36 protein-coding genes are annotated in these 47,423 nt (G+C 58.9%); 11 read left to right on the forward strand and 25 right to left on the reverse strand.

The annotated features are described in order from the left end of the window. The 3 genes from PA598K_RS24715 to PA598K_RS24725 form a co-directional block, all read right to left on the reverse strand. A partial coding sequence (locus tag PA598K_RS24715; protein ID WP_376739072.1) for a hypothetical protein occupies window positions 1-241 on the reverse strand: 241 nt, incomplete at its 3' end. Beyond that, window positions 235-2,223: an IucA/IucC family protein gene (locus tag PA598K_RS24720; protein WP_128659527.1), complete on the reverse strand. Its 1,989-nt coding sequence runs from the start codon at window positions 2,221-2,223 to the stop codon at window positions 235-237. The genes PA598K_RS24720 and PA598K_RS24715, both read right to left, overlap by 7 nt. After that, complete coding sequence (locus PA598K_RS24725; RefSeq protein ID WP_128659528.1) at window positions 2,220-4,064, reverse strand: IucA/IucC family protein; 1,845 nt, start codon at window positions 4,062-4,064, stop codon at window positions 2,220-2,222. Before PA598K_RS24725 ends, PA598K_RS24720 begins: the two co-directional genes overlap by 4 nt. Before the next feature lie 292 nt (window positions 4,065-4,356). On the opposite strand from PA598K_RS24725, the gene PA598K_RS24730 reads away from it, so the two are divergent. Continuing rightward, window positions 4,357-5,928, forward strand: a complete 1,572-nt coding sequence (locus PA598K_RS24730) for a helix-turn-helix domain-containing protein (RefSeq protein ID WP_185602205.1) — start codon at window positions 4,357-4,359, stop codon at window positions 5,926-5,928. A gap of 92 nt (window positions 5,929-6,020) precedes the next feature. Here the strand turns inward: PA598K_RS24730 and PA598K_RS24735 are convergent, their stop codons facing one another. The 7 genes from PA598K_RS24735 to PA598K_RS24765 form a co-directional block, all read right to left on the reverse strand. Continuing rightward, window positions 6,021-6,584 (reverse strand): nitroreductase family protein, encoded by a 564-nt coding sequence (locus tag PA598K_RS24735; protein WP_128659530.1) that lies wholly within the window; start codon window positions 6,582-6,584, stop codon window positions 6,021-6,023. Window positions 6,585-6,715: 131 nt separating this feature from the next. Beyond that, complete coding sequence (locus tag PA598K_RS24740; protein WP_185602206.1) at window positions 6,716-7,729, reverse strand: DUF4097 family beta strand repeat-containing protein; 1,014 nt, start codon at window positions 7,727-7,729, stop codon at window positions 6,716-6,718. 254 nt (window positions 7,730-7,983) lie between these two features. Then, a complete protein-coding gene (locus PA598K_RS24745) occupies window positions 7,984-9,042 on the reverse strand; it encodes an ABC transporter substrate-binding protein (protein ID WP_260405592.1) in 1,059 nt (352 codons plus the stop codon). 83 nt (window positions 9,043-9,125) lie between these two features. Next, window positions 9,126-10,094, reverse strand: coding sequence for a galactofuranose ABC transporter, permease protein YjfF (yjfF, locus tag PA598K_RS24750; protein WP_128659533.1), 969 nt, complete (start codon window positions 10,092-10,094; stop codon window positions 9,126-9,128). Next, on the reverse strand, window positions 10,087-11,112 hold the full coding sequence (locus PA598K_RS24755) for an ABC transporter permease (RefSeq protein ID WP_128659534.1): 1,026 nt from the start codon (window positions 11,110-11,112) through the stop codon (window positions 10,087-10,089). Before PA598K_RS24755 ends, yjfF begins: the two co-directional genes overlap by 8 nt. Then, on the reverse strand, window positions 11,109-12,626 hold the full coding sequence (locus tag PA598K_RS24760) for a sugar ABC transporter ATP-binding protein (protein WP_128659535.1): 1,518 nt from the start codon (window positions 12,624-12,626) through the stop codon (window positions 11,109-11,111). The genes PA598K_RS24755 and PA598K_RS24760 overlap by 4 nt, the downstream gene beginning before the upstream one ends. 109 nt (window positions 12,627-12,735) lie before the next feature. Next, entirely contained in the window at window positions 12,736-13,764 is a 1,029-nt protein-coding gene (locus PA598K_RS24765) for an ABC transporter substrate-binding protein (protein WP_128659536.1), read from the reverse strand. 289 nt (window positions 13,765-14,053) lie between these two features. Here PA598K_RS24765 and PA598K_RS24770 point away from each other — a divergent pair, with 289 nt between their 5' ends. From PA598K_RS24770 to PA598K_RS24780, 3 genes are read left to right on the forward strand one after another with little or no spacing between them, the layout of a single operon-like run. After that, a complete protein-coding gene (locus PA598K_RS24770; RefSeq protein ID WP_128659537.1) occupies window positions 14,054-15,853 on the forward strand; it encodes a sensor histidine kinase in 1,800 nt (599 codons plus the stop codon). After that, window positions 15,850-17,484 (forward strand): response regulator, encoded by a 1,635-nt coding sequence (locus PA598K_RS24775; protein WP_185602207.1) that lies wholly within the window; start codon window positions 15,850-15,852, stop codon window positions 17,482-17,484. Before PA598K_RS24770 ends, PA598K_RS24775 begins: the two co-directional genes overlap by 4 nt. Next, window positions 17,459-18,472, forward strand: coding sequence for a sugar ABC transporter substrate-binding protein (locus tag PA598K_RS24780; RefSeq protein ID WP_128659539.1), 1,014 nt, complete (start codon window positions 17,459-17,461; stop codon window positions 18,470-18,472). Before PA598K_RS24775 ends, PA598K_RS24780 begins: the two co-directional genes overlap by 26 nt. Window positions 18,473-18,539: 67 nt before the next feature. Here the strand turns inward: PA598K_RS24780 and PA598K_RS24785 are convergent, their stop codons facing one another. The 5 genes from PA598K_RS24785 to PA598K_RS24805 all read right to left on the reverse strand — a co-directional run bounded on the left by PA598K_RS24785 (window position 18,540) and on the right by PA598K_RS24805 (window position 28,248). Then, window positions 18,540-22,016: a carbohydrate-binding protein gene (locus tag PA598K_RS24785; RefSeq protein WP_260405593.1), complete on the reverse strand. Its 3,477-nt coding sequence runs from the start codon at window positions 22,014-22,016 to the stop codon at window positions 18,540-18,542. Window positions 22,017-22,188: 172 nt separating this feature from the next. Then, the gene (locus PA598K_RS38890; protein WP_128659541.1) at window positions 22,189-25,428 is read right to left on the reverse strand and encodes a beta-xylosidase family glycoside hydrolase; all 3,240 of its coding nucleotides are present in this window, start codon (window positions 25,426-25,428) and stop codon (window positions 22,189-22,191) included. Between the two features lie 438 nt (window positions 25,429-25,866). Next, window positions 25,867-26,568, reverse strand: a complete 702-nt coding sequence (sigK, locus tag PA598K_RS24795) for an RNA polymerase sporulation sigma factor SigK (protein ID WP_128659542.1) — start codon at window positions 26,566-26,568, stop codon at window positions 25,867-25,869. A gap of 150 nt (window positions 26,569-26,718) precedes the next feature. Then, the gene (locus PA598K_RS24800) at window positions 26,719-27,057 is read right to left on the reverse strand and encodes a DUF1904 family protein (protein ID WP_128659543.1); all 339 of its coding nucleotides are present in this window, start codon (window positions 27,055-27,057) and stop codon (window positions 26,719-26,721) included. 63 nt (window positions 27,058-27,120) lie between these two features. Beyond that, complete coding sequence (locus tag PA598K_RS24805; RefSeq protein ID WP_128659544.1) at window positions 27,121-28,248, reverse strand: phosphodiester glycosidase family protein; 1,128 nt, start codon at window positions 28,246-28,248, stop codon at window positions 27,121-27,123. Window positions 28,249-28,411: 163 nt separating this feature from the next. Between PA598K_RS24805 and PA598K_RS24810 the strand changes: the two genes are divergently transcribed. After that, the gene (locus PA598K_RS24810; protein WP_128659545.1) at window positions 28,412-29,020 is read left to right on the forward strand and encodes a 3'-5' exonuclease; all 609 of its coding nucleotides are present in this window, start codon (window positions 28,412-28,414) and stop codon (window positions 29,018-29,020) included. 90 nt (window positions 29,021-29,110) lie between these two features. On the opposite strand, the gene PA598K_RS24815 is transcribed toward PA598K_RS24810, so the two are convergent. Next, window positions 29,111-29,839 carry a stalk domain-containing protein gene (locus tag PA598K_RS24815; RefSeq protein ID WP_128659546.1) on the reverse strand — a complete coding sequence of 243 codons (729 nt, stop codon included), beginning with the start codon at window positions 29,837-29,839 and terminating at the stop codon, window positions 29,111-29,113. A 355-nt stretch (window positions 29,840-30,194) separates the two neighbouring features. On the opposite strand from PA598K_RS24815, the gene PA598K_RS24820 reads away from it, so the two are divergent. The 4 genes from PA598K_RS24820 (at window position 30,195) to PA598K_RS24835 (ending at window position 35,434) form a co-directional block, all read left to right on the forward strand. Beyond that, a complete protein-coding gene (locus tag PA598K_RS24820) occupies window positions 30,195-30,854 on the forward strand; it encodes a potassium channel family protein (protein ID WP_128659547.1) in 660 nt (219 codons plus the stop codon). Beyond that, window positions 30,844-32,232, forward strand: coding sequence for a TrkH family potassium uptake protein (locus tag PA598K_RS24825; protein ID WP_376739073.1), 1,389 nt, complete (start codon window positions 30,844-30,846; stop codon window positions 32,230-32,232). The genes PA598K_RS24820 and PA598K_RS24825 overlap by 11 nt, the downstream gene beginning before the upstream one ends. Before the next feature lie 209 nt (window positions 32,233-32,441). Further along, on the forward strand, window positions 32,442-34,382 hold the full coding sequence (locus tag PA598K_RS24830) for an AraC family transcriptional regulator (RefSeq protein ID WP_128659549.1): 1,941 nt from the start codon (window positions 32,442-32,444) through the stop codon (window positions 34,380-34,382). Then, window positions 34,379-35,434 carry an NAD(P)/FAD-dependent oxidoreductase gene (locus PA598K_RS24835; RefSeq protein WP_128659550.1) on the forward strand — a complete coding sequence of 352 codons (1,056 nt, stop codon included), beginning with the start codon at window positions 34,379-34,381 and terminating at the stop codon, window positions 35,432-35,434. Before PA598K_RS24830 ends, PA598K_RS24835 begins: the two co-directional genes overlap by 4 nt. Before the next feature lie 101 nt (window positions 35,435-35,535). Here PA598K_RS24835 and PA598K_RS24840 read toward each other — a convergent pair whose 3' ends face one another. The 7 genes from PA598K_RS24840 to PA598K_RS24870 all read right to left on the reverse strand — a co-directional run bounded on the left by PA598K_RS24840 (window position 35,536) and on the right by PA598K_RS24870 (window position 40,915). Continuing rightward, complete coding sequence (locus PA598K_RS24840) at window positions 35,536-35,985, reverse strand: MarR family winged helix-turn-helix transcriptional regulator (protein WP_128659551.1); 450 nt, start codon at window positions 35,983-35,985, stop codon at window positions 35,536-35,538. 139 nt (window positions 35,986-36,124) lie between these two features. Beyond that, window positions 36,125-36,997, reverse strand: coding sequence for an urease accessory protein UreD (locus PA598K_RS24845; protein WP_128659552.1), 873 nt, complete (start codon window positions 36,995-36,997; stop codon window positions 36,125-36,127). Continuing rightward, the gene (gene ureG, locus PA598K_RS24850) at window positions 36,957-37,655 is read right to left on the reverse strand and encodes an urease accessory protein UreG (protein WP_128659553.1); all 699 of its coding nucleotides are present in this window, start codon (window positions 37,653-37,655) and stop codon (window positions 36,957-36,959) included. Before ureG ends, PA598K_RS24845 begins: the two co-directional genes overlap by 41 nt. An 84-nt stretch (window positions 37,656-37,739) precedes the next feature. Further along, the gene (locus PA598K_RS24855) at window positions 37,740-38,438 is read right to left on the reverse strand and encodes an urease accessory protein UreF (RefSeq protein ID WP_307719895.1); all 699 of its coding nucleotides are present in this window, start codon (window positions 38,436-38,438) and stop codon (window positions 37,740-37,742) included. 17 nt (window positions 38,439-38,455) lie between these two features. Further along, window positions 38,456-40,171 carry an urease subunit alpha gene (ureC, locus tag PA598K_RS24860; RefSeq protein WP_128659554.1) on the reverse strand — a complete coding sequence of 572 codons (1,716 nt, stop codon included), beginning with the start codon at window positions 40,169-40,171 and terminating at the stop codon, window positions 38,456-38,458. Beyond that, window positions 40,168-40,533 carry an urease subunit beta gene (locus PA598K_RS24865; RefSeq protein ID WP_128659555.1) on the reverse strand — a complete coding sequence of 122 codons (366 nt, stop codon included), beginning with the start codon at window positions 40,531-40,533 and terminating at the stop codon, window positions 40,168-40,170. Before PA598K_RS24865 ends, ureC begins: the two co-directional genes overlap by 4 nt. 82 nt (window positions 40,534-40,615) lie before the next feature. Next, the gene (locus PA598K_RS24870) at window positions 40,616-40,915 is read right to left on the reverse strand and encodes an urease subunit gamma (RefSeq protein WP_128659556.1); all 300 of its coding nucleotides are present in this window, start codon (window positions 40,913-40,915) and stop codon (window positions 40,616-40,618) included. Window positions 40,916-41,206: 291 nt separating this feature from the next. Here PA598K_RS24870 and ilvD point away from each other — a divergent pair, with 291 nt between their 5' ends. Then, window positions 41,207-42,892 carry a dihydroxy-acid dehydratase gene (ilvD, locus tag PA598K_RS24875; protein WP_128659557.1) on the forward strand — a complete coding sequence of 562 codons (1,686 nt, stop codon included), beginning with the start codon at window positions 41,207-41,209 and terminating at the stop codon, window positions 42,890-42,892. A 119-nt stretch (window positions 42,893-43,011) separates the two neighbouring features. Here the strand turns inward: ilvD and PA598K_RS24880 are convergent, their stop codons facing one another. Further along, the gene (locus tag PA598K_RS24880; RefSeq protein WP_128659558.1) at window positions 43,012-44,448 is read right to left on the reverse strand and encodes a polysaccharide deacetylase family protein; all 1,437 of its coding nucleotides are present in this window, start codon (window positions 44,446-44,448) and stop codon (window positions 43,012-43,014) included. Between the two features lie 156 nt (window positions 44,449-44,604). On the opposite strand from PA598K_RS24880, the gene ytvI reads away from it, so the two are divergent. Then, entirely contained in the window at window positions 44,605-45,816 is a 1,212-nt protein-coding gene (ytvI, locus tag PA598K_RS24885; RefSeq protein WP_128659559.1) for a sporulation integral membrane protein YtvI, read from the forward strand. Window positions 45,817-45,933: 117 nt separating this feature from the next. Here the strand turns inward: ytvI and PA598K_RS24890 are convergent. Beyond that, window positions 45,934-47,423, reverse strand: a 1,490-nt coding sequence (locus tag PA598K_RS24890) for a peptidoglycan D,D-transpeptidase FtsI family protein (protein WP_148091988.1), incomplete at its 5' end; no start/stop codon positions are given.

Below are 47,423 nucleotides of genomic sequence, written 5' to 3' on the forward strand. Positions count from 1 at the left end.
GATCGACGAGGCCGTGGAGCGCGCTATCGAAGCGGACTGCGGCATCCTGCTCCACGGCCTCGTCGATCGGCATATCCGGGATGAGCAGCGCCGAGGCTCCTTCCTCCCTCAGATAGAGCGCCAGCGCAGCGGCATCGTGGCCAGCGGTCATGCAGATGCCATAAGCGCGCCCGGCAGGCCGGGCAAGATGGGGCAGACGGCGGAAGGCCGTCCAGCGTTCAGTCAACGTATGGCTTAACATCGTTCTCCTCCTGTCATGGCGGCCTCAGGCTGACTCGCGAGCGCCTCGGCGAGCGGATTGGCAACGGTATGGGTATAGACGGCGTTCACCTCAGGGAACAGTCTGCCACGAGTGAGCGACTCCACCTCGCATAACGGCGCATACAGATCGAACAGCTCATAACGGTGGCTCAGCTCGGGATGGCGGCGTCTGTGCGCCTCCAGTTCCTCGACGACGATCGTCCAGCAGCTGCGCTCCGCCATCCCGTAATGTTGCTCCAGCATCTGGATGAGCTCGCCCAGATTGAACAGGAACAGCGCGTCCATCACCGTATCCCGGACCGCCTCGCGCGAGCGTTGCTCGAAGAGCGCATCTGGCGGCGCGAGGACGAAGTTCTCGTGGATGGCCGCGAAGTCGGGGCATGCCCCGGGATCGGCCAGCGCTTCGCGGCAATAGTAATAGCCTTCGTGAAAGTCCTTGAGCGCAGCTCGGGCAGGGCGTCCGTCGCGGTGGATCAGCACCATGTTCTGACCATGCGACTCGAGCGCTACGCCATGGGCGATCAGCAGATGGACGACCGGCACGACTGCGCGCCGGACCAGCTCGCGCCACCAGTTCTCCGCACCGTGCGCGCGCAGCCAGTCGTCGATCAGCGGCACGCCGCCGCGATCCGACGCGCCCAGCGCATTAAACGGCACCGCGGACTCGCCCTGCTGCAGCCGCGGCAGCAGGCTTTCCCGCCAGATGCAGGCGAGCACGCCGTAGATCTCCGGCTCGACGCAGGGGTCCGCCGGCGGCGGATCGAAGACGATGCCGGCATATTCATGGAGCAGCACCAGCTGCGCCTCGTCTCTCAAGTAGGCGTCGCCATCGATCATCGCTTGCAGCCATTGCGAGACGGCGGGCGCGCTGGCGACCGAATGCGGCGACAGGTAACGGGAGGCCGACGTGTTGATCAGACTCATCGCCAGCTTGACATTAGGCGCCTCGGGACGATCTGTGTTATGCAGCGTGCGGATCGATTGCAGCGGCCGATACGATGCCCCTGCCGCGCCCAGCACGATGAGGTGACGACTCTGAATATAGGGGGCGAGCGCCCAGGCAAGCTGACGCTGCCACTGCCACGGGTGGACGGGCAGCAGCATGTACGCCTCGGGTTGCCCGCCATGCGCGCGGATGAGATCCGCGAAGCGCTCGACCGTCGGCGGGCCCAGCTCCTTCTCTAGCAGGGCGTCCATGCTTCGTCCCGATCCGATCGCGCTGTAGGTCCACTGCTTCGCGACAGCGACCCAGAGCAGCTGCAGCGACGGGCCGAACTCCGGCCCATACGTCCGGTTGTCGACGTAGTCGAAGCCGATCCTCGATTTGTAGGAGGGATGGTAACGGTGCCCGTCGCACAGCCTTGCCTCGACCTCGTAATAATCCGCTCCGTCCAGCGGCCCATCCCAACCGCCGCCGGCGTGCAAGGCCAGCGTATCCTTGAGCAGCGTCTCCTCGAGCTCGCGGATGAACACGGCCAGATGCGCCGGACTCGCTGCCGAGTCCCGGAACAGCTCGACCATGAGCAGCGTCAGCGAGTCTGCGGACTGGCGGCGAGCGCCGTCGACGCGCAGTACCGGGCCGTCCAGCCGGATGCGGCCAAAGCTCGCCGTAATGCGGCCGGTGCAGATGTAGGCGACCGGACGGCCATCGCTCTGACGGCCGCGCAGGATAAATCTACGGGCAGGCATATCGTATGTCTCTCCAGACCACTGGACTTGCTCGCCGATCCCCATCCGCTTGCTAACCACGCGCCTCGATTCTGCAAGATGGCCTAGCTCGCTTTCCTCCGCTGCGAAGTCTCCCGATACCTCCCTGCTCCCGTCTACGATCTCGCAAGGCAGCAGCCGTTCGTAGATGATCGACTCCAGCAGTTGTCTCATGATTCGCTCCCGCGAGCAGGCGTAAATGTGCGACTGCAGCGCCTCCTGCACCTGTAGCGCCTCCGTCTGCCATAACATCATCGATCGCCTCCCGCCCTGCTCGTCAGCACCGGCTCGCCGCTTCGTCCCGGAGCGAGGCGGCGGACCGAGCGATTCATGAGCGGATTGGCGATCGGCACATAGACCGACTGCCGCTCAAGCGGCAGCTCCAGCTCGTCCATATCGCGCAGCCGCGTGAGCAGGTTGGCCTTGCAGGGCAGCCGCTCCGCCGTCAGCAATCGCTGCAGGAAGCGCGTCGCCGGGCGATCCAGCGGCAGCAAGGCCGTCAGCTCCCGACGCAGCTCGAGCAGCAGCAGCCGCTCGTCGACAAGCTCGGCACGGCCAAAGCCGCCGATCAGGCCGAACAGATGGTTAATCATCAGATAATAGATCAGATGCTCGTCGATGACGTCGTCGTCGTAGATATCGCCGCTGGCCGCACCGATCCCGGGCAGCTCGCGCTCTAGCTCGACGCGCATCGAGCGACTGAAATAATAGCCCTGATTGTCGCGGAAATACAGCTTGTCCGGGTAGCCTTCGCTTATCCGCAGCACGCAGTTCTGCTGATGCGCCTCCAGGGCGATGCCGCTGCTTAGATACAGCCCGGCAATCGGCCGCAGCGATATTGCCAGATAACGTCGGAACCAATCGATCGCCGTCTCCGTTACCGCTCGCTGCTCCCGGACGGCGATCGTATGGATGATCGAGGCAAGCAGCGAGCGCTCGCCGGGCAACGGGTCCTGGACAAGCGCCGCGATCAGGCAGCAGTCGCGCTCGCTGTCGCGCTGGAACGGATTGTCCCGCAGCACGACCTCAAAGCCCGATTCGGCCGCTTCAGCGTCGAGCCGAAGCGTCGCGTAGGCTGGATCGCGGATGATCTCGAAGCCCGGATAGCGCCGGATCGTCTCGCCCAGCCGGGTCGCCAGCAGGCGACTGATCTCGACGCCGCTCGCCAGCTCCTTGCGCTTCATGACCCGCAAGGAGTTGGTCAGCTTGACGCGCACCGAGAACTTCAGCATATACGCGCTCTCCGGGTGGTAGACGGTCCGCAGCGAGGATGTCGCTGCATAAGCTCTGCCCTGCTCGCCGAGGTCGCGCAGCGTCCCCTCCTCGAGCCGCCGCTGCACCTCGGAGCGACTGAGCAGCCATGCGGCCTGCAGCGGATGGACAGGGAGCGGCGCATACTGCCCGTCGGCGAGCAGACGCTCCAGCTCCGGTCGCCGTTCGCCCGCGCCAGCCAGCAGCTCTTGCCTCAGCAGCTCTGTAGCGGGGTGCGGCGTCTCTGATGCCTCCTCGATCAAGGACCGATGCGCCAGGAAATAGTGCAGACGGAACCGCCCTCCCAGCTCGGGACAATAACGCGAGGCTTGCGACTCGGCGATACCTTGGCGACTCTTGGGCGTCGGGTGAAAAGGGTGGCCGGTGAACAGCGATTGCTCGGCAGCAAGGAAGTCTGTCGCCGGATCGGCCAGCTCCCCGCGCAGCCGACTCCCGACATATTGCGCCGTGCAGCGACAGCTCTCGATAAGTCGCAGCAGCAGTTCGTCCGTGGAGGTCGGCTCGCGCTCGGCGAGCGCCAGCTCCTTGAAGAGGAGCGCGCCTACGGTCAGATAGTCTCCCGGGATCGGCTCTTGTCCCTGATGAGCTCGATAATGGACATGGCTATAACGATGATGACCTGTCCGGGAGCGATACTCGACGCCCAGCAGCAGCTGGATACCCTGATGACGCAGCTCGCACAGACAGAGAGCAGCCCGCCCGGGGCGGAGCTCCGCCGGCGCGGAGACCGACTTGATCCACTCGCCGGCGCCGGTTTCGCGCAGATAACAGTTCAACAAGGCTTGAAGCGCTGCCTGTTCGGCGATGGCTTCCGCAGTTAACATCATATCCCTCCGCATTTCCATGTTATGGGTTGTCTTCCACCCCCAATATACGAGTAAGCAACGGACCATACAATGCACCGCATTGACCGCTTCCGATGGACGCCATTGATTTGGGTCAATGCCGCCTGAGAGCTGATGTGGACGCGCGCCCAGGCGGGACAAGGGAAGAAGGGATTGCTTTTGGAGTGGAAATACGAATATAATAATGATAATCATTCTCATAATTTATTTTTATTTATTCGCAAAGGATGTGCACCACATGAGTTGCGCGCTCCAACGAGCTGCTTACGCTATGACCGATATCAAGCAGCACCGCTGCGCCCGTTATGAGGCGATGCGTCCCTTCCGAACGACCGGCTACGCCCTGCTCCTGCTGCATGAAGGCAGCGCCAAGCTGTCGATCCATCACCGACGCCATGCGCTGCGGCCAGGCAGATGCTGTCTGCTCGCTCCCGGTACATGGGTCAAATGCGAGGCCGGGCGCGGCGGAGCCTTGCTCTATCTGCTCCAATACGAATCGCTCTGCCCGGCCCTTGCCGCAGCTGCCGCCGAGGGGAGCGCATTCGAAGACGACGCGCTGCTGCTCGCGCACTCGCCGGCGATGCTCACCTTGCTTGCGCAGATGCAGCAGCTCGCCGAGCGCGACGATGACGCCTCCTACTTTCGCCGTCAGGCGCTCTTCTACGAGCTGCTCCACCTGATCAGCCTGGCGCAAGCTGCCGAGGACAAGCCTGCCCATGATGCGATTCAGATGACGGTCGACTACATAGACAGCCATTATATGGAGGAGCTGCAGGTAGGACAGCTTCCGGAGATGGCCAATCTGACGCCAAGCGCTTTTTGCCGGGCCTTCAAAAAATCGGTCGGCGTCTCGCCCGGCGCCTATCTGACGCAGATCCGCATCCGCAAGGCCAAGGAGCTGCTGCGCGTGGCCGGGCGCTCCACGCTCAAGGAGATCGCCCAAAGCGTCGGCTATGGCGACGAGTTGTACTTCAGCCGCGTCTTCAAAAAATCCGAGGGCGTCTCGCCCACAGCCTATGCCGCCTCCCGACCGACCCGGGTCGCCGTCGTCAGCCATCTGTTCCTGCAGGATCATCTGCTGGCGCTTGGCATCCAGCCGGTGGCCGCCCCCGCCTTCCCCAGCGTCTATACCAACTCCAGCGGATTCCCGCGTTATTTGCAGCGTCAGCTGCAAGGGACATGTCCGCTGAACGCCGAAACGTTGATCGATCTGAGCGAGGTGCAGCAGCACCAGCCGGACATGATCATCAAGATGGCGTTCCAGGGCAATCCCAGCGACAGCAGCTGGCAACGCGCCGAGAACGCGATCTGCCTCGAGGGCTTCCCCGAGTGGCATCACTACGTAGAGGCGCTCGGCTCGCTGCTGGACAAGCAATCCGAAGCGGAGCGAGTCATCCGCCGCGTCGAAAAAATCGAGGGCGACTACCGTTGCAAGCTACAGGCTCTAACCGATGCGGCCGGCGAGCTGTTGATTGTGCGAGCGCTGCCCGGCGACTTCCGTATCTACGGCGACCATGGTCACGCGCTGAGCGGACTCGTCTACCGCGTCTTTGGCTTCGAAGCCCACCCCAGCGCCTCGCATGCCTTTTACAAGCGCGTGCCGTGGCAGACGTTGTTCGAGCTGGACCCTGCCAGCATCCTGTTCATCTGGAGCGATCCCGCCGAGCTTGCCCGCCTGCAGGCGCACCCGGCATGGCGCGAGCTGCAGGCGGTCCGCTCCGGCAGCGTCTTCTGTCCCGACACGCGCGAGTGGGACCCGTGGGGCCCGTCCGGGCGGGAGTATACGATCTATGATGGCGCCCGTTACTTCCAGCAGGCGGCGCAGCAGCGTCTGGTGCTGTGATCTTCTGTTCGAAATGAAAAAAACCGTCCGTTAGCTGCAAGGCAAGCTGCCTTGTTCACTAACGGACGGTTCTTCGCTGTTGAGCTGACAGTTCAACGGTCAAGCAGCGTAATACGCTCGCTCGCGGGGACGCGCGGCGCAGCATGCGGGATACCGGCCGGGTAGCCGACATGGAGATTGCCGACCGCCCGCTCGCCTGGCTGGATGCCGATGGCGGTGCGGAATACCTCCTCGTGCAGCCAAGGATACGTCTCCCACACCATACCGATCCCTTGCTCCCATGCCAACAGGCTGAGATTATGGATGATGATTGACGTCGACGCATAATCCTCCTCACGCACCTGCATATAAGGGTTCTCCTTCATAACGACCGTTATAATCATCGGATTGCTCATAATTTTCTTGTAGTACTTTTCGCCGGTCGCCTGCTTCTTCTGCGGGTCCCATTCCCAGCGCTCGTTCATCGTCCGGCACGCCTCGGCTGTTGCCTTACGCCCGTCACCGCTGCTAATAATAAACCGCCACGGCTGCGTCATGCGATGATTGGGCGCCCATACGGCTGTATCCAGCAGCTCCATCATCAGCTCCACCGACACTTCGCGGTCCTGGAAACGGTGCACGCTGCGGCGCTCCCGAATCAATTGCTTTAATTCCATACGATGCAACCTCCATCCTCGATCATCCCTTTACACTATAGCCGATGCATCATCGACTGAACATGGACGGGATTGACCGATTGGATGGATAATTTGCCGCACGGGCTGCGCCAATCGAGGTTGCACAGTCCTTAATCCAGCGTGAAATTGCCCGATCCGGTGCGCACCTCGAGCAGCACGTCGCCATTGCCGAAGGAACCGCGGATCTTTTTGCGATCGTCGCCGTCCTGGACGAAGCCGTCCCAGCCGATCCGGCCTCTTCCTGAGCCCCCGTCATAACGAACCTCCAGCGATTGCGGGGCGTCTGCAAGCATGACGTCGATATTGCCGCTGCCCGAATCGAGATCCGTATCCTGACGCAGCTCATCGACTTGCATCTCGATGTTGCCGCTGCCCGTCCGACCTTTCACCTGAGCAGTGCCGTCCTGCAGCTCGATATCGCCGCTGCTCGCATCAAGCGACAGCTCGCTCAGTTCATAGTCGACTACACTGATGTTGCCGCTGCCGTTGCTCAGCGTAGCCTTGCCGCCGAAGAGCGAGGTGAGCTCGATATCGCCGCTGCCGCTCTTCACGACCAGCGTATCCGTCCGGATGTCCCGGCCCTGCACCTCGCCGGAGCCGACGCCGAATTCCCCGGTCTGCGCTACGATCTGATCAAGCACTATATCGCCGCTGCCGGTGCTCAGCCGCACGAGATCAGCCGCCACATCCGTTGCCGTCAGCTCGCCGCTCCCTGTGGATACAGCCAGCTCTCGCCATAGCTGCCGCGGCACTTCGACTGTCAGCATCAGATTGTCGGCAAACATGCCGATGCCCCAGCCGCCCTGCTGCTTCGCATTCACCTCGATCGCTCCGCCCCGCTGCTGCACCGTAACATCCGGCTCGCCGCGATTGATGTACAGTCCGCGCTGACGGCCCTGCAGATGGACTCGCAGCTCGCTGCCATCCACAGCGATCAGCTCGACATCCGCCGACCCGACCTCGATACGCAGCTTATCCGCCTCCGAGGCGTCCTGACTTTTGCTAATATCGACCGCTGTAGATTTGCCCAGCTTTAGCCCATCCAGCGGATTATCGCCGCGCCACACGGCGACCAAGGCGATTACGCCTATTATAACGAGTGCCAACCCAAACCATTTTTTCATCCTGAATCCTCCCTGACCTTGCCCCGATGCCGGCGACCGGCTGCGAGTCTGTCGCATGTGTTGCTGTTATTATACCAGCGCATGTCGCAGCTACACTACCACCCTTCGGATGAACAGAGCCCCGACTTAGGTCCAGGTCGAGCCTCCCTCCGGCATGCCAAAATCGGCCATCGCCGCAGCAATGGCCGATCCCGCTACTCTCCGTCCCCGGTAAGGGGAGGCTTCCTGCTCAGAAATCTGCGCGACGAATCGCGCTAGTATTTGCGATTGGCTACCTCGCGCTCGGCCGTTACTTCCGTATAGATGCGCTCGGGGGTGATGATCCGCTTGGGAAGCGTCCGGCCTTCCATCAGCTCCATCACCGCCTGCATCACATTCGGGCCAAGCATCGGATTGCATTCCACGACCGCGTTAATCTTGCCCGCCACCATCATCTCGAAAGCCTGCCGTGTACCGTCCACGGACAGGATGATGATGTCCTTGCCCGGCTCCAGACCGAACGCTTCGACCGCTTCGATCGCTCCGAGCGCCATATCGTCATTGTGAGCGTACAGCACGTCGATGTCGTTACCGTACGTCTGCAGGAACGTGGCCATCACCTCGTTGCCGCGCTCTTGCGTAAAGTCGGCCGCTTCGCTGGCGAGGATCGTCAGCGAGGCGCGCTCGTGGATCACCTCCCGGAAGCCCGCTCCCCGGTCGATCGAGGGAGAAGCGCCCTCCGTCCCACGCAGCTCTACGATGCCGACCTGCCCGGAGCGCGTGCGCATCTTGTCCAGCAAGTAGCGCCCCGCCATCCGCCCTTCCTCGTAGAAGTCGGACCCGATAAACGTAACATACAGCGACTGGTCGGACAGCTCCATCTTGCGGTCGATGATCAGCAGCGGGATGCCTGCCGCCTGCACTTCCTTCAGCACGGGCTCCCAGCCCGTCTCGACGACAGGCGCGATCGCGATCACGTCGACGCCCTGCTCGACGAAGGAACGCACCGCCTCGAATTGCCGCGTCTGCGATTGCTCCGCGTTGTCGAACAGCACCTCGATGCCCGCTTCCTCCGCCGCTTCCAGGATCGATTGCGTATTGGCGAGCCGCCAGTCGCTCTCCGAGCCCAACTGCGAGAAGCCAAGCCTGAACTTCCGCCGCACCAGCTCCGTGGCCCCCTCTTCGATCGCGTCAATCGAAGGAAACGCTTTCTTTTCTTCCAAAACGACGGGCTGCTCGCTGCTGTCCTGCAACTCGCAACCGGTCATCACGGCAACCAGACCTAACAGCAACACCACTGCCAAGCCCGCGAATCTCTGCCGAAATTTCCACACAATCCTCATGTCTCCCCCTTTCCAAACACGATAATTTGGATGAAATGGAAAATTCGACATTCCCTTTGATTATCCTTCTTCTGTCAAACCCGATGTTTGTGAAGCAAGCGGCGGCTGCTGAACAGCCGCTGCAGTAAAATAAACAGGAACAGCAGCATGCCGATCACGATGCGCGTCCACCAGGAGCTAAGCGTCCCCTCGAAGCTGATAATCGTCTGGATGACTCCCTGGATCATTACGCCGAACAGCGTACCGGCCACATAACCGAAGCCGCCGGTCAGCAGCGTGCCTCCGATGACGACGGCCGCGATCGCGTCCAGCTCCATCCCCAGGGCATGCAGCCCGTAGCCGGAGAGCATATAGAACGTGAATACGACGCCGGCGAGCGCCGAGCAGAAGCCGCTGAATAAGTAGACGCCGATCTTCGTGCGCGCCACGGGCAAGCCCATCAGCACGGCGGACTGCTCGTTGCCGCCTAGCGCGTACGTATTCCTCCCGAAGCGTGTGAAGTGAGCCGCATAGAACGCCCCTGCGAACAGCAGCAGCGCGATTAGCACACTGATCGAGACGAAGTTGCCGCCCGGCAGATAGACCTTCGTCTGCGCCATGCTCGTATAGAACGCGTTGTTGATCGTAATCGTACTCGTGTCAATCACATAACATAGCCCTCTGGCCAGGAACATGCCCGCGAGCGTGACGATGAAGGGCTGAATCTTGAAATAGTGGATGATCGCCCCCATCCCTGCTCCAAACAAGGAGCCAAGCAGCAGCACGAGCGGGATGACAATCGCCGGCGACCAGCCGTCCTGCACCAGCGTCGCCGAGATCATCGTCGTCAGCGCGATGACCGACCCAACGGAGAGATCGATGCCGCCGGAGATGATAACGAAGGTCATCCCGATCGCAACGATGAGCAGGAAGGCGTTGTCGATCAGCAGATTGAGCAGCACTTGCGCCGAGAAAAAATCGGTATACTGGAACGAGCCTGCGATGAACATCAACGCGAACAAGGCAATCGTCACGAGGATCGGCAGGTGCTGGCGCTTAAGCATGGTGCTTCACTTCCTTTTCAGCCGGATAGCGGCGGGTTTTGAAGCGGTAGACCAGCGACTTCCGGAACGACTCCGACTGGACCAGGCAGACGAGCAGCACGACGAACGCTTTGACGACGAGCGTAATCTCCGGCGGCACGCCGGTTAGATAGATCGTCGTCGTCAGCGTCTGGATGATGAGCGCGCCGATGACGGTGCCCCCCAGGTAGAAGCGGCCGCCATTCAGCGAGGTGCCGCCGATGACGACGGCAAGGATCGCATCCAGCTCATACCACAGTCCCGCATTATTGCCGTCGGCGCTCGACACATTGCCGCTCAGGATCAAGCCCGCGATGCCCGCGCACAGCCCGCAGAACAGATAGACCGCGATCGTAACAGCGCTGGATCGGATACCCGACAGCCGGCTCGCCACCGGCTTGTTGCCGACCGACTCGATGAACAGGCCGATCGCCGTCTTGCGCGTCAGCAGCATGGCGACGGCGAACACGACGAACACGATGAAGATCGAGAACGGCAGCGTGAACAGTCCGCCTGCGCCGATATACTTGTACTTGTCGCTGGAGATCGTGATGATCTGACCGCCCGTGATAAGCTGGGCCACGCCGCGCCCGGCAACCATCAGGATCAGCGTGGCGATGATCGGCTGGATGCCCGCCCCCGCGACGAGGAAGCCGTTCCACAGCCCTAGCGCCACCGCCAGCGCAAGCGACAGACCGACCGCCATGAGCACCAGACCGAGCGCGCTTTGATCCTCGCCCCGGCTGATCGTCAGACAGGCCATCGCCCCGGTGATCGCTACGATCGAGCCCACCGACAAGTCGATGCCCTTGGTTGCGATGACGAGCGTCATGCCGATCGAGACGAGCATGAGCGGCGCGCCGAAGTTCAGGATGTCGATCAGGCTGCCGTACAGATTGCCGTCCCGGACCTTGATCGCAAAAAACGAAGGATCGTACAGCAGGTTGAACAGCAGCAGCAGCGCCAGCACGACAAGCGGCCAGAACAAATGATGCTTCATCCTTCTCCCCCTCCTGCGATCGCTTGCATGACTCGGCCCTCGCTCATCTCGTCGCGTGTCATCTCGCTTACTTTTTTGCGATCGCGCATGACGGCGATGCGGTCGCTGACGCGCAGCACTTCCTCCAGCTCCGAGGAGATGAACAGGACGGACATGCCCTTCTGCGACAACGACATGACCAGCCTCTGAATCTCCGCCTTGGCGCCGATATCGATGCCGCGCGTCGGCTCGTCGAGGATGAGCAGCTTCGGATCGGTGAGCAGCCACCTGGCCAACAGCACCTTCTGCTGATTGCCGCCGCTCAGGTTTTTGATCAGCTGGTCGGGATTGGGCGGGTTAATATTGAGCGCCTCGATAAACTGACGCGCGATCTCCGACTGCCGCTTCCTGGAAATCGTGCGGAACCAGCCCTGCGATGCTTGCAGCGCCAGCACAATGTTCTCGCGAATCGTCAAATCGTCGATGATCCCCTCGCCCTTGCGGTCCTCCGAGCAGAACGCAATGCCCTCGGCGATTGCTTGTCTGGGCGTATGGACATTGCTGTTGCCGCCGACACGCAGCGCTCCATGATCGGAGCGATCCGCTCCGAACAACAGCCGTGCCGCCTCCGTCCTGCCCGAGCCGAGCAAGCCGGCCAGACCGACAATCTCGCCCTGACCGATCGCCAGATCGAAGGGCTCGACCGAGCCTCTTTTGCCAAGTCCCTTGGCTTCAAGCAGCAGGTCTGTGTTCGCCTCCTCCGCTGTAGCAGTCGACTTCGGCAGGCTCTCCAGCTCCTTCAGCTCCTTGCCGATCATTTTGGAGACGAGCTCTATACGGGGCAACGCGTCGGCCGCGTACTCCCCTACAAATTCTCCGCCCCGGAGAATGGTTATTCGATCGGATACTTCATACACCTGATCCAGGAAATGCGTCACGAACAGAATCGCCAGCCCTTCGCTTTTCAGCTTGCGCATAATGCCGAACAGCTGACTCACCTCGCCGCGATCGAGACTTGAGGTCGGTTCGTCAAGGATGAGCACCTTCGCCGAGATATTGAGCGCTCTGGCGATGGCTACCAATTGCTGGATGGCAATCGGATAAGCTTGCAGCGGCAACGTCACATCGACGGTTAAATTCATCCGTTCCTCCAGTAGCCTCGCTGCCGCCCGGTTCAATTCCTTCCACAGGATGCGCCCCAGGCGCCGAGGCTCTCGGCCGATAAAAATGTTCTCCGCCACCGATAAATTCGGACACAGATTGACCTCTTGATACACGGTGCTGACCCCGGCGGCCTGGGCATCCTGCGGGCTCTGGATGATGATGCGCTTCTCCTCCATCTCCACATGTCCCCGGTCAATGGAGTAGACGCCTGTCAGCACCTTGATCAGCGTTGATTTGCCCGCGCCGTTCTCGCCCATCAAGGCATGGACCTCGCCGGAGAATAAGCGCAGTTGTACGCCCGACAGCGCTTTGACGCCGGGAAATTGCTTGTGGATGTCGTGCATATGCAGGATAGGCCGGCGCTCTTCCATAGGACTACTCCTTTCTGATTGGAGCGCGCAGCCGCCGCGGCCGAAGCCGAGCAGCGGCGGCTGCGCGTTACGCTTTCTTTAGCGACGTCCTGGGGCGTGTCTGCACGCCCTAGTATTTGCGGTTAGGCAGCTCGCGCTTGGCATCCTCGGAGGTGAATACGCCCTCTTCGGTGACGATACGCTTCTCCACTTCCTTGCCATCCAGGATGTCATTGACCGCCTGCATCAGCTGCGGACCGAGCAGCGGATTGCACTCGACGATAAAGTTGATCTTGCCTTCGCTGGCTGCGACGAAGCCGTCCTTGACGCCGTCGATCGAGATGATGACGATGTCCTCGCCCGGCTTCAGACCTGCCGCTTCGATGGCCTGGATCGCGCCGAGCGCCATATCGTCGTTATGCGCATAGAGCACATCGATATCCGCATGCGCTTTGAGGAAGGCCTGCATAACCTCCTTGCCCTTGGCGCGCGTGAAGTCGCCGGTCTGGGAGGCGATGACCTTCAGGTTCGGATTATCAGCGATCACTTCGGCGAAGCCGGCCTTGCGGTCATTGGCCGGGGCCGAGCCTGTCGTGCCTTGCAGCTCGACGATGTTGATGTCCTCGGCAGCGTCCTTGTATTGCTCTAGCAGCCAATTGCCGGCGCGGCGTCCCTCTTCGACGAAGTCGGAGCCGATGAAGGTCTCATAGAGCGACGTATCTGCGGAGTCGACGGCGCGGTCAGTCAGGATGACCGGGATGCCGGCGTCCTTCACTTCCTTGAGCACGGTATCCCAGCCCGACTCGACAACCGGCGAGAAGGCGATAACATCGACTTTTTGCTGGATGAATGTACGGATCGCTTTGATTTGATTCTCTTGCTTCTGCTGCGCGTCCGAGAATTTCAGATCGAAGCCCGCTTCCTTGGCCGACTCCTGAATCGACAGCGTGTTGGCTGTCCGCCAGCCGCTCTCTGCTCCTACCTGAGAGAAGCCGAGCGTAATCTGCTTCCCCTCCTGCTTTGTCGGCGTCGTCGACGCTGGCTTGTTGTCCGGCGCGGCCGGGTTGTTGGTCGTGCCTCCATTGCCTCCGCAAGCTGACGTGATGAGCAGCATGGCCAGCGCGACGAGGGTCAGCCCTTTCTTTTGCTTGGATTTCATCGTGTTCATTCCTCCCCTGTAATAACCAACAACGATTGGTTTGAGACGATTATAGACCGCTTTCAGCGGCTCCTTATACGGAGTTTCATACGCATTCCTTATAAATTTTTTCGCTCTTGCAAGCCTTGCTGCCGATTGGTTTGCTTTTTTGCGCATTCCTTGTGTTATTTTTGGAATGTCCGATTGCCCGTATCCTTTCGAGTCCATTTTTGATATAGTTGTGATACATATTGTATATTTTTTTAGATCCTTTTTGTATCATCCAAAGCGAGAGAAAGGTCATTCGCCTATGAAGCTTATCGACTGGATTGCCTCGAGCTTGCGGGCCAAGCTGCTCACGATGTTTATCGTCCTCACCTGCGTACCGCTTATCGTCGTCGGGCTCGTCTCCTATCAGAAGTCGTTCGACACCGTGTTCCGCAACAGCAAAGCCGCTTCGCTTATTGTAGGCGAGCAATTGGCGCGCGACATCGACCTGCTCTTCGAGGATACAGGCAAGCTGCTGGAGCTGGGCAACGATCCTCGCGTCCTGCATTTCCTGTTCTCGCAGAGCGATACGTATGCCGATGCCAAGGACATCCTGAAGATGATGGATTCCTACTCGGATACGTACAGCGACGAAAGCGTTCTCAATATCTCCATCATCAATCTGTACGGCAGAGGCATCAGCGACAGGCGCGGTGTCTTCCAGCTCGATCGCAACCCGCTGCGCAACCCGCGCTTTGCTTATCTGACCCAGCGGCCCGATGATATCCTCAATATCCCGCCGTCCCAATCCTCGCCGCTTGATCGGCTGGACGGATCTCAATATGACCATGCGAGCGTCATCACGATCATGACCGCAGTCAAGCAACGCATCACGCACGAGGTGATCGGCTTCATCGTTATCGACATTGACGATGCAGCCGTCGGCCGGGCGATCAACGGCCGGGCGATCGGCGAGACCGGCCTCTTCTATGTCGCCGATGCCGATGGCTCGCCGATCTTCTCGCCGACCTCTGGACCGAGCGGACTGCTGCCTGACGCCCGCAGCGTCATCGCCCACAAGGATCGCCACATGATCGACTCGTCTCGTGGCAAGCCCAAGTTCATCTTCGCCGTCGAATCGCCAAGGACAGGCTGGAACATCGTTGGCTATGTGCCGCTGCAGGAGATTGTGAAGGAAGCGAACGCGATCCGGCAAATGATTATTGTCAGCGTCATTTTGTGCATTGTCTTTACGATTACGCTGCACTTTTTTATCTCCTCCCGACTGATCAAGCCCGTGCAGTTGCTCAAAAACAAGATGCAGCTCGCCGCCTCAGACTATCTGGAGGCCAAGGTGGTCGTGACGGGCAAGGACGAGATTGCTAACCTGAGCAGCAACTTCAACGTCATGCTGGAAAAAATCAAAGGCCTGCTCGATCAAAGCATCAAGGAGCATGAAGAGATGAAAAAGGCGGAGCTGCGAACGCTGCAGGCGCAAATCAATCCGCATTTCCTGTACAATACGCTGGATTCGATCGTCTGGATGGCCGAGGCTGGCCGCAACAGACAGGTGATCCTGCTCGTCGAATCGCTGTCGAAGCTGTTCCGCATCTCGCTCAGCAAGGGCCGCGACTGGATCAGCGTAGAAAAAGAGCTCGAGCATGTCCATAGCTATCTGGTCATCCAGCAGATGCGCTATCGCGATATCCTCGACTACGAGATCGAGGTGGACCCCTCGCTGCGGCGCTACGATATCCTCAAGATGACGCTCCAGCCGATCGTCGAGAATGCGATCTATCACGGCATCAAAAACAAGCGCGGCAAAGGACTCGTCCGCATCGTCGGCTGCAAGACGCCCGAGAATGAACTGCTGCTCATCGTAGAGGACAACGGAGCCGGGATGTCGAGGGAGATGCTGGAGACGCTGCGACGCAATCTGAAGCGCCAGCAGCCTCCCGAGGAGACAGGCAAGGAGGTATCGGGCGGGTTCGGTCTGCATAACGTAGAACGCCGGATCCGTCTGTATTATGGGGAGCGATGCGGCGTCACGGTCGAAAGCGATGCCGGTGTCGGCACAAAGGTCATCATCCGAATACCGCTCAGAGAGGAGCAAGCCTTATGAAAAGTGTGATGCTCGTCGATGACGAGATCCTCGTCCGCGATACGATCAAGGAGTGCATCCCGTGGGAGCAGGAAGGCTTCCGGTTTATCGGCGACGCGCCGGACGGCGAGATCGCCTTGCAGCTGATGGAGCAGACGGAGCCCGATATCCTGATCACCGACATCATGATGCCCTTCATGGACGGACTCGAGCTGAGCGGCATCGTCCGCAAGCGGATGCCCCGCGTGAAGATCGTCATCCTCTCCGGGCACGGCGAGTTCGAATACGCCAGATCGGCTCTCCGCCTCGGCGTCGAGGAGTACTGCCTGAAGCCGATCAGCGCGGCCAGTCTGCTCAGCCTGCTGCACGGCGTCAGCCGGACCATCGACGAGGAGCGGCTCGAGCAGGAACGCGCCCGCAAACAGCTGCTCGATGAGACGGAGAAAAAAAACATGACCCAGGATAAGCTGCTCGGCGACCTGTGTTGCGGATTCCTGACGACGTCCGAAGCGATCCACTGGAGCTCGGAGATCTCGCTGGCGCTGATCGCCCCTTATTACGCGGTCGTCATCTCGGATGCGCGGGACGATGCCAGCGAAGCGGCGGGCGCCTCTGCAGGCGGAGGCTTGCCGAGCCAGGTCGGCAAGATGTCTCCCTCTCTGCCGCATGACGCGCAGGACGGTCTGCTCGCTTACAAGCGAAGTCGCACAGAGACGGTCTGGATCGTCAAGGGCGAGTCATGCGAGGAGTTGGAGGAAAGGCTGCTCCCCTTCCGCCAGCTGCGGGAGCAGTCCGGCGCCGCCGGGAGCTTGGCGATCGGGATCGGCAGCGTCCATGACCGACTGCAAGGCATCCACCTCTCCTACCTCGATGCCGAGGAGGATATGCATTGGCAACGGTTGTCCAAGCAGAACCGACGTGAGATGACGCTCTCCGCGCAAATACCGCTCGAGCCTGCCGCTCTGCTCGATCGATCCAAGTTTCTGGATTTCCTGAAGCTGGGCACGCCTGCCGAAGCCGTCGCTTTCGTCGATTCTTTCGTAGCCGCCATGGACCGACAGGATTGGGAGACTTCCCCGCTGGGCTACTACCTGCTCAATGATCTGACGATCGAGGTGTTGCAAGTGTCGAAGCAAACGTTCCGCATCTCGGATCAGGAGGCGTTGGCCCGCTTTCAGAGCGAGCTGCGAGAGGTCCGCACAACGCAGGACGCAGCCGACTACCTGGTGCGCATGGCCGAGCAGTATTGGAGCTGGCGGGCTGAAGGGACGGATAAATACGCCGAATTGATCGTCAAGGTGAAGCGCTACATCGAGGAAAATTACGATAAAGAGCATATGTCCCTACAAAGCGCCTCTGACGATGTACGACTCAGCCCAAGCCATCTGAGCAAGGTGTTCAGTCAGGAAACCGGTCAGACCTTTATCGAATACCTGACTCGCACGCGGATTCAGAAGGCAATGGATCTGCTGCTGACGACGCCCGCCAAGTCCTATGAAGTCGCCTTCCAGGTCGGGTACAACGATGCCCACTACTTCTCGAACCTGTTCAAACGCTTCACAGGCATGACGACCAAGCAATTCCGCAAAAACGGCGGACTGTCGCTTCACGCGAAAGGAGAGGAGTATGGAGCGGTCTTCAAGCACGGCTAAACGGCTGCCCGCCATACTCGCGCTGCTGATGCTGGTCTGCGCCGCAGGATGCCTTCCCACCCCACCGGAGGAAGGATATCCTGCCATCTCCTATACGGAATCAAAGGATAAGCAACCGGCTCATCTGACGCTGGGGATACTGTACCCGATGGCTCATCCGTTCTACGAGATGATTACCCAGATGGCTGAGAAAGCCGCCGTCCCTCTCGGCATCGACCTGATCGTCAAAGCGCCCGACGAAGTCAATCTGGAGCAGCAGATCCGCATCCTCGAGCAGATGATCAAGCAGCGCGTCGATGGCATCGCGATCAGTCCGGTCGATGGAGACGCGCTTACGCCCGTTATCGACCGGGCGGTCGAGGCCGGTATCCCCGTCGTCTGCTTCGAGATGGACGCCCCGGGCAGCAAGCGTCTCTCCTATATCGGCGCTAACCACTACGAGGGCGGCAAGCTCGTAGGCGAGGTTCTCGACCAGTTGCTTAAGGGCAAAGGAATGGTGCTCGTCGAGAGCGGGTTCCCGCATCTGCCGGCTCATAAGCTCCGGCTAGCGGGCATGCTGGAGCATATCCAGACCCGTACGGACATTCAGATCCTGGATATCCGCCACAACAGCGGCAGCGAGGACCAGGCATTGGTCGACATGGAGGTGATGATCGACGCGCACCCGCATTTTGACGCCTTCGTATCGCTCGATCTATGGTCCGCCTCCTCGTCCATCCTTGTCTGGAAGGCCAAAGGACTGAGTCGGGACATCATCGCCTTCGGCATGCAGAGCGATATTAAGGAAGCGATCCATAACGGCCAGATCACGTCAGTCATCTCGCAGAATGAGCAGGATTGGGCGGTCGAGATCATCGCCAGCCTCATGAGCGCCTCGCAGAACAACGCGGTGCCCGATCACATCGATACCGGCTCCCGAGTGCTGACGCGAGATACGGTCGATACTTTCCCCGATGTCGCGAAGCTCCGGGGACAGGCAAGCCATTAAGCCCGCGCAGCGCGGCCATCCTAAAAAACACCCCCTGGTTCCAATACGGGAACCAGGGGGTGTTTGGTTATTGTATGAAAATCTTGGCTGCCACACGCGACAAATCTTCGATATCGACCTTGCCGTCGCCATTCAGATCTGCTACCTTGGCCGTATCCCAATCGGCGCTAGCCGTATCCTTGCCGTAGTGGTATGCGACCATCGCCAGATCGCCGACGCTGATTTTGCCATCGCCGTTCAGATCCTCCGATGCTTGCTTCACGACCGCTGCCTTGAATACCTCGATCGCTTCCTTCAGCGCATCGACCGCTCCGTTCACTTGCGTCTGTGTCGCGCCCGCGTTGTCTTTGACCGCTGTGGCCGCTGCGATCGCTTGCGTCAGCGCATCCACTGCCGCTTGCGGGTATTGTCCTGGCTTCGTGCCCACGACTGCTGCGTCTGCCAGTCCTTGTGCGCTCGCGATCGTTTCCGTCAAGGCCGTCTTGTCGACGACGATATCCGGGCTGCCGACGGCGATCGTCTTGCTGCTGCCGCTCGCCTGAACGGTTGTGCCTTCAGGCGCCGTTCCCAGCTCGGCATGGGTGACTGCGATCGCGCCGCTCGTGTTCGATACGCCCGCCTTCACGCGGAACGTCACGTTCAGCAGCGCTTGCTCGACCGATGCTCCGCCGATGCTCGCCGTGATTAGCCGCACTTCGCCGGTTGTTTCATTGTTCTCCGCCACGAGGCGGACATTGTCCGCCGCGCCTGCGGCGCTTACGTATTCGAACACGTCGCTGTTATAGCTCAGCGTCACATCCTGCGCATAGACTTCTTGCGGTACATGCTGCAAGCCTACTCCCACCTGGAACGTGCTGCCCGGCTTCACGCTGCCGTCCGCCGTCAACACCGTCGTTGGCGCTTGCGGCTCGGCTGGCGGCCAGATCGGGTTGGCAGTCGAGGTGCTCGTCGTCAGGTAGATGCGGTCGATGATGAGCCCGTCTTCCCTTCCCCAGAAGTTCAGTTCATGCACGCCTGCGGCAATGTTCAGCGTCGTGCCTCCTGTGACGACCGTGCCGCCATTGCTCAGATTGGCCCAGTTGAACTGACTGTTGCTCACGCCTTGAATACCGTTGACCGTGAAGCGATACTCATTGTTCAGACCGACGTGGACAGAGTCGGAGTTGTAATCGACGCTCTTGGCCAGTATCCATAACTGATAGGTGCCTGCCGTCTCAAAATTGATCTTGTAGCTCAGTCTGGAGCCCGTTGCGAGCGTTGCCGCATCCGTGCCGGTCATGTTAAAGCCGGTATCCGGCCCGAACATCATCGCTTTCGTAGACTGTCCGTCCACAAGCGTCCAGCTATGCCCATCAATCACGCCCGTCACATAGGCATTCTCCGTATTGTCTGCCGCCGTCTCCGCTTCGATCGCTACGAAAGCCGGCTTGTCGACGGTGACGCGAATCGTCGCCGTAGCCGCTTCGCCCAACTCGCCCCGATAGCTGACTGTCACTTCGGTCGAGCCGCTTCCTTTGGCCGTGATCGTCCCGTTCGACACCTCGGCGACGCCAGGGCTCGGATTGCTGTAGGTAGCAAGGCGGGTAACATCCGCCAGCCTGCCGTCCATATATTCAGCCGTTACCTTAAACGTCGCAGAGCGCCCCGCTTCGAGCGCGACCGCTGCGTTGTCGACCGTGATCTGCTTCACCGTCAGCTCGCTGTTCAGATCCTTGACGAGCAGATGGATCGTGTCGCTCTTGCCGCCATAGCTGATGTTGACGCTCGTCGAGCCGTACCCGACGCCGGTGACGACGCCTCCCTCGACGCTGACGATGCCGCTCTGACCTGGCGTTGCCACGACAGCGCTCGTCACTACTTCGCTCGTGCCGTCGGTGTAGATCGCTTTCACCTGCAGCGCTGCCTTGTTCGTTCCGCTGACGATGTCGAGCTTATGCTTGTCGATCGACGCGTTGATCGCCGCCAGCTCGCGCGTCTCGCTGCGCTCTTCGAACTGCCAGTAGTCGACCTTGAACAGATCGCCGCCAGTTGCGCCGCGGTATACCATATAGAGGTCATGGACGCCTGTGGCGCCGGTGATCGCGGTCGTCTTCCTCTGCCAGTTGTTGACTCCCCCGGTATGGGAGACAGACAGCGTGCCGATCAGCGGACCGGTCGCGCTATCCAGTCGCAGCTCGATCGTCCCGCCGTTTCCGTCGCTTGCCACATTGGCGGTGAACGTACCTGCGCCTTGCTGGCCAAAATCAACCTTGGATAATGCCGTCCAGTCGCCGTCCTGGATTTTGCTGACGGCCAGATTGAGTCCGCTGACCAGGGCACCCGGCTCTGTCGTCGCTTCGGTGGAGATGCCGCCGTTCCAGGCAAACGCTTCCGCTTCTACGCGCGCGTAGGGATTAAAGTTATTGAGTTGTGTCGGGCCCTTGTAATCGCCGGTGATGTCCTGAATGACGCCGTTTGCGTCAAATGTTAATTTGTTGATGTGCGCATTGCGGTAGCCGTGGGCTTGCCCGCCCATCTCCGGCATCGTGTCGCTCTCCGCCATCGCTTTGGCGAGCGTCTGGGCATGGTAGACGATATACGACTCGCCCTTGAAGTCGAAGATAGCATGATGGTTGTTGCCGCCGACGCCGAAAAACACCGACGGGTTAGGCAGAATCGTCTTCACGTAAGTGAACGGACCAAGCGGGTTGTCGCTGACCATATAAGCGATCGTTCCCGCCGGATGGTCTGGACGGTTGCCGCTGGAGAAGTTTGTGCAATAGGAATAATAGTATTTGCCGTTGTATTTGTTGATGCCCGAATCCTCGAACAGCCACGGCGGGTTGATCGGCTTCGCCACGCCGCCACTGGCCGCCAGATCAAGGCTGATCATATCGTCGCCCAGTTTAGCTACGCGAGCCGTACCCGGGTCGGATTCCTTGCCCGCAGGCACGCCGCCGCCGAAGTAGATATAGGCGCTGCCATCGTCATCCACCAGTACGGCAGGGTCGAACAGCCACGTGACGTCAGCGACGCCTGGCGTGCCGCTGCGGCTGATGAGCGCTTTGCCCAGCGGATCAACGAACGGTCCGATTGGACTGTCAGCGGTCAGGACGCCGATGCCGTTGGCGCTGTCCGCGAAGTAGAGGAAAAATTTGTCCTGGCCGTTAATTTTCTTGTGCGCCGCCGCCGGCGCCCAGGAATTGCTGGCCCATTTGGCCGCTCCCTGCGCTCCGGCGACAGGAATCTCGCCATGATCGGTCCAGTTCACCAGATCGTCCGAGGAGACGACCGTAATCTTGTTGATTCGGCCGTATGTGTTGTCGCGGACTGTGCCGTCCGCATTATACTCCAGAATGTCGTTGGTCATATAGATATAGATGCGTCCATCATACTCCAGCGCATAGGGGTCTGCTCCGAACTTGTGCGAGAACAGCGGATTGCCGTTGCCCGGCGTCTTCCCTATAGCCGGCGCTAGCGGCGCTTCCGCCGCCTGTGCCTGCGGCGCGACAGGTATCGCCAGCAAGGCGAGTGCCGCCACCATTACTATTGCTAGCCGTTTCATCCATCTTCTCATGAGATTCGTTTCCACCTTTCATGAATGATTCCTTAGAGCATGCCGCAGTTTTTTCTTGCCAGCCAACACCTCCTCTCAGGATGTCTGCCGGCTCGCCTTGCTCCGGCTGCTCAGCCGGAGCAAGGCTTGCTATACCGTGTATCAGGTTCGTCTCGGGCGGTTAACGGCCCAGCCTGGAAGCCACGTATACCAGATCCTCGATATCGATCTTGCCATCGAAGTTCATGTCGGCTGCCTTGGCCGCAGCCCAATCGGCGCTGTTCGCATCCTTGCCGTAGTGGTACGCGACCATCGCCAGATCGCCGACGTTGACCTTGCCGTCGTTGTTCAGATCGGCCGATGCTTGCTTCACGACCGCTGCCTTGAATGTCTCGACCGCTGTATGCAGCGCATCGACGGCTTCGTTCACCTGTGGCTGCGTCGCACCCGCATTCTCCTTGACGGCTGTTGCCGCTGCGATCGCTTCCGTCAGCGCATCCACTGCCGCTTGCGGGTATTGTCCTGGTTGCGTGCCGATGACCGCGCCGTCAGCCAGTGCTTGCGCGCTAGCGATCGCTTCCGTGAGCGCCGTCTTGTCGATGACGACGTCCGGACTGCCGACTGCGATCGTCTTGCTGCTGCCGATCGCCAGAACGGTTGTGCCTTCAGGCGCCGTTCCCAGCTCGGCATGGGTGACTGCGATCGCGCCGCTTGTGTTCGACACGCCAGCCTTCACGCGGAACGTCACGTTCAGCAGCGCTTGCTCGACCGATGCTCCGCCGATGCTCGCCGTGATTAGCCGCACCTGGCCAGCCGTTTCTTTGTCTTCCCCAACGACGCGGACATTGTCCGTCGCGCCTGCAGCGCTCACATACTCGAACACGTCGCTGCTATAGCTCAGCGTCACATCCTGCGCGTACACTTCCTGCGGTACATGTTGCAAGCCCACGCCCACCTGAAACGTGCTGCCCGGCTTCACGCTGTTGTCTGCCGTCAGCACAGTCGTCGGCGCTTGCGGCTCGGCTGGCGGCCATACCGGATCGGTCGTGGAGCCGCTTGTCGTCAGATAGATCCGGTCGATGATCAGTCCATCTTCCCTGCCCCAGAAGTTCAGTTCGTGGGTTCCCGCCGTCAGCGCCAGCGCGCTCCCCCCGGGTACGGTGGTACCGCCGTTGCTGAGGTTGACCCAGCGAAACTGGCTGTTGCTCACGCCCTGAATGCCGTTGACCGTAAAGCGATACTGATTATTCAGGCCGACATGGACGGAGTCCGAGTTGAAGTCCACGCTCTTGGCAAGAATCCATAGGTTGTAATTACCGGATACCGGAACGTTGATGCGGTAGCCCAATTTCGCTCCAGTAGCGAGCGTAGCTGCATCCGTACCGGTCATGGCGAATCCCGTGTCCGGGCCGAACAGCATCGCCTTGGTCATCTGGCCATCGACTAGCGACCACGTATGGCCTTGGATGATACCCGATACGTAAGCGTGCTCCGTGTTCTCCGCCGCTGTCTCCGCTTCGATAGCGATGAACGATGGCGAATCAAAACGAATCGTATAGATCGTCGTCTGCAAGCCTTCGCTGCTGACGGCCACTGTTGCTGCCCCCGGAATCGTCGACGCTTGTGTAATCGATACCGTAGCGCTAGGATCGTTGGCCGTCGCGCTCACTCGCGGCGGCGCTGAGTCAGCAGGGACATCAACCGCATACTCGTATCTGCCCTCGCTGAAGCCAGCGAGCGGCGCTCCGTTCACTTGCAGCGTTTTCAGATTCGTGTTGAAGTTCGAGCCTTCCAACTGCTCACCGATCCGGAAATAATCGAAATCGACGTAACCGCCGGCCGACTTGGTCGCAAAGTTGAACAAGCCGAAACGATACCCCATAAAATGCGGCAACGTATAGGACATTTGCAGCGTGTTGCCGATCGAAGCCCAACGCGCGCCGTCCAAGCTATAGTAAAAGTAACCTTTGTCTGTTCGGTTTTTGAAGTCCAGCTCGGTTCTCAGGTAGACTGTATCCTGATTGAGAGGAACCGCAGCAACCTCCGTCGCCGAGCTCGAATTGCCATTTACCATCACAATCGATTTGGTCGATCCGGTCATCTTGACGCCGACAAAGCCGTAGTTTGCCTGGAACGCGGTGATGCCCGCATAATCTCCGTCTTTCATGTTGCTGACATCGATCTTGACCGTCCCCGTGCTCTCCGGCCCGAACGTGCGCTGCGTCAAGGTGTTTCTCGCATTATGGATGCTTGTGCTCGTACGGCCGGTCGTCAGTCTTAAGTGACCCGGGCGCTCGGTGAGCGACCAATATCGGTTGTCCGGATTATGATTCCATTGCCACACCAGACCGAGATTGGAGCCGTTATGATCGTTCTCCCCGCTGGCTACCACAGTATGATAAGCAGCGACGGGCGCCGCCTGCTTATCGAACTCGTCGGAGGAAACCCACGACTTCGAGAGGTTGGCAGCAATGCCGGTATCGTTTACGTCGCCGAAGACCGGCCAGCCGTCCTCGCTCCATGTCATCGGGATGATGTATGGGATACGGCCGACCGAGCCGAAGTCCTGGAACAGCATGCCGTACCATTTGCCATCCGGGGTATCGACGATGCCGCCCTGCGCCACGCCCGCACCGCTCGTGCTGCTGCCGGAGCGCAGCGCGATTCGGCCCTCATACTGGCCGTCAATCGCATCTGCGCGGTGAATCAGTTGCGTACGAATGCCGCCTGATGGCCACGAGATATGGAAGATATAGTACTTGCCGTTAATCTTGTAGACATGCGACCCTTCCGCGCCCAGCCCGCCGCTGCCGCCGGGAGCGCTCGCATTTTGGATGATAACTTTGTTCATCCCGCCGGTTTTGATCGCTGTTGCGTCCGCCGTAAGCTCGACGATGCGGATCGTGCCGTTGCCGTAGACCATGTAGACCCGACCGTCGTCGTCGAACAGCAACGACATGTCATGATAGACGCCGCCTGCCAGCTCATATTTCTCCCAAGGTCCCTTCTCGATATCGGTCGTTTGGAAGATGAAGGTTTTGCCCACATCATTGGAAGCAAACGCTACGTAGAACTTGCCGTTATGGTGTCTGATGCTGCTCGCCCACGAGCCTTGGCCATACAAGTTTTGCCCGTTAGAGAGCGTCTGCTTGTCGCCCGCTGCGAGGATATCGTACAGATAGTTGACGATCTCCCAATTGACGAGGTCCTTGGACTTCATCACGGGGACGCCTGGATTCATATGCATCGTCGTGCTGGTCATATAGTAGCTGTCGCCCACACGGATGACCGAGACGTCCGGCACATCCGCCCAGATGATCGGGTTCGGGGCAGTGCTTTCGGCGGCTTGTGCGGCCAAGCCGGGGAGCAGGCTCATGAAGAGAGTAAGGATTAAGACGACTCCGACTGCCTTATTGCGCATCGATTGCAGCCTCCATTCTGTTCTGTTACAGCTTCCACAACAATTGACTTCATTGGAATGTTTGTCACATTTTTTTGATTTGTTGTAATTGGTAGCGCTTTAATAAATGAAGATGTCGATCCCTTCTACCCACGCGCAAACGGCTTACTCCACCTGTCCGGACGTCCGGAAAACTCTCTGCTCCCGCACTCCCGCCCGACTTGCCGCTTTGGCGACCCTTCCGCATTTCTGCAACCATTCGACCATTGCATCCCTCCCAGCCCTCTAATGTGCCCTAATTATAACTGGGCCTTTTGAAAATCACGATGTAATTTCTTTTTCGAAAGGTTGATTTTTTTGGTGCTTCGAGCGGGACAAAAAAGAGCGACGCCCAGGATATTCCACCTGTCATCGCTCTGCAAGAAATAAGTACAATATATCGTTCATAATGTGTGATATTTATCGTTTGACCTTATAAAACTCATGATATAGCTTCATCAGCGCCCGCTTCTCAATCCGCGACACGTAGCTGCGCGAGATGCCCAGCTCCTTGGCAATCTCCCGTTGCGTCCGCTCGTCGCCACCATGCACCAGACCAAACCGCCCGATGACGACTTCCTTTTCCCGGTCATCGAGGATATCCAGGTTTTTGTATATTTTGCTTTTCTCGATTTTGAGCTGCACCTTATCTGCCACTTCATCCGACTCAGTGCCGAGAATATCGATCAAGGTTATCTCGTTGCCTTCCTTGTCTGTGCCGATGGGATCATGCAGCGAGACGTCCTTGCGTGTCTTTTTAAGGGAACGCAAGTGCATCAGGATTTCGTTCTCAATACACCGCGCGGCGAACGTCGCCAGCTTTGTGCCCTTGCCCGTCTGAAAGCTCTCGATCGCCTTGATCAACCCGATCGTGCCGATCGAAATCAGATCCTCCAGATCCTCGCCGGTGTTGTCGAATTTCTTGACGATATGCGCCACCAGGCGGAGGTTGTGTTCGATCAGCAGATTGCGTGAGCGCTGATTGCCTTGGGCAAACAATTGCAAATGCTTGGCTTCCTCTTCTTCCTGCAGCGGCTGCGGGAACGCATTGTTTTTTACATAGGAGACAAGTAACGACAGTTGTTTGATAAACAAAGCCACCGCTGCAAATAAACCTGGCATGTCATCGGCCACCTCCACCATGTGATACCGGGGTCCCTGCTCCCCAGAACAAGACTGTTGTACAGTGTATGTAGGCGGCGGCCTAGAAGTGCCAGTACGGTGGAAAAATATCGGTTTGACGCGAAGGGTGTTGATTCGTGCTCAGACGCCTTACTCCGCGCTCACGGCAACCCCGTTGACATAGTAATCTTCCTCGCGATACGCGACAAACACCACCTCGACGTCTGCCAAGCCTATTCCGCTTAGAGTGTCAGTGACGATACGGGCGAAGCGGTCGCGAACCGCCGTTCCCCGCTCGAACCAGCCGACCTCGACAAATGCAAACGGCGGCTCTTGCGGCGGGCCGCCCCATAGAGCAGTCGTGTGCATAACGTTGATCGTGAAGTTGTCGGTCCCGCACTGGCAAAGCTCCGCCAGCTGTTCGACGAGCTGCGGAGCGGCTTCTTGCAGGCGATCTGGGGCTACGCCCCGAATAACAAGATGCGGCATAATGCGATGCCTCCTTTATTCATGGTGAAGGGCCGAAACCGTCATGGCTCCAGCCCCGCTATCTTAATACACAATCAATGCATTGCTAATATTCCGTCCCGGCGTCGTCAGATACTGGCCGTTGTAATACATCCCGCTGGAGGCGCCGCCGTCGAGGTTCATCGCCTGGTACGCGCCCGCCTGCTTCATCAGCTGCCCGAGCTGCGGGATCGTCGCTCCCCGCGAGGTGAGCAGGATCAGCTTGTGATCGCGGGTGAGGCCAACAGCGCTGCGAGCCCCTCCGTTCGTCAGAATCTTCGGATCGCGGAAGCCATTCAGATCGGGGTGGGACACTTGTCCGTTGACGACCAGTCGCGGCCCCGCCTGCAGCGCGCCGACCAGATCGCCCTTGGCGAAGCGATCGGTAAAATCGTCGCCGGGGATAAACTCGACGTTGTTGTTTTGGTCGAAGACGAGTACGGTGCGCGGATCGCCCGAAGCCTTTTTCACCACTTCTCCTTTATGGACCACATACCCGTATGGCGTTTTGTGCGCCTGGTCGGTATACGCGTCGAAAAACGTCCCGTTGATTGCCGCCAGCGCCTGATAGCGCGAGGCGATCGACTTCAGCGGCTCTGTCTTGCCGACCTCGCCGCCTGCCAGTCCAACCCCGAGATTAACCTGCGGATGCAGCAGCGTCACGGTGAGCATCTGCACCTCGAACGATTGGCGGCCTACCTTAAAGGTTTTTTTGCTGGAGATGATCCGCGCTTGCTGCTCCGGGGCCGACCCGCGCGGCACGACCGGCAGCTTGAGCAGATGATCGCCGCTGCCGGCGACGACTGCGCCGAGCTCGGACCGCCATTCGAGCGAGACGCCAAGCGCCTCGCCTACGAACCGCAGCGGCACATAGGTGACGCCCCGCTCGACGAACGGCGCCGCCTCCAGCGTGATCGACTGATCGCCGCGCTGCGCCTCGCGCTTGCCGACATAGAGACGGATGCGCTGATCGCCTTTGGCTATATCGACCCGTTGGTTGGGCTTATCCCAGGCGACTTGCGCGCCGAACGCTTCTCCGACGAGACGGATCGGCACGAAGGTGCGGTTATGCTGTTCATCGACCAGTCCGTACGATTTGGCTGCCGCTCCGACATACCCGGCCTGCAGCAGCAGCCCAAGGCATAGGATCAGGCAGAGACTTGCCTTCTTCATCATCCTAACTCCCTTTTCGACAAATTATGCAACATTCCTATTCTAATCGCCCTTGTCCGCTTTGTAAATTGTGCCAGGACGGCAGGAAATGTCTGGCCTATGTCGAAAACGTACTCAGAACTCTGAATCCTTAACGACTATGATATGAACAGAAGGTGAACTGATGCAGCTGGACAATATAACTGTACTCGACTTTGAAACGAGCGGTCTCGATCCGGTCCGCGACCGCGTCATCGAAATGTGCGCGATCCGTTGCGACAAAGGCGAGATCGTCGGCCGGTTCAATACGCTCATCCGCTTCGACGGACCGCTCGCCCCCAAGATTACCGAGATTACCGGCATTACCTCGCCGATGCTTGAGGGCGGCATGGACGAGGAGACGGCGTTTCGCATCCTGAATCGGATGATCGGCTCCAATCTGATCGTCGCTCATAATGCCGCCTTTGACCTCGGCTTCCTGCACCATACGCTGATGCGGCTGGCCGGCCGCTCCTTCAGCAACCACTTTATCGATACGCTGACGATCAGCCGGCTCTATCATACATACCCCCATACGCTGCAGGAGATGTGCAACCGATACGGCATCGAGCTCTCCCAAGGCCATCGCGCCGACTTTGATGTGCTGGCCACCTGGGAGCTGCTGAAACGATTCCACGCCGAGTACGACCTGGGCAGCCTCGTCAACCGGCTCGGCTACATCGAGAAATACGGCCCGCCCAAATGGGCGCCGGCCTGGGCTCAGCTCGAAGGACTTCGTCTTAAATATGCTTGAGTCACGAGGTGGATACATTACGTAAAGCTTGATTCTAAAAAACACCCCGCTGCTTGCCAATTATCGGCGAAACAGCGGGGTGGCTATGGTTTATTGGATATCTGTCATAAGTTCCATGTATTTCTCAACGCCCCGATTTGCTTTCTCGCCTGCATCCAGCGTAAGCGAATCGCCTCGGCTTCGATTGCTAAAATAGGAATTCAGATCAGCTTCCACCTCGGTTTTATGATATTTCTTCAGATTCTCATATGAAGCATCATGCGCCTTCAGCGCATCCGCATACTTCGAGAGAATTTGCTTCAGATCGTTACGTTCATTGTAGCGCTGCATCCAGCTTGTCAACGCATTGACTTTATCAACGATATCATTATACTTTTGCCGAGATTCCTCGAACGGATCGGATACCAGGGCAAAATCCTCTTCGTCCATCAGCATCGCATACGTAACTTCAAGATCGATCCCGTCTTCAAGCGCCTCTAGCGCCCGATATTGCATCGCAATTTCCGCATACAACTTGGCCTTGTCCAGCGACTGTTCGTGAGCCTCTGGCGATACCCCTTTTGGCTTTTGGATGTCTACCGTCTTGGTTGCGCCGTCCCATTTGTATTCCAGTCCTGCTTGCTGCAGCAGGTACAGTGGCACGAGCGTACGGTTATCGTAATTGATAGCTGGCGCATCCGCCACCTGGACTGGAACTCCCTCCACCGTCAGTCGGATAATATCATTGCCCTTGTAGCTTCCCCAAATCCCCGCCGCACTTACGACGCCCCCCAAACATAACGTCAAAACGCCAGCCAAAATGCCTACTTTCTTTTTCACTCTTATGCCTCCTCATTGTCAATTAGCTGCCTTGATTATCCATGGATTGTTTTCCGCACTTTGGACATAAGAGCATCTAGTTCATAATAATACCATCTTCTGCATCATCAGGATATATAGAAATTAGGTCGTAAGCCTTATGACTTCTATGCCTCTAGCCAGGGAATTAATCAGGTAAATCAACATCTGCAAGGATGTCTGCCGATAAGGATATAATATTTTGATAGGGTCATATTTACATTTGAGATCGTTTGTCTTAGTATGAGGACGATAATTCCTCGCAGGACGGATGCAGCGCTGCCAGTCGAAGCGACCGCCGTACGACCTTGCACAGCAGAGAAGGGATCTGAGCGCAATGAAAAAACAATTTATCGTCATCGGACTCGGCCGCTTCGGTACGAGTCTGGTCCGCACCCTAGTCAAGAATGGCCATGAAGTGCTGGCGGTGGACAAAAACGAGCAGCTGGTACAGGACATCGCCGATCATGCGACCCACGCGCTCCAGGCAGACAGTACGGACGAATCGGTGCTGCGAGAGCTGGGAGCCAGCAACTTTACGCATGCCATCGTCGCGATCGGCGACGACCTGCAGGCGAGCATTCTGACGACGCTGCTGCTCAAGGAGCTGCGGGTACCCAAAGTGACCGCCAAAGCGAACAACGAGATGCACGGCCAGGTCCTTAGCAAGGTCGGAGCAGACCATATCGTCTACCCCGAACGTGATATGGCGGCCCGGCTCGGCAAACAGCTCAGCTCCGACAATCTGATCGATTTTATCGAGCTCTCGCCTACGTACAACCTCGTCGAGTTCAAGGCGCCTCGTTCGATGAATGCCAGATCGCTGGCGCAGCTGAATATTCGCGCCAAGTACGGCTGTACGGTGATGGCGGTCAAAACAGGCGATTATATGAATATTTCGCCGAAGGCAGAGGACCTCGTCTATACCGGCGATGTCTTGATCATGATCGGCAGCAATGAGGATATCCGCGAACTGGAAGATGACTATGAGCAGTAAGAGGGATCGCTCCGCAGCGTTTGACCTGCTCGTCGCGCTGGTTGAGCGGCTCAAAAACCGCACCAGTCCGCCGCAGCTCATCATCTTCGTCTTTTTCTGTCTGATCTGGATCGGCGCGCTGCTGCTGATGCTGCCGCATGCCTCGACCAGCGGCCAGTCAATTGGACTCATGAATGCTTTGTTCACCGCAACCTCGGCGGTATGCGTAAACGGCTTGGTCGTGCTCGATACCGGCAGCACCTTTACTACGTTCGGCCAAGTCATCATCATGGCGTTGATCCAGATCGGAGGGCTCGGCTTCATGACGCTCGGGGTCATGGTCGCGATTGTGCTCGGCAAGCGAATCGGCTTGAAGCAACGACTCATCCTCCAGCAAGCGACCAACTCCTCGTCGGCGCAAGGACTGGTCAAGCTGTCGATCTACATGGTGCTCATCGCCTTTGCGTTCGAAGCGTTAGCCTCGGTGATCCTGACGCTGCGCTGGCAGGCGGACATGGGGTTTGGACAAGCCGCCTACTACGCCTTGTTTCATTCGGTCTCGGCCTTTAACAATGCCGGCTTCGCCTTATGGTCGGATAGCTTGTCGAGTCATGCCGGCGATCCGATCGTCAACCTGACGATTATCCTGCTCTTCATTATCGGCGGGCTTGGTTATATCGTCGTCGTCGAGGTGTTCCGCAAGCGCTCGTGGCGCAAGCTGTCGCTTCATTCCAAGGTTGTACTGCTCGGGTCGGGGACTCTTCTTGTTGCCGGCTTCCTGCTCATCTACCTGCTGGAGAGCTGGAATCCGGCGACGTTCGGACATCTGGATGGCTCCGATCAAGTGTGGGCGGCCTTGTTCCAAGGAGCGACGCCCCGCAGCTCCGGCTTCAATACGGTCGATATCGCGAGCATGCTGACAACATCGCAGTTTTTGCTGATCATCCTGATGTTCATCGGCGCGGCTTCGGGCGGCACCGGCGGCGGTGTCAAGATCAACACGATTGTCGTGCTCGTGCTCGCCACCTTGAACACCTTTCGCGGTCAAGGCCAGATCCACGCGTTCGACCGTCGGATTGCCCCAGATGCCGTCATGCGGGCGCTCGCGGTCGTCTTGAGCTCGCTCGGGGTCGTACTGCTCGTCTCGCTGCTGCTGACGATCTCGGAGGGCATGCTGGAGGAGCATTTCCTCGAGGTGCTGTTCGAGGCGACCTCCGCCTTTAGCACGACGGGGATGTCGATGGGACTGACGAGCGAGCTGTCCCCGGTGGGCAAGGTGATCGTCATGCTGACGATGTTCGCCGGACGGCTTGGACCGTTGACGCTCGCTTTTGCGCTCGCGCAAAAGAAACGCACCTCCAAGATCGGCTACCCGGAGGATCATATCCTGATCGGTTAGCCCGGTGGAATTGAAGTAGAGGCTCGTACTGGGTGGGGGTAGTCGTAATCCCCTGCCTGTGCGAGCCTTTCGTTTGTTACAAAGCGATTCAGTCCGCCTGGAACACGCCGGACGCCTGGTCGAGAATAATTTTGGTTCCGGTGCTGACTTTAATTGAGAAATGTTATCACCTATAATGAATATAGAGCGATGTGTCAGGAGAGAAAGAGATGACTAATCATGAACAAGTCCGACTGTGGAACGATTCTTATCTGCATATTGTGGATATACGACATAGCCTAATGGAGCAAGGCGAGCGTCTGGTCGATTATCAATTGCCTGCCTGCGCGTTTATTTATTCCGTGCGTGGCCAAGCGCAAATCTGGCTGGACCATCAGCCACATGATATAAAACGATTTCACCTGTTTCATGGAGGCAAAGGAGCCCGAATTACGATTTGGGCGGAAGAAGATCTGGATTATTATATCGTTCTGTACAAGCCACTACCTGTTCTTCTAAGAGAGCAGGAGCTAACAAATTCAGCAGCCCCCGATGTTCCATTGATTCAGCGGTATGCATTCGTACCCGCGCGCCCGATCACGCTGCTGGAGATGGTTGAGCAGATGTACAGTGAATGGAGTACCCGGACAGAGCTATCCCGAATGCTGGTAAAGTCGGTTTTTTATCGGTTCCTCTACGAAAGCAACCTGCAGTGGGAGGAACAGAAATTTCAGCGTCCCCCTTCCGATTTCGCTGTTATGGCGAGAGGATATATCGAAGCGCATTATGAGGAACAGCTTACGCTTGCTGCCATTGCCAATGTGTTCAAGTGCAGCGAAGGACACTTATCCCGGCAATTCAAACAACGTTGGAACGTCAGCCCCATGCACTATGTGAATCATCTGCGTGTGGCCAAAGCATGCAAACTGTTACAACAAACCGATGCAACCTTGCAGCAGATCGCAGAGCATGTTGGGTTTCCCGATGCCCATTCCTTCAGCCGCAGCTTCAAAAAACAGATCGGACTGCCCCCTGCCCGTTATCGGAAACCTCAAGTCAACGATCTGGATTTGCCCAAGCTTATGCAAGGATTTGCACTTCAAGCAGAGCTTGGCCTCCCTTATACTGATACTGAAAATCATTATCAATATAGATTAGGGAGCGAGTTATCCATGCAGAAAAGAACAAAACTGGCCTTCGCCTCATTGGCCATGAGCATGACCTTACTTATGAGCGCATGTGGCGCGGGCAATGCAGAAACCGGAACGACCACTGCGGCCGAAAGCGCGCCAGCGGAGCAAAAGACACGTATTGTGTCCACTGCCAAGGGCGATGTTGAAATTCCCGCCAATCCGCAGCGCGTCGCAGCCGATCAATATATGGGACACTTGCTGAAGCTGGGAATTGTTCCCGTAGGTGTAAGGACATTCATGCTGCAAGAAGCCTGGCTGGAGAAATCGGGGATCGATCAGACGGTGCTGGATGGAATCGAAGATCTCGGTGATTTTCCTATGAATCTGGAAAAACTGGCGTCACTGGATCCCGATCTGATTATCAGCTCCATTAATGAGAACGGTGAACAGTACGAGAAAATCGGCACCACCCTATTTGTTCCCTATTGGGAGGAGCTCACGACTCCGGATCCATTGGACAAATTCCGCACGATTGGCTCCATATTCGGCAAGGAACAGGAAGCCGAGCAATGGATTAGTGAATACAAGGCACGAGTAGAAGAAGCTAAGGTGCAGATTAAGGACATCATTAAAGAGGGAGAAACCGTCTCCATTATTCAGATTGGCTGGAACGGATTATACGTGCTTGCCGCGCAAGGCGGCAACTACGGGAGCTCAACCATTTATCAAATGCTGGAACTTCCGCCCACACAGAAGGCTATGGATATGGAAAAAGGATTTGAGATGATATCCATGGAGGTGCTCTCGGAGTACGCAGGCGATCATATCTTCCTTTATGGGGCCGATGATGAGGGCAGTGAGTCCGTATTAGACAGCAAGCTTTGGAAGTCGCTTCCTGCCGTTAAGAACGGCAACGTCTATGCCTATGGCTCTTCGGGAGAGAAAAGCGATGAGTTCGTCATGGAAGATCCTTTTTCGTTGGACCTCCAATTGGAAAAAGTTGTGAAGGTCATGCTGGAAACGGAGAAGCTGAAATGACAGAAGCTCTCGAATTGTATGATATCACCATTGTAGGTGGTGGTCCGGCAGGGTTGTATGCTGCTTTCTATAGCGGCATGCGCGACATGAAGACCAAACTGATCGAAGCGCAAGACAAACTAGGTGGGCGTCTATTGATCTATCCGGAGAAAATGATCTGGGATGTCGGCGGCATGACGCCAATTCGTTGCGAGCGACTAATCGAGCAAATGATCCAGCAAGCCCAGACCTTCGATCCCGAGATCGTCCTGAGGCAGGAAATATCCGAGTTGGAGCGTCAGGAAGATGGGACGCTGCTGCTTACCACGACGACGGGTGAACGTCATCTTACGCGTACGCTGGTGCTGGCGCTCGGTTACGGCGTACTTAAGCTGGCGAAGCTGGATATAGAGGGAGCAGATCGCTATGAAGTTAGTAATCTGCATTATACCGTAACGGAGCTGGAGGTCTACCGTAATAAGCATGTTCTCATCTCCGGAGGAGGGAATTCGGCAGTGGATTGGGCCAATGCGCTCGAACCCATCGCGGCCAGCCTAACTGTCGTTCACAGGCGAGAGACGTTCAGCGGCCATGAGAAGAACGTCAAGCAAATGATGGCCTCTTCCGCCCGGGTTCTCACCGGACACGCGATTGCACAGCTTCACGGCAACGGCGAGTCCATAGCGGAAGTCTCGATTGCCAAAGTTAATGCTGAAGGCGCACTGGAGGCTGTCAGCGAACGGCTGCAGGTAGACGCGATTATCGTGAACCACGGTTTGCGTGGCGATTTTGGCGGCATCGCAAAATGGGGGCTGGAGATGGATCCATGGAGTATCCAGGTAGACGAGAAATTGGCCACCGCGATACCTGGTATTTTTGTCGCTGGCGATTCAGCAAACTATCGTAGCAAGCTGACACTAATGGCAGGTGCTTTTACGGATGCAGCACTGGCTGTGAATAGTGCGAAACTGTATATGGAGCCGGAAGCTTTGAAGATGGCCTATGTCTCCTCGCACAATAGTAAATTCAAAGCGAAAAACAAAGCGCTTGGCGTATCCGAAGAAGATAGTTAAGTGTCCGGGCGACTACGCAAAAAAACCCCTTGCCGCTTCATACCCGGCAAGGGGTTTTTTCGTTAATCCATGCAGCCCATCTGTACAATCGTCCTCTCGCTCTATCGAGGCGAGGTGACCATCTTGCGGATCAGCCGGGTCAGCTCGTCGACCTCAGCCTCGTCGAGGTCGCGCACCAGACGCTCCATGATGCCGATCCGTTTGTTATGGATGGCCTCGACCAGCTCCTGCCCCGCAGGGGTGATGCTGAGCAGGACGATCCTGCGGTCCGACTGGGACCGCTCGCGTCGGATCAGCTCCATCTCGATGAGCTGGTCGGCCAGACCCGTCACCGCGCCTGATGTGACGAACAACATCTCCGCGAGCGCAGACGCCTTGAGCGGTCCGCTCTCGGAGAGGATGATGAGGATTCGCGCCTGCGTCACGCCGAGTCCATTGATGCTTTCTTTATCCCATTCCGCTGCGATGAGCTTTTTCAACTGACGAAAAGCTTCATCGAGCGCGATCATTTCCTTGCGATCCCTATCACTGGGCCGGCTATGAGCTGCCATGACATGTCTCCTTCGTGCAAGAGCAGCTGTCCGTCAGCCGCCTGGCTTGATACCTATTAGCCTCTTATTATATCGCGAGTTGCCCGCAGTCGCAATCTTTGGCCAAGTGTAGCATGATCGGAAGGTCATGAACGCGCCTCTACTTGCGGAATTGGAGCGGCGGCAACGCCAGCAGCTCTCGGCGGACAGTGCGCCATGCAAGCTCAAGCGCCTCCTGCAGCTGCCATGCAGCGCGTCCGGCAGCTAGGACAGCCAGCCCGTGTCGATGCGTCAGCGACACGCCGCAGACGAGCTCTCCGTCCCGCAGCGGGAGCTGCTCCAACGCCTCGCGCACCGCCTCTGCATGGCTTGGCGCGATCCGATCGGCGAATACATAGAAGGTGCCCGTATGCGTCATATCCTCCCAGGCTCCCGGCGCGCGCAGATCATGGCGATCCGGCTCGACGCGCTGCCGCTGCGCGAAGATCAGCTCTTCCCCATAATAGACGCGCAGCCGGTTATCCAGCAGACGGTAGCGGAACGTCTCGCCCCGATGCGTGCGCCCGGGGCACAGCACCTCGATCTGCATCCAGACGGAGCCTGGCGACAGCCGCACCTCCGTATCGTTGCGCAGTGCCGCATCCCTGTACAGCATAAGCGGCTCCATCATGCTCTCCACCAGCGCGCCCGGCCCCAACGCGAACGAATGCCGCATCGACGCCCGGCCCTCCGGCGGACATGGATGAACCTTGGTGTAGCTCTGGTTGGTCAGGTACAACCGCGTATCGGCCTCTGCCTGCCAGTCAAACGTATAGTGATCGCCGCTCAGCAGCCCAGGCGACACATCCATAACGATCGCAGCGAGCTGTTCCTCGAGCGGGAACGTCTTGGCGATCTTGATCGGGGCGGTATGATACTTGTCTGTCAGGATCGTCTGTCCCTGCCGCTGGCGGAAGCGGGCGCGCAGCTCCGAGCTGTGCAGCGGATGGGGGTCAAGCGTGATGATGATGGGTATGCTCCACGCCGCGCGCATGGGCCAGCTCATGCTCGATCCAGTCGATGATCGTCCCGACGCCGTCGCCGCCATGCAGATTGGAGAACACATACGGACGGTCCCCGCGCATCCGCTTGGTGTCGCTCTCCATCACTTCCAGACTGGCGCCCACATAGGGGGCAAGGTCGATCTTGTTGACGAGCAGCAGATCGGAGCGCATGATGCCGGGGCCGCCCTTGCGCGGGATCTTCTCGCCCTGAGCGACGTCGATGATGTAGATGAAGCGGTCCACCAGCTCCGGGCTGAATGCCGCCGCCAGATTGTCGCCGCCGCTCTCGATGAAGATGACATCTAGCTCCGCGAAGCGGCTCTGCAGCTCTTCGATCGCCTCGAAGTTCATCGAGGCATCCTCGCGGATCGCCGTGTGCGGGCAGCCGCCGGTCTCCACGCCGATGATCCGCTCCTCCGGCAGCACGCCGGTGCCGAGCAGGATGCGGGCATCCTCCTTGGTGTAGATATCGTTGGTGATGACGCCGAGACTGTACTTGCCGCTCAGCTCGCGGGCGATCACCTCGACCAGCGCCGTCTTGCCCGAGCCGACCGGCCCGCCGATGCCGATTCGCAGCGGTCCCTGACCGACAATCTGTGGCGCCTCCCAGCCGCCATGATGATGGGTATGTCCTTGTCCTTGACACATATCGCATTCCTCCATTTGATCATTTCTACGGATTCGATCCCGTGCCTCTTCGGCTGTTTTCGGCAGCTTGAATATTAGCTTCATTTAAGACATAAACAAGCGTGAATATAGTGTCTCGTGCCGGATCATCGCCAGCTCCGCCAGCGGCATATCGGACCAGGCGTCCTCGGGCTCCATCGCCTGCACCAGCTCCCAGGCGGCCGGCGTGCGCGCGGCGCAGCGGGCGATGATCGCCTGACCCTCGGTCTGGCCGATCGCCATCAGCCGGAGCGCGCTGCCGATTGAGGTGACGATGCTGTTGTACAGATAGCCCTGCACCGATCGCTCCAGCGGAATGCCAAGCGCTGCGCATAGACAGCCGTAGACGAGCGGATAGGTTGCCAGCGCCTCGCCGGTTGCTGCGGCCCGAGTCAGCTGACGGGTATCGAGCTGGGGGAAGATCGCCTCGGCGAGCTTCAGCAGGCGACGTCCCATCTTCTCCATGCCGGTGCGCGTCTCGACCGCGAGCCGCTGCGCATGGACGAGTCGCTCGACGTCCCACGCGTCTGCCCAGCGGTCATCGCCGTCGGCCCGGTATACTGCCTTGACGATCATCGCGTCGGCGGGCGCCCAGCTCTGCAGCATCATCGCCGTCGTGTAGCGCTCCAGTTGCTCGGCTGTGCGTATCCGTCCTTCCTGGACCAGCGTCTCCAGGCCAAAGGAGTGCGAGAAGCCGCCGATCGGCAGCGCCGAGTCAAGCAGCTGCTGCAGCGCCAGCCAGGCGATAGCCGGGTCCATCGGCATATAGGCCTGCTCCCGCATCAGAACAGGAAATACCGCTGCGCCATCGGCACGACCTCGGCCGGCTCACAGGTTGCCAGCTCGCCATCGACGCGCACCTGATACGTCTCGGGATCGACGTCGATGCGAGGCGTTTCGGCATTGTGGACCATGTCTTTTTTGGTAACGGTGCGACAGCCCTTGACTGGCTCGATCCGCTTCTGCAGCCCCAGCTCGCTGGCGATGCCGCGATCGTAGGCAGCCTGGGAGACGAATGTGATCGAGCTGCTGTACTTGGCCTTGCCCAACGCCGCGAACATCGGCCGCCCGAATACGGGCTGCGGCGTAGGAATCGATGCGTTGGGGTCGCCCATCTGGGCGTAGGCGATGCTGCCGCCCTTCAGCACGAGGTCGGGCTTGACGCCGAAAAAGGCCGGCGTCCAGACGACCAGATCGGCGAACTTGCCGACCTCCAGCGAGCCTACGAGATGCGAGATGCCGTGGGTAATCGCCGGATTAATCGTGTACTTGGCGATGTAGCGCTTGATGCGGAAGTTGTCGCCGCTCTCGTCGTCAGGCGCTAGCGGTCCGCGCTGCGTCTTCATCTTGTCGGCGGTCTGCCAGGTGCGGATGACGACCTCGCCCACCCGTCCCATCGCCTGCGAGTCCGAGCTGATCATGCTGAACACGCCCATGTCGTGGAGGATATCCTCGGCGGCGATCGTCTCCGGGCGGATCCTGGAGTCTGCAAAGGCGACATCCTCGGGGATGCGGCTATCCAGATGGTGGCACACCATGAGCATGTCGAGATGCTCCTCGATCGTATTGACCGTGAACGGGCGCGTCGGATTGGTCGAGGAGGGCAGCACATTGGTCTCGGCCGCCGCCCGGATGATGTCCGGCGCATGGCCGCCTCCCGCTCCCTCCGTATGATACGTATGGATCGTCCGGCCATCGATCGCCGCGAGCGTATCCTCCAAGAACCCTGTCTCGTTGAGTGTGTCAGTATGGATCGCTACCTGCACATCGTACTGGTCGGCGGCTTGCAGACAGGCATCGATCGCTGCCGGCGTCGTGCCCCAGTCCTCATGCAGCTTCAGCCCGATCGCCCCCGCCTCGATCTGCTCGATGAGCGGGCCTGTGAACGAAGCATTGCCCTTGCCTGTGAAGCCGAGGTTCATCGGGAACTCCTCGGCGGCCTCGAGCATCCGGCGCATATGCCAGGCGCCGGGCGTGCAGGTGGTCGCATTGGTCCCGGTAGCCGGACCAGTGCCGCCGCCGATCATCGTCGTCACACCCGAGGAGAGCGCCGTCTCGATCTGTTGAGGGCAGATGTAATGGATATGGGCGTCGATGCCTCCAGCCGTGACAATCTTGCCCTCGGCAGCGATCACCTCCGTGCTCGCTCCGACGATCATATGCTCGTCCACCCCGTCCATCAGATCGGGATTGCCAGCCTTGCCGATGCCGACGATCATGCCGTCACGCAGGCCAATATCAGCCTTGTAGATGCCGCTATGGTCGATGACGACGGCATTGGTGATCAGCGTATCGAGCACGCCGTCACTGCGCAGCGCGCCGCTCGACTGTCCCATGCCGTCGCGGATTACCTTGCCGCCGCCGAACTTGCACTCGTCGCCGTAGACCGTATAGTCCCGCTCGATGCGGGCCCATAGTCCGGTATCGGCGAGCCGTACTGCATCGCCTGTCGTCGGGCCGAACATCTGGGCATAGCTCTTGCGGTCCATCCTGCTCATGACCCCGCCTCCCACCGTGCCAGACGCTCGCGCACCTCGTCGCTCATCGCCCCGGCCACCGCCGGTCCCTGGGTCAGATTGTTCAGTCCGTAGGACAGCTTGCGCCCGCCCAGCTCGACCAGTCCGACCGGCTTTTCCTCGCCCGGCTCGAACCGTACGGCCGTACCCGCAGGGATGTCCAGTCGCATCCCGAATGCGCGCTCCCGCTCAAAGGAGAGACCGCGGTTCACCTCAAAAAAATGCACATGCGACCCGACCTGAATCGGACGATCGCCTGTATTGACGACGAGCAACTCGGCCGTCCTGCGTCCGCTGTTTAGCTCGATGCTGCCTGCAGCCGTTCTGTATTCACCCGGTATCATGCCATCCCTCCCGAATCGCCGCCTACTGCGGCTCGCTATAGCTCTCGTATCATTTCTGCTGCGTCTTGCGGCCGATTCCGCCTCAGATCGGATTGTGGATCGTTACCAGCTTCGTGCCATCGGGGAACGTTGCTTCCACTTGCACTTCATGCAGCATCTCCGGGATGCCCGGCATGACCTGCTCCGGGGTAAGGATGCGTGTGCCATATTCCATCAGCTGGGCGACCGTTTTGCCGTCCCGCGCGCCTTCGAGAATCTCCGAGGTGATGAGCGCGACGCTTTCGGGATAATTGAGCTTGACGCCGCGATTGAGCCGTCGTCTGGCCAGGTCCGCAGCGATCGTGATGAGCAGCTTTTCTTTCTCTCGTTCCGTCAAATGCAAGAATAGTCACCTCATTATCAATCGGATAGCTACATTATAAAGCAACCGTTTCCTGTAAGTAAACCGTTTTGTGTCAGCTTAAATGACGCAATTGTCGAATTCGTGTCGATTCAAGAAGGATCACCCAATTATTTAACATCCAGGTTACATCGGATTCCTTATTCTTCCTCTCGTTCCTGCCTGTTCTTGCTTCCCGCTGCTGCCGCTCATTGCCTGGGGCCCAAGCCTAGTCAGCAACGTGTGGATATGATAGACTGGTGGGTATGGACATTTATTATAGGAGGGACAACCATGTCGACAACAAAAATGCGTTCAGACATGATCAAAAAAGGCTTTGACCGCGCGCCTCACCGGAGCTTGCTGCGGGCAGCCGGCGTCAAGGAAGAAGATTTCGGCAAGCCGTTTATCGCGGTCTGCAACTCATACATCGATATCGTACCGGGCCATGTGCATCTGCAAGAATTCGGAAAAATCGTCAAGGAAGCGATCCGCGAAGCGGGCGGCGTGCCGTTCGAGTTCAACACGATCGGCGTCGACGACGGCATCGCAATGGGCCACATCGGCATGCGCTACTCGCTGCCGAGCCGCGAGATCATCGCAGACTCGCTCGAGACGGTCGTCAACGCGCACTGGTTCGACGGTATGGTGTGCATCCCGAACTGCGACAAGATCACGCCGGGCATGATGATGGGCGCACTGCGCGTCAATATCCCGACGCTGTTCGTCAGCGGCGGCCCGATGAAGGCTGGCAAAACCTCCGACGGCAAATCGATCTCGCTCTCTAGCGTCTTCGAGGGCGTAGGCGCTCACCAGGCGGGCAAGCTGGACGACGCCGGTCTGCTCGAGCTCGAGCAGTATGGCTGTCCGACCTGCGGCTCCTGCTCCGGCATGTTCACCGCCAACTCGATGAACTGTCTGGCTGAAGGTCTTGGACTCGCGCTGCCAGGCAACGGCACGATCCTCGCTGTCGCGCCTGAGCGTCGCGACTTCGTCCGTCAGTCGGCCAAGCAGCTGATGGAGCTGATCAAGCAAGACATCAAGCCGCGCGACATCGTAACGATCGAAGCGATCGACAATGCCTTCGCTCTCGATATGGCGATGGGCGGCTCCACCAATACGGTACTGCATACGCTGGCGCTGGCGCATGAGGCCGGCTTTGAGTATCCGGTCGCTCGCATCAATGAAGTCGCCGAGCGCGTGCCGCATCTGGCGAAGATCGCTCCGGCTTCGGATTACCACATCGAGGATGTGCATAATGCAGGCGGCGTAACCTCGATCCTCAACGAGCTGTTCAAGAAGGAAGGCGCCTTGCACGGCGACTGCATCACCGTAACTGGCAAGACGCTGCGCGAAAATGCGGCCGGCCATGAGATCCTCAATCACGATGTCATCCGGCCGATCGACAACCCGCACAGCGAGCGCGGCGGCCTGGCCGTCCTGTTCGGCAACATCGCCCCCGACGGCGCGATCATCAAGGTCGGCGCGGTGGACAAGTCCGTCGGCGGCTATCACAAGGGCCCTGCTATCTGCTACGACTCCCAGGACGATGCGCTGTACGGCATCGCCAACGGCAAGGTCAAGGAAGGCCATGTCGTGGTCATCCGCTACGAAGGACCGAAGGGCGGACCAGGCATGCCTGAGATGCTGGCTCCAACCTCGCAAATCGTCGGCATGGGCCTTGGCGCCAAGGTCGGCCTGATCACCGACGGCCGCTTCTCCGGCGCATCGCGCGGCATCAGCATCGGCCATATCTCGCCAGAGGCTGCCGAGGGCGGACCGATCGCCTTTATCGAGGATGGCGACATCATCGAGCTCGACCTGGAGAACCGCAAGATCGAGCTGCTCATCAGCGACGAAGAGATGGCCGCTCGCCGCGCCAACTGGAAGGGCTTCGAGCAGAAGATCAAGACCGGCTATCTGGCCCGCTACTCCAAGCTCGTCACCTCCGCCAGCACGGGCGGCGTCATGAAGATCTGACGCCTCGCCCGCGCACGGACTTCGCATAAGCTTAATAACAAACAAATGGCGATGCCAAGGGAGCTCCTCCCTGCATCGCCATTTTCTATTCCGTCCATCGCCGGCATAGACAAGGCCGCCTAGGGTGTAAGCTCCCTGGCGGCCTTGTCTAGCGGTTCCAACTGGCTCGGCAGCGTCTTCGACGGCGAAACGTCGGCAGAGCGCTTCCGGGTGCCCGGCGTTGCGGCTACCGGATACCGTCGTCGGAACTCCGTCATCGACATCGCGATGATGCGGGGCACCAACGTTTCTTTCTTCTCCCGTACCCGCTGACCGCCGCCAGGATGCAGCACCCGTAGCAGCAGACTCAGATAGATGCGTGTGAAGCGACTGAACATCCCCGGCGGCAGATCAATCGTGCTGAAGCCAAACGACTGCGAGCCGCGATTAATCATGCTGATCCCGTATAGTCCCTTGACATGGTCAAGCTCCGGTCGTCCGGCCAGCTCGCTCGCCAGCTTGGGCATCGCCCGCCCTACCTCTCGCACAACGTAGATGGCCATCCGAATGACCGAGCCGGAGGAGGAGAGTGTCTGGAACAGCTTCTCGTTATCCAGATGCAGCTCCACTACTTCATCGCCCTTGCGGATCTCCTCTCCGTCTGTCAGCTGCAACGTCTCGCCCTGATACTTGCGCACCCGGTAGTGGAAGATCGCATCCCCCTTCACCGGCTTCACGCGGAACAGAACCTGGAATACCCGCTCCCAGCCTAGCCACAGGGCGACCGCGATACGCTTGAGCAGACCGATGCGAGGTCGCTTCGGCGGATGCTCCAGTTGCTCCCGCAAGCGCTCGAAGCGACGCGCACGCATCTGATCGGAGATCTCGATCATCTCCTCGATATGCACGAACCGATACCCGCGGGACTTTCCTTCCTCCAGATACGTCTCGAGCGCCTCCAGCATATGAGCGGGAGCGTGCTCGTCTGCGCCCAAGGTCGTGCCGCAATCGTGGAGCAGCAGCACCTCGCCCGGCCTCAGCTTTTTCATCAGCCGTTTGGTGAGCCGCTTGACGCCGACGCGTTGGCGCCAGTCATTGAACATCGCCGACCAGAGGATAATCTGCAGATGACCGAGATTCGAGAAGTCGAACAGATTGACGATGCCCCACGGCGGTCGGTAATAGGACGAACGGACGCCCGTCGCCTTGCGGATCACTTCCGACGTCTGGTGGATCTGACGTTTGACCGTCGCCGGACGCATGAACCAATTGGTCTTGTGCACATAATTATGAATACCGATGACATGACCCTCGTCCTTCATCCTCCGCAACAGGTCCGGGTGCCGTTCGGCATTGGCCCCGACCACAAAAAAAGTCGCCTTGGCGTCGTAACGAGCCAACAGATCAAGCAGTTGCGGCGTATAGGTCGGGTCCGGTCCGTCATCGAAGGTAAGCGCAATCTCCCGCTTGGTCTTGCCCCGCTTGAAGACGCGGAAGCCAAAGATCCGGCTGATCAAGCCAGGAAGAAAGGCGTAAAAGGTCAAAATATAAAAACCCAGAAGCAATAAGCTCTCCATATGCAAATTCCCCGCGATCCTGGTTTACGTCGGGCTTCTCCCCAAACAGACGCCTAACGAGCATACCTAAATATTGTATCATACCCGAACAATAAATAGGCATCCTTTTTGAAAGTGTAGTACAATCAGTATGATAATTAATCAAGGAGGAAGAGCATGCTGACGTTTTATAAAAAGTACTGGCGAACGGCTTTTGACATCGGTCTGATCGCGTTGACCGTCTACTTGATTATGTTTGCCTTCAGCTATTTGTACAAAATTGCCACCCCTATCTTTCTCTGCTTCCTTATTTTTATGGTCATTGAACCATTGGCGAAGCGGCTCAACAAGCTTGGCATCAAAAAATCGATCGCTTCCGCCGTCTCCATTTTGTTTTTCAGCGTCATTATTTTGGGCGCTTTTGTCGGCGCCGGCTTTGTCCTCACCAACGAGATCACCAATCTTGTGGAGATGCTGCCCAAGTACCAGGAGCAGATCGGCGAGCAAGTCGCCGCGATCAGTACATACCTGTCGGAGCGTTACGAGACGCTGCCGCCGGACATTACCGAGAATTCAACCCAGATCATTAACTATGTGACGAGCTGGGGCGCCGGCATCGCCGCAGGCTTCCTGACCTGGACGACGAAGTTTCTCACCTCGTTCTCCTCATTTTTGCTCAATTTCGGCATTGGTGTCATTCTCGCCTATTTCCTGAGCATCGAGATCAAGGACTGGCGCCAGACAGCGCAGGAGAAGACGCCAAAGACGTTTAAAAATGCGTTTTTTTTCCTCAAGGAAAACGTCTTTAAGGGCATCACTGCCTATTTGAAGGCTCAGTTCAAGCTGATCTCCGTCACCTTCGTCGTCATCCTGGTCGCCCTGCTCTTCCTCCGGGTCGACAACGCCTTCTCGGTGGCGACGCTGGCCGCCGTCTTCGACCTGCTGCCGCTGCTCGGCGTCAGCACCGTCTTCGTGCCATGGATTGTCTACCTGTTCATCGTCGGTCAGACCGGACTGGCGATCTCGCTCTCCGTCCTCTTGCTCGTCGTGCTCGTCACGCGACAGATTCTGGAGCCGAAAATTACAGGCGATTCGCTGGGCGTATCCGCCTTTACGATGTTCGTGTTTATGATCATCTCGCTGTCGCTGTTTGGCGTCGCTGGCCTGATTATCTCACCGCTGCTGGTCATCCTCATCAAGGCGTTGTACACGCAAGGCTACTTGCATCGCTGGATACGGGCGCCGCTCGACGAATTCGACGAGGAGCCCAGACCGCCGCAGCCGCCGAGCGGACCAACAGGCGGCTCCGGCCCGGCAGGATCGCTCCAGGACACAGGCGGCGACTCTCCCCGTCCTGCCGCTGGCAAAGGACCGTTGCCGACGCCATAACAGCGCGGCTATAACAGCTTCATAAGCCGCTCGAACAAGCCCCTTCTCCAGCGCGCAGGTGCGTGCGGCAGAAGGGGCTTGTTGTCCGTCGACAAGCTGCGGCCAGCGTGTGACAGCCTATCGTCCCTTATCCGGGCGTATGTTAGCTTGGCGCGTCAATTCATCCCTGCGACTGGCCGCTGTCTCCTGCTCCCGCTCCGCTTCCAGGGCAGCCAGCGTATCCATGACCTGCCGGAACAGCCCGGTCGCCTGGTTGCTCTCGGCTGGCGCGTGATCCTCCGACAACACGGCGACCGCATAGCGCGGCGCTGCTGCCGGACCATAGCCCGCGAACCAATGATGGTTGCGGGGACGACCGTCTACGAACGCCTGGGCGGTGCCGGACTTGCCTGCGACAGGCCAGACGCCCTGACGGATCGATCGCCCGGTTCCCTCGGCGACGACGGCCTCCATGCCGCGTCGCAGCGCCGCAGCGGTCGCAGGCGCGATCTGTCCATAGGCCGAAGGCGATGTCTGTGCGGGCAAGCTCATCATCCGCTGTCCGTTGGCATAACGGATCTCGCTTACCAATCGCGGCGCTTGCACCTCGCCGCCGTGCAGCAGCGTGACGATCAGATTGGCCGCTTGCAGCGGCGTCACGCGCACATCCCGCTGTCCGATCCCCGTCTGAACCAGCTGGCCTCCGTCGCGCCCCCGTGGCGGCTCGGCGAAGACCGCCCCGGCCTGTTCCTCGCCCAACAGGCGCAGTGGGTGCTTGAGCGGCGCGATCGGTTGCTCTGAGGCCCAGCTGATCCGTCGCCCAAGGCCCAGCCGATCCGCCGTCTGCTGCAGCTCATCAGAGGTAAGACGCTCGGCGATCGTCGCGAATGCGACGTTGCAGGACTGCGCCAGCGCCTCCTGCAGCGACAGCGTGCCGTGGCCGCCATCCTTCCAGCAGGTGAGCCCATAGCGGCCGTAATGGCCGTCGCAATGAAAGCTCTCCCGCGGATCGAGTCGTCCATGCTCCAGTCCGGATGCCTCGGTCACGAGTTTGAAGAGCGAGCCCGGCGGCTGGGCGATCAATGCATGGTTTGCCCACGCCGCCTCCTCTTCCTCCAGGCGCAATGGATCAAAGGTCGGCCTGGAGATCATCGCCAGCACATCGGCTGTCTGGGCATCAAGTACGACAACCGCGCCTTTCTTCAGTCCCGCCTGGTCCAGCACCTGCTCCAGACGATTTTGCAGCGGCAGGTCCAGGGTCGTCCGAACCGCTAGCGGGTAGTACGGATTGGCGGGCTGCCGGATGCGCGCGTCGAGACCGTGCAGCGGCGTGCGGCGACCATCGGTATAATACCGGACAGCCGAGTCGCCCAGACCGCGCAGCAGCGCGTCCAGCGACAGCTCCAGTCCGGCCCCGCCGATCTGGTCGGTCCGGCGAATGCTGCCCTCCGCGAGTTGCTTGCTGTATACTTGCTCGATCCGATCGGGATGCTGGCTGATGTAGCCAATCGCATGCTTGGGCGCGAAGCCTCGACGATAGCGGCGTTCATAGGGGAGCACCCGGAGTCCGTCCAGATGCAGCGAGCCGATCGCCTCGACCTGACGAGCCGTCAGCGCCAGCGGCTCCC

It is taken from the genome of Paenibacillus sp. 598K (assembly GCF_003851045.1).
Taxonomy (GTDB): Bacteria; Bacillota; Bacilli; order Paenibacillales; family Paenibacillaceae; genus Paenibacillus_D.

Excerpts from the sequence above, each read along its gene's own strand:
- PA598K_RS24720 (WP_128659527.1), bottom strand. The coding sequence starts at position 2,223 with ATGATGTTATGGCAGACGGAGGCGCTACAGGTGCAGGAGGCGCTGCAG.
- PA598K_RS24725 (WP_128659528.1), bottom strand. The coding sequence starts at position 4,064 with ATGTTAACTGCGGAAGCCATCGCCGAACAGGCAGCGCTTCAAGCCTTG.
- PA598K_RS24730 (WP_185602205.1), top strand. The coding sequence starts at position 4,357 with ATGACCGATATCAAGCAGCACCGCTGCGCCCGTTATGAGGCGATGCGT.
- PA598K_RS24735 (WP_128659530.1), bottom strand. The coding sequence starts at position 6,584 with ATGGAATTAAAGCAATTGATTCGGGAGCGCCGCAGCGTGCACCGTTTC.
- PA598K_RS24740 (WP_185602206.1), bottom strand. The coding sequence starts at position 7,729 with ATGAAAAAATGGTTTGGGTTGGCACTCGTTATAATAGGCGTAATCGCC.
- yjfF (WP_128659533.1), bottom strand. The coding sequence starts at position 10,094 with ATGCTTAAGCGCCAGCACCTGCCGATCCTCGTGACGATTGCCTTGTTC.
- PA598K_RS24755 (WP_128659534.1), bottom strand. The coding sequence starts at position 11,112 with ATGAAGCATCATTTGTTCTGGCCGCTTGTCGTGCTGGCGCTGCTGCTG.
- PA598K_RS24760 (WP_128659535.1), bottom strand. The coding sequence starts at position 12,626 with ATGGAAGAGCGCCGGCCTATCCTGCATATGCACGACATCCACAAGCAA.
- PA598K_RS24765 (WP_128659536.1), bottom strand. The coding sequence starts at position 13,764 with ATGAAATCCAAGCAAAAGAAAGGGCTGACCCTCGTCGCGCTGGCCATG.
- PA598K_RS24770 (WP_128659537.1), top strand. The coding sequence starts at position 14,054 with ATGAAGCTTATCGACTGGATTGCCTCGAGCTTGCGGGCCAAGCTGCTC.
- PA598K_RS24775 (WP_185602207.1), top strand. The coding sequence starts at position 15,850 with ATGAAAAGTGTGATGCTCGTCGATGACGAGATCCTCGTCCGCGATACG.
- PA598K_RS24780 (WP_128659539.1), top strand. The coding sequence starts at position 17,459 with ATGGAGCGGTCTTCAAGCACGGCTAAACGGCTGCCCGCCATACTCGCG.
- PA598K_RS24785 (WP_260405593.1), bottom strand. The coding sequence starts at position 22,016 with ATGAAACGGCTAGCAATAGTAATGGTGGCGGCACTCGCCTTGCTGGCG.
- PA598K_RS38890 (WP_128659541.1), bottom strand. The coding sequence starts at position 25,428 with ATGCGCAATAAGGCAGTCGGAGTCGTCTTAATCCTTACTCTCTTCATG.
- sigK (WP_128659542.1), bottom strand. The coding sequence starts at position 26,568 with ATGCCAGGTTTATTTGCAGCGGTGGCTTTGTTTATCAAACAACTGTCG.
- PA598K_RS24800 (WP_128659543.1), bottom strand. The coding sequence starts at position 27,057 with ATGCCGCATCTTGTTATTCGGGGCGTAGCCCCAGATCGCCTGCAAGAA.
- PA598K_RS24805 (WP_128659544.1), bottom strand. The coding sequence starts at position 28,248 with ATGAAGAAGGCAAGTCTCTGCCTGATCCTATGCCTTGGGCTGCTGCTG.
- PA598K_RS24810 (WP_128659545.1), top strand. The coding sequence starts at position 28,412 with ATGCAGCTGGACAATATAACTGTACTCGACTTTGAAACGAGCGGTCTC.
- PA598K_RS24820 (WP_128659547.1), top strand. The coding sequence starts at position 30,195 with ATGAAAAAACAATTTATCGTCATCGGACTCGGCCGCTTCGGTACGAGT.
- PA598K_RS24825 (WP_376739073.1), top strand. The coding sequence starts at position 30,844 with ATGAGCAGTAAGAGGGATCGCTCCGCAGCGTTTGACCTGCTCGTCGCG.
- PA598K_RS24830 (WP_128659549.1), top strand. The coding sequence starts at position 32,442 with ATGACTAATCATGAACAAGTCCGACTGTGGAACGATTCTTATCTGCAT.
- PA598K_RS24835 (WP_128659550.1), top strand. The coding sequence starts at position 34,379 with ATGACAGAAGCTCTCGAATTGTATGATATCACCATTGTAGGTGGTGGT.
- PA598K_RS24840 (WP_128659551.1), bottom strand. The coding sequence starts at position 35,985 with ATGGCAGCTCATAGCCGGCCCAGTGATAGGGATCGCAAGGAAATGATC.
- PA598K_RS24845 (WP_128659552.1), bottom strand. The coding sequence starts at position 36,997 with ATGCGCGCGGCGTGGAGCATACCCATCATCATCACGCTTGACCCCCAT.
- ureG (WP_128659553.1), bottom strand. The coding sequence starts at position 37,655 with ATGTGTCAAGGACAAGGACATACCCATCATCATGGCGGCTGGGAGGCG.
- PA598K_RS24855 (WP_307719895.1), bottom strand. The coding sequence starts at position 38,438 with ATGCCGATGGACCCGGCTATCGCCTGGCTGGCGCTGCAGCAGCTGCTT.
- ureC (WP_128659554.1), bottom strand. The coding sequence starts at position 40,171 with ATGAGCAGGATGGACCGCAAGAGCTATGCCCAGATGTTCGGCCCGACG.
- PA598K_RS24865 (WP_128659555.1), bottom strand. The coding sequence starts at position 40,533 with ATGATACCGGGTGAATACAGAACGGCTGCAGGCAGCATCGAGCTAAAC.
- ilvD (WP_128659557.1), top strand. The coding sequence starts at position 41,207 with ATGTCGACAACAAAAATGCGTTCAGACATGATCAAAAAAGGCTTTGAC.
- PA598K_RS24880 (WP_128659558.1), bottom strand. The coding sequence starts at position 44,448 with ATGGAGAGCTTATTGCTTCTGGGTTTTTATATTTTGACCTTTTACGCC.
- ytvI (WP_128659559.1), top strand. The coding sequence starts at position 44,605 with ATGCTGACGTTTTATAAAAAGTACTGGCGAACGGCTTTTGACATCGGT.